The sequence below is a fragment of the Rubritalea tangerina genome, assembly GCF_042683245.1.
Taxonomy (GTDB): Bacteria; Verrucomicrobiota; Verrucomicrobiia; order Verrucomicrobiales; family Akkermansiaceae; genus Rubritalea; species Rubritalea tangerina.
Genome location: NZ_JBHUJB010000011.1, coordinates 1 through 57,671, shown reverse-complemented (window position 1 = coordinate 57,671; position 57,671 = coordinate 1). Strand labels below are relative to the sequence as shown.

The window sequence follows — 57,671 nt, the reverse complement described above, 5'->3', positions numbered from 1 at the left end:
AGGGAAGCATGCGACATACAGTTTAGAGCAACTTGATAAGCAACACCTATTCAGCGATAGCGAGGTGGCTCAGTTGATGAGTGAGGCGGACATAGGAGAGTTGTTTGTGAGTGGGTTTCCGGTGGATGCCCATTCGATGAGTGCGATTGGAATGTATCGTTCCACAGGGAAGCCAGCTTTCTCAGAGCGGGAGATGAAGATTGCGCATTTATTGATTCAAGAGATCCCATGGTTGCATTCGGCGGGTTGGCCGAACGAAATCACAGCGAAGGGACCACAATTATATCCACAGCAACGCGTGGTTTTGAACTTGATGTTGGATGGCCTTGGGCGCAAGCAGATCAGTCACGAGATGGAATTGGCTGAAAACACTGTTGCTGGATACATCAAAGATATTTACCGCCACTTTGGGGTGAGCTCGCATGCGCAGCTGATGAGTAAATTCTTGGTAGGTAATAGCTTGGCGTGAGGGAGGTCGATGGGTCGGGGGCATCTTTCAGACAGCTCCCCCCCAATTGGGGGAATAGACAATTTCGAGCGTTTGTATAATCTCCCAATCAGCAGGGTGAATCTCTCCAATAAGTGTGATGGCTCGATGGCCAGATTCTCAATCCAGTGCTGTGTTGTACACGGTCTAAGGACATCTCATTATACAAGTGCTTCTACCTGCTCACTCATCCTAGAAACATCCCCCCTATAAGCGGAACTGTCGCCCCTAGGCAGTTCCGCTGATTATCCCCCGAATATCCCACAAGCATACTCCCATGGCCCACTCCCGCAAACACAGGAGAGACAGTTACCTTGACCCAAGGTTGGCTGAATTTCTCAGTGATGAAGATCGTTATCGGCAGCAATTTCTCGCTGTCTCAGGCATTATTTTACTCGGTATCGTCGTACTTTTCGGCTCTCTCTTCCTCCTATGGAGCTACCTTTCCTCTTGATGGTAACAAAAAACATACACTCCCCCGAATCCCCCCCGAAAAGCGGGGTCACCTGATGCAGGGTGGCTCCGCACCTTCGGGTACAACATCAATCAGCCCCCCCATGTTTGATCGTCCCCCCCAGAACAAAGAAAAGAATACGCTCCATTTTACCTATGGAGAATTATTACGACACGATGCGCAAGATAAGCATGACTCTCGAGTGACCGCGGTTGTCGTTATGGCATCGCTCTTATTCATCGTCACCCTTTCATTGTGGGCCCTATTTCGGGCTAGTGGTTAGAAGTTTGAGGTTCTCTCTAACCACATGTGCAAAGAGCCAGTCCTAGTAAGTCATTACTGGGGCTGGTTTGTGCTCACTGGGATGCAGTGGGGCTTTGTTAGACTGGGAAGGTCTTAGCTTTTCACTTCAAGGGTTCCTTCGGTGACGCCGAGTTTTTCCATGACGCCGAGGTCTTGCCAGAGGAGGTGGCCATCAGTCTTGTTAGAAAGAAGCTGTTGGTATGCTTGGAGTGTGAGTGAGGTGGCCGTAGCGTCTTCATTAAGGAAGTCGATACGGTAGCGGTGGAGGCCTGTGGAGCGCACATCGTTGTAGAAGCGGGCGGCAGTTTGGGCGCGTCCATTAAAGAGGGTATTTCGGCAGCCGACGTCAGCCATGAGGGTGTGGAGTTGGCCGACACGGTCACGGAGTTGGACTTGGTGTTTTTCACAGGGTCTGCCACAGTCTTTGTAGCTGGTGCCTTCTGACATGAAGGTACAGAAGACGCAGTGCTCCATATGGAACATGGGCATGTGCTGGTGGAGGGTGAGCTCGAACCAATCGCTGGGGGCTTGATTGAGCATATCCAAGAGTTGTTGGATATTGAGGTCGTATGAGAGCGTGAGGTGATCGAGTGCTGCGCGTTCTTTAAGAATTTTGGCTGTTGCTGGGTTGGCACAGTTGAGGGAGAAGTCGCCGGTGCGGTAGTAGTCTTTTTCGGCGAAGTAGGTGACAGCACCGAGGTTGCGGATGAGGACGCCATCTGGTGCTGAGCGGTCGATGAACTTGAAGTAGCCGGTTTCTTGTGGCTTTTGGATACGCGGGGTAGCGAGGTGGATCGTGGCATCACCTCCTGCTGCGCGGACGATTTCAACAGCGTCTTTGTAGCGGCGGATATCCTCGAAGTCCGCGTAGATGCGTTTGACGCCATTTTCGAGTGCAGCCTCGATTTGGTGAGGGTGGCGGGTGAGGACGGAAAGTTCAGGGGCTTTGGTATCGGTTGTCACTTTTTCTGGCATGATGTTTGCCAGTGTGCGTTTCGAGATGGGTTTTTCGATTGGCGGGAGTGCGGCTGCTTGTTGGTCGAGTTTTTCGACAAGTGCGCGGCGGAGTCGGTTGAGTGCGGAGACTGGGAGGATGAGTCCTTCTTCGACTTGATTTTCGACTGAGCCGAGTTGGTAATTTGTATTACCGAGTCTTCCGAGTTGTTTGACTAGGAGCTCAGTGGTGAGTGGTCGATTTTCTGCGGGTTCAAGGATTTCGGATGTGCTTACTGAGATGCCATTACATTCCAAGGTGAGTGAGGTTCCTGCGATTCCGGTGGCTTTGATATTGAGGCCATCTTTGAGCGGGGTGAGTTTGGCATTTTTCCAGAGTGCTTTAACTTCGGCATTGAGTTTGGGGTCATCTGTTTTGTAGATGACGATTCCAGGTTTGATGCGGTCCCAATTAATTTTGGAATGTTTGCGGTGGAAGTTGAGGACATCTCCATCGACTTTCCAGATACGGGTTCCTTGTTCGAGGTTGCGGTTTTCACCGGCGTCGAAAACGATTCCGTCTCCGGCTTTGAGTCCATGTTCGCCCTCTTGGTTGAGAACGATCCAACCTGGGCCACAGTTTTCGACGGTGCCGATGCGGACACCTCGTTTTTTACCAAATTTCCCGTGGGTGAGGTAGGGGTGATTGGTGCCAGCGAGCCAACCGGTGGAGAGGCCTCGAGAGAAGGTCATTTCCATGGCGTAGCGATCGCGTTTGGTGATAGTGGAGGGGCGTTTGGCGACGGCGTCATCGATGGCTTTTCGATAGACCCGTGTGACCGCAGCCACGTATTCAGGAGTCTTGAGCCGGCCCTCGATCTTATAGGAAACGACGCCTTGTGCGACGAGTTCTGGGATGAGGTCGACTGCGGCGAGATCCTGAGGTGAGAGCAGGTAACGTTTTTCACCCATGTCGACAGTTTCGCCATCGACAACGAGTTCATAGGGCATGCGGCACGCTTGCGCACATTCCCCTCTATTGGCAGAGCGCTGGCCGAGTGACTCAGAGGTAAGGCACTGGCCGGAGTAGGCGACACAGAGGGCGCCATGAACGAAAACTTCAAGTGGGACACATTCGCTTGGATGGAACTTATTAATCTCCGTGAGGGAGAGTTCGCGAGAGAGGACGGCGCGGTCGAGTTTGTAGAGTGAGTCGATGAATTCCAGACCTTCTGGCGAGGTGATCGTCATCTGGGTGGAGGCATGGATTTCGATGGAGGGAGCCACGGTGCGGCACAGCATGGCGAGGCCGAGGTCTTGGACGATAATGGCATCGACACCAGCCCGCTCCAGGAGCCTGAGTTGTGCTTCAGCGGCTTCGAGTTCGGAGGTGAAAATGAGGGTGTTCATGGTAACGAATCCCTTCACGCCGTGGGCGTGGAGAAAGTCCATGAGCTCGGGGAGATCTTCGTCCGTGAAATTGTCCGCCCTCAGGCGCGCATTAAATTTTGAGAGGCCAAAGAAGATCGCATCGGCCCCATTGGCGACAGCAGCGCGTGCGCAGTCCCAGTTGCCAGCGGGAGAGAGGAGTTCAGGTGTGCGGTCGATTTCCATGGTGATTCAGTGCGTGTGATGAGGCGCGCGAGCGTTGAGAGCGCGCGGTTGTGTGCACCGAATCTAGTCTCAATCCAAGAAAATAAAAGCCTTGTCGCTAACAAGGGGGGACTTGGTAAAGGGGTGAAATATTAGGATAAGGTCCATAAGATGGAGGCATTGAGCGCGAATGGCACGCATCTCATGCATGCTTGCAACGCACAGAGCCCTGCACTGGTGGAGTCGGGAACCTGTGGAGGAGGTTGCTGAGATTCGCGGTGAAGCAATGTTCTGGAATGCGTGTTCTTATTAGATTTCCATGACGATGCGACCCTCGATCTTACCTTCTTTCATGGTGTCAAAGATGGCGTTGATATTGTCGAGCTTATCCATGGAGTAGTGGGCAGCGACGAGACCGTCAGCGGCGAACTCGAGGGATTCCTCGAGGTCGAGTCTAGTACCGACGATAGAGCCACGGATGGTCTTTCGGGTGAGCACTGTGTCGAATATGGGGAGGGGGAAGTCGCCAGGAGGGAGGCCGACGAGACTCATGGTGCCACGTTTGGCGAGCATGCCATGCCCTTGGGCGAAGGACTGAGTACCCACTGCTGTCACGAGCACGCCTTCGGCACCTCCTAGGGACTGGACTTCAGCAACGGGATCGGTGTTTAGAGCATTGATGGTTTTCTCTGCACCTAATTTCTCAGCAAGCGCGAGTTTGTCATCGGCAATATCGACGGCGACGACGTGCATGCCCATCGCTTTGGCGTATTGAACTGCGAGGTGGCCGAGGCCGCCAATGCCCGAAATGACGACGGTGTCTCCGGGGCGGGTGTCGGTCTCTTTGAGGCCTTTATAGACGGTGACTCCGGCGCAGAGGATGGGGGCAGCAGCGGCGAAATCGAGCGCATCAGGTAGGTGGCCCACATAATTTGGGTCTGCAAGCATGTATTCGGCAAAGCCGCCATTGACGCTGTATCCGGTATTTTGCTGGGAGTCGCATAAGGTTTCCCATCCGCTGAAGCAATGTTTGCAGCAACCGCAGGCGGTGTGAAGCCAGGGAACGCCTACGCGATCACCTTCTTTGACATGTTTGACTCCAGCGCCTACTTCTGTAACGACGCCCACTCCCTCGTGGCCAGGAATGAAGGGTGGGTTCGGTTTTACTGGCCAGTCACCATTGGCGGCGTGTAGGTCGGTGTGACAGACGCCACAGGCTTCTACTTTGACAATAATTTTTCCTGCTTCGAGCTGGGGCTTTTCGACCTCGCAGACATCGAGGGGCTGACCAAATTGACGTACGACTGCAGCTTTCATAGTAATCTAACTTATCGCTACTCTATGCTTAGATGTCAAACATTTCACAGTTGAGTCCTCGTCACTCAAAGGAATGATATCCTTAATGAAACTTGAGCGAATGATCGGATTAATCCATTGACGTACAATGTCTCAATGGTGTTACATGGTAGTCTGCATTTTTGTTATATATTTCTAACAACTAAACGATGAGAGGGATGAGATGATAGCGCAATTAACGAGGCACACCCGTCTGCTAGAGATAGTGGGTGACATGATAAAGGTGAAGGCGCGAGGAGTAGCGTTAGGTGACTTGGCGACGGTGGAGAATGTGTCAGGGGATCGTTCGTTAGCGAGGGTGGTGGAGATGGATGGTGAGCTTGTTAGTTTACAGGTATTTACGGGAAGCAAGGGGTTATCGACAGATGCGCAAGTGAGATTTTTAGGTCATCCTCAGGAGGCGGTATTTTCGGAGGCTATCTTGGGGAGGATTTTTAATGGTGCGGGTGAGCCTACGGATGGGAAGCCTGAGTTAACTTATGAGCGCAGGATTGAGGTTGATTCACCGACGGTGAATCCGATGAAGCGGGTGGTGCCAGACAAGATGATTGAGACGAATGTGCCGATGATTGATGTGTTTAATTGTTTGGTAGAGAGTCAGAAGATTCCTATTTTTTCGGTAGCTGGGGAGCCTTTCAACGAGTTGTTAGCGCGCATTGGTTTTCAGGCGGATGCGGACATTGTCGTTTTTGGGGGGATGGGATTAATCTTTGATGATTATTATTTCTTTCGGCAGGCATTTGAGGATCACGGTGTGTTTCACCGGACGATTATGTATGTGAATCAGGCATCGGATCCGATTGTTGAGCGTTTGATGGTGCCGGATTTGGCATTGGCTGTGGCAGAGAAGTTTGCGGTGGAAGAGGGCAAGCGGGTCTTAGTTTTATTGAGTGACATGACATCGTATGCGGATGCGATGAAGGAGATTGGGGTGTCATTGGAGCGGATCCCAGCGACGCGTGGGTACATGGGGGATTTGTATACCCAATTAGCTCGGCGGTATGAGAAGGCCTGCGATTTTGAGGGGGCGGGATCGGTGACGGTATTGACGGTGACGACGATGCCAGGTGGGGATGTGACGCATCCAGTACCAGATAATACTGGGTACATTACCGAGGGGCAATTCTATCTCCACGATGGGATCATTGACCCTTTTGGGTCGCTCTCACGCCTGAAGCAAAATGTCATTGGGAAGTCTACGCGGGAGGACCATTCACAAGTGATGAACACGATGATTCGTCTCTATTCCGAGAGTCAGGAAGCTGAGAAGAAGAAGGCGATGGCATTTGATCTTTCGGAGTTTGATGAGAAGTTAGTGCGTTTCGGCAAATTTTTTAAGAAACGCTTTATGGATGTGAAGGCCACGATGACTTTGGTGGAGGCCTTGGATTTATGTTGGGCGACGCTGGCTGAGTGCTTTGAAGCGGACGAGTTACTGATGAAGCAAGAGCTAATAGATAGGTATTTTCCGGTGTCGCGATGAGCAAATTGACGTTAAGCAAGAGTGGACTACAGCGTGAGCGCGAGAGCTTAAAGCTTTACCGCAAGGTGTTGCCTTCTCTTGACTTGAAGCGTCAACAACTACTGGGCGAGCACAAGAAGGCGGAGCGTGAGTATCAGGAATTATTGGCTTCATTTGAGCCCTATGCGAGGGAGGTGGCGGAACGTGTTCCGATGTTAGCGAGTCCAGGGATTGATCTGAGTCAATACATCAGCTTAAAGGATTATCAGAAAGGCGAGGAGAACATTGTTGGGGTGAAGGTCCCGAGTTTGGATTCATTGGAATTTGAGCTCGTTGATTATGCGTACTTGGGGACACCACATTGGTTTGATCATGCGATTGAGGCATTGAAGCAATTCACGGAGTTAAAGATTCGGGCTCAGATAGCAGGTGAGAGGGTGGATGCCTTATACAAAGCGGCACGTAAGATCACCCAACGGGTGAATCTCTTTGATAAGATTTTGATTCCGAGAGCGGAAGCTAACATCAAAAAGATCCAGATTCATTTGGCGGATGCTGAGAGGTCTGCGGTGGTGCAATCTAAGTTAGCGAAGGCGAAGTCACATCGCATAACGGAAGCATTGAAAGGGGGCGGGGTATGAGTATTGTAGCGCTCAAATCATTGGTCCTTATTGGATTTAGTGAGCAAAAGGAAGCTGTCTATGAGGCTCTGCAAGAATTGGGATGTTTGCATTTGGTTTCATTGGACTCTGCGAGTGGGGGGGTGAGTAATGTTGCTCTAGGTGATGCTACCATTGAGGCATGGCAATTGTTGAAGCGTTGGCATATTGATGGCACTCGGCCAGCGTCGGTTGGGCAGTTGAGCCTGATGGAGGTTCAGGAACGGGCGCTCGAGTTAGAGCAGAGAATGGAGCGACTCAATGATGAGTTAGAGTTGGTAGAGGCGCGGATTAAAGAAGTGGAGCCATGGGGGGACTTTGAGTTCTCGAGTCTCGAGTCGATGGGTGGGCTGTCTCTGTGGTTTTACTTGATTCCGCACCATCGGGTTAGCGAGTTAAGTGACTTAGATTGGGTGTGGCAGGAAGTGGGGAAGGATCACAGGCACTGCTATGTGGTTGTGATTGCGCGAGACGAGCCACTAGGTTTTGAGAGTGAACGGCAGCATCTAGGAAAAGATTCGCTGAGTACTTTACGTGGGAGGAAGGCGGAGGTGGAAGACGCTCTATCCCATGCTCAGATAGAAGGAGCGGAGCTCGCTCGTGAATTACCGCGTTTTGTGGAGCACATCATGCAGCTACAGGATGTTGGGGAGCGCAGTCGCGCGGTGCAGATGGGGTATGAAGGTGCTGGGATGTTTGCTGTGAAAGCTTGGGTGCCAGGCGAGAAAGTGGAAACTGTGCAGGAGGTGGCTGATGGGTATCAACTTGCTCGTGTAGTAGAGGATGTTAGGGATGACGAGCAACCGCCAACTTTATTCGAGAATCCAGCATCGACCCAGGTGGGTGAGTCACTGATTAGTTTTTATATGACGCCGAGTTATCGGCTTTGGGACCCTTCTTTTGTAGTGCTCTATTCGTTCACGTTATTTTTTGCGATGATCATGTCGGATGCTGGGTACGGGGTGGTGATGGCTGTTTTGTTAGGTGTTTTTTGGAAGCGGATTGAGTCTGCGAATGTGAAACATTTGTGTTTATTGCTAACGATAAGCACATTGGTTTGGGGTGTGCTTGTGGGGTCATATTTCGGGATTGAGCCCGATGGTGGATCATTGTTCGGGATGTTGCATGTGTTAGATATGCAAGACATGGACGGAATGATGGCTCTCTCGATTGTGATTGGAGCAGTGCATATCATGTTAGCGAATGCAATTGATGCATGGAGGTTGAGGAGGTCTGCGGCGGCTTGGGCACCACTTGGCTGGATAGTGGTATTATTTAATGCCTTGATGATTTATCTGGGCGGCAGCCATGAGGGGCTAAAGACTGCTGGAGGGGTTGGGATCGTGACTGGCTTGGTAATGATTGTGATCTTTACAGGTGCAGGCCAAGGGCACGGTGTGATGAAGCAGTTAGGTACTGGGGCGATGGCTTTGACAAAGTTATCTGAGGCATTTGGCAACGTGCTCAGCTATCTGCGCCTATTTGCTTTGGGTGTGGCATCTGCGGCCTTAGCAGGGGCGTTTAACGACTTGGCGAGTCAGGCCAACGCGAGTGTGAAGGGGTTGGGTTTTTTGCTGGCGATTGTGATTCTTTTAGTCGGCCACACCTTAAATTTTATTTTGGCCATCATGAGTGGCTTCATTCACGGGCTTAGGCTCAATTTGATCGAATTTTTTAACTGGAGCGTGGGAGAAGAAGGATACGCGTTTCGTGCATTTAAGAAAAAAAATAAACCAACAAACTAATCATGGATCAATTCATTATTGTACTCGGCTGGGTGGGCATATTTTCGCCTGTGGCATTGGGAGCTATTGGCAGCGTCATTGGATGTTCACGGGCTGGGCAGGCGGCTTGCGGGGCGATGTTAGAAACTGAAAGTGGGCATGGGAGGTTTGCTGGTGTATCAGCGATGCCTTCCTCTCAGACGATTTTGGGGATTGTGGTGACCTTGACACTCAATAAGCCGGTGACGCTGGCGAATGGTCCAGGGATTTTTGCGATTGGTTTTTTAACTGGTCTGGCTTTGTTAGTATGTGCTGCGGCGCAGGGGAGTTGTTGTGCGGCATCGATCAATGCATCAAAGCACAAGCCGGAGATCTTTGGGTTGTCGATAGCTCCTGCGGCGATAGTTGAGGGCTTTGCAGTGTTCGCGTTTGTATTTGCCTTGGTGTTGGCTGGAAGTTTACCGGAGTAATGTGATGAGTGAAGTGAGCACTGAGAATACAGCGTCTGGAGTCAAGGAACTGATAGAGAAAATTCGGCATGAGGGAGTGGCGTCGGCCGAGAAGGAGGCAGCTAGCATATTGCACGATGCGAAGCGAGAGGCTGCCAGCATCATAGCGTCTGCAAAGTCAGATTCAGCGCAAATGCTAGAAGAGGCTAGGCAGACGATAGAGACTGAAAAGCATGCGACAGAAGAGGCCATTAAGCTCGCCGCACGTGACACGATCAAGGAATTAGGTGAGGGAGTGAGTCGGGCATTTGACAGGCAATTGCAGCGATTTATTCACAAGGAATTGGCGGATGAGACCTTGTTACGGGAATTAGTGATTGCGATAGGTGGGCAGGCGTCCGAGTCCGTGGCGCAGCATGATGCAGTGGAGGTACTATTGCATTACGAAGAGGGGGATGAAGTTGCAGAGAAGCGAATACACGATTTAATTTTTCATTTATCCCAGGAGTCTTTTCGGGAGGGGATGACATTACGCCCTGAAGCGTGTGGTCAGAATGGAGTGACAATCAACATTGTTGGAGATGATTTGAGAGTTGAGATCACGGAAGAGACGCTCACGGAATTATTAACGCACCAGCTCCTACCTCGATACCGGAGTATTTTGCGCAGTACGAATCCTGATTTTACGAAGTAATGATGAGACCGAGTGCCCGCTATTATACTTTGGTTGCGAGTTTGCCGCACTTGCCTCGGATTGGTCAGGTGAAGGAGCGCATTCCGATTAACAAAACTCAGATGAAGAAGCGCTTCAGGATGCTGAGTGATGAGGACCGAGAGGTGGTGACAGTGGCGTGGCGTTTTATCGCGTGGGAGCATCAGAAGGCTAAGGTTCAAGATGGTGCAATCATCAAGGAATATGAGAGTTTGTTAGAGGAGCACCCCCACCCGGCCTTACGGAGGACGATGGAGTTCAGAATGAATCTGAGGACAATTTTAGCGGGTTTTCGGAGGCGCCAAGCTGGGGCTAAGGACGCTCCGGTAGGAGCGGAGGGCTTTGGAGGAAAGTGGGGGAGGCACATCTGCAAGTACTGGCATGATGAGGATTTTAAGCTTGGGTCTGTTTATCCATGGGTCCGCGAGATGCAGCGCTATTTAGCTGAAGGGGATTCACTAAAGTTAGAGGCATTAGTGATCAATACGATATGGGATGACCTTGATAGGATGTGCCAGGATGTGGCATTTAGTTTAGAGCATGTGATCGCATTTATATTTAAATGGGACATGTTAGATAGGTGGTTGGATTATTCGATTCCGGCTGCGCAGAGAAATTTTGAATCACTGACGGACAAGTTACTTGCAGCACATGCGGGTGAGGGCGCCGGAGAATAGATAAGAGCGATGAAGTTAGATGAGAGAATGAGGAAAGCCAGGGTGATAGCGGCCAAGGAGAGTCTTGTGACAGTGGAGACGAATGGTGATCCGATTGTGAAGAATGAGGTTGGGTATATTCAATTAGAGAGGGAGAAGTTGAAGGCCGAGGTGCTCAGAGTGCGTGGCAACACGGCCGACATGCAGGTGTTTGAGGACACGAGGGGTGTGAAGATTGGAGATGAGGTAGAACTGACAGGTGAAATGCTATCAGCGGAGTTGGGACCAGGATTGTTAGGTTCTGTCTTTGATGGGCTTCAAAACCCACTGCAGAGGTTGGCGGACGAGCATGGTTTTTTCTTACCACGTGGTGTTTACCCAGACCCCTTGGACAGGGATCGGAGGTGGGAGTTCAAGCCTGAGGTGAGTGTGGGGGATAGAGTGGTAGCGGGGGCTGTGTTAGGGCACGTTGATGAGGGGATTATTCGGCACCGTGTGATGGTGCCATTTCGCGAGGTCGAGGCGATGGAAGTGGTTGAGGTGATGGAGGGAAGCTACCGGGTAGACGAGGTGGTAGTGCGTTTGCGGAGGGGGGATGGGAGTTTACTTGAGTTAGATATGATTCGGCGTTGGCCAGTTCGGCAGGCTTTGCCGCAGAAGATGTTTCAGAAGCGGTATTCTGAGCGATTGTATCCGAGTGAGCCACTGACGACGACGATACGCATCATCGACACGTTTTTTCCTATGGCGCGTGGTGGAACTGGGTGTATCCCGGGACCATTTGGTGCGGGCAAGACGGTGCTACAGAGTTTGGTAGCGCGTTATTCTACAGTGGATGTGGTGATTATTGTGGCTTGTGGTGAGCGGGCAGGAGAGGTGGTAGAGACGATACATGAATTTCCTAACACCAAGGATCCTAGAACAGGAGGTTCCTTGATGGATAGAACGATCATCGTGTGTAATACCTCTTCAATGCCTGTGGCAGCGCGCGAGTCATCTATCTACACTGGTGTGACACTGGGTGAGTACTATCGGCAGATGGGGCTGGATGTGCTATTGATTGCCGATTCAACATCGCGATGGGCACAGGCGATGCGGGAGACATCAGGTCGGATGGAGGAGATTCCAGGGGAAGAAGCGTTTCCGGCGTACTTGGATTCATCGATCAAGAACCTCTATGAACGTGCGGGGGTGCTGCGAAATTCCGTGGGTGAGATTGGGAGTTTGACGATGATTGGCACGGTGTCGCCGGCGGGTGGTAATTTTGAGGAACCAGTGACTCAGGCGACTTTGGGGACGGTCAAAGATTTCCTAGGGCTCTCGTATGACCGCGCCTACAAGCGATTTTACCCCGCGATTGATCCATTGATTTCGTGGTCTAGGTACTTGGAGCAACTGGCTCCATGGTACTCTGAGCATCTCAGTCACGAATGGGTAAGCGAGGTGCAGGCCTTTACAGAATTGTTGCATCAGGGGGATAGTATTTATCAAATGATGCAAGTGACTGGGGAGGAAGGTATCACGATGGACGACTTTGTGATGTGGCAGAAAGCAACTCTGTTAGATATGGTGTACTTGCAGCAAGATGCTTTTGATAAAGTGGATGTTTCAGTTTCACGTGAGCGGCAGGTGAAGAGCTTTCAATTTTTGAGGGAGTTGATCAACAGTGCGTATGACTTTAGCACGAAGCAAGAAGTTCGGGAGTATTTCACTAAGTTGACTGGGCTCTATAAGAACTGGAATTACAGTGCTGAGGGGACTGATGCGTACCAGAAGTATTTTAGAGAAATGCAGGATTTAGCTCGCGAGAACTATTTGGTGCAGAGGGATCCGCACATGGGAGAGGATGCCCTGTTAGGTGAGCAAGCGATAGGAGAATCTGGTAGCGAGTAGTGGGGCAGTGTGGGGCTTATCTGAAGTCACCTGGAGTTTTTCCGGTCATTCGTTTTACGAAGTTTGAGAGTCCGGAGGCTTCGGAGAAACCGGCTTGGTGAGCGACGCTTTCGATAGAGGCCGAGCCATCTCTGAGGAGTTCGATAATGGCTTTGATTCGGATGTCGCGAATGAGAGCGGCAGGGCTGGTTTGGGTGCATTTTTCGAAGGCGCGTTCGAGTCCTCGACGGGAGACCCCACAGGACTGGGCGAGGGTTGAGACGCTGGTGTTTTTGAGTGGCCTAGCTGCGAGGTAATCGAGAGCCTTTTGGTAAGTGAGCATGGCTTTGTTCACTTCATGGCTGGATTCGCGGACGATGAGTTGGGCTGGTTGCAACGCATAGTGGGCTTCCGGCTTCAGGATTCCGAGTTGTTTAGCGAGGCTGATGGCAGCTGCTCTTCCTATGTCCGCGCCTTTGAGGTCGATGCTGCTCAGTGAGGGGCTGGAGCTTTCACAGAGCAAGCGGTCGTTATCGACGCCAATGATTGCGATTTCGTCAGGGATGGACAAGCCGAGCAGGTGTGCGGCATTGATGACATCACGTCCTGCTTGGTCGTTGCAGGCGAGGATTCCGCAGGGTTTTGGGATAGGTTTGAGCCATTGGGCAATTTGCTCGACGGCTTTCCAGCTCTGTCGGGTTTCTTCGGGGAGGCTGAGAGTTTCGTTACTCACTGCGCGTGCGGTAGCATATGAGTGGAAGGAGCGACGGCGGGCCTCAGACCACATGACGCCGTCCCAGTGGACAAAGCCCCAGTAGCCTAAGTTAAGGAGGCTGAACTCTTCGCCGGCGAGTCTGCCGATGGCTTGGTCATCGACGGTGGGGCCGTTGATGTATTCGGCGGAATCATCTTCACTGGCCCTGATAAATACTGAGGGAATGGGAAGTTGGGTGATAGAGCGGGCGAGTTCGGGGTTGAGCCCACGAGCGATGATGCCATCAAAGTGGGTGTGTTGGATGTATTCACTGAGTTCGCTGAAGGTGATCTGAGGGGTGATGCAACGGATGTCCCAATTTGAGAATTCTGAACGCATAGAGAGAACACCGCGCAGCACCTCAAGTGAGAAGAAGCCCGAGGACATGCCGATGAATAGAATTCTTTGGGATTTGTTGCTTTTTGTCACTGTTGTCGCAATATGAAATAATTTTCAATACGGGTCAATCTTATAAAGTTTATCTAAAAAATGATTAATTATAGTGATGGTGGGCGTTTGTTCTGACGATTGAATGAAGGCCTGTTCGTGAGTTTGTGTCGTAATATGTAAATCATCGCTGCGCAGGGCATGATTGTGGGATGCTGCGTGGAACTGCAATGTCTATGGCCGCTATCCATAGGGATTGAGATGGTTCTTCTCAAGATGGATTGGAGTGCGTACCTTGTTAGAGGTGCAATGATAGAAGCAAAGATATGGAGGATTTACAGCGAGCAAGAGAAGGTGGATTTTTAACGAAGTTAGGGATCTACGCTAAGTTATCGGGGCCTGGCTGGGTTCAGGCGGCGGTGACATTGGGTGGCGGTTCATTGGTGGGGGCTTTGTATTTGGGGGTGATTGGGGGGTATGAGTTTTTGTGGTTACAGCCATTGGCGATGTTATGCGGGATCATTATGCTATCGGCAATTTCCTATGTCACCCTTTCTACGGATGAGAGACCCTTTAGGTTAGTGGAGAAGAAGGTGTCTCCGTCCTTAGCATGGGGGTGGTTGATAGCAACAGTGGTGGCAGACACGGTATTTTGTGCAGCGCAATTTAGTTTAGGCAGGGGGGCCTTGGAGGGGAATTTGGGAGTTGATGTGAACCCCTATGTGATCACAGGTAGCTTTTTTGTGATAGCACTTTCCTTGTTAGGTATTTCCCAAAGAGGGGGGAAGGCTTCGGCTATATTGGATAACACCTTGAAGGGCTTAGTTGCTGTCATTGTGCTCGCATTCATGGCAGTGGTGGTGACATTGGTATCAAAAGGCGCTGTGGATATGGGGCATTTATTCAGAGGATTGGTGCCTGACTTTTCAGCCCTATTTAGGCCGACTGAGCAGATCGGGGCAGCGATCGGGGCAACGGGTGATGCATCTGGGTACTGGACTGAGTACGTGACCGCTGAGCAACGCAGTAAGATTATTTCAGCTTTTGGAACAGCAGTAGGGATTAACATGACCTTTTTGTTGCCCTATTCATTGAAGAAGAAGGGCTGGAGGAAGCAACATAGAGAGCTTTCTCGTTATGACTTGGTGCTGGGTTTATTTGTTCCCTTTATCTTGGGGGCGTCAGCATTGGTGATAGCATCGGCATCTAGCTTTCATGCGAAGTACGCAGATGTGTTAGATGATGCGGGGAAGCCTCTACCGAAAATGGAGGGGATCTATTATGAGGTGATTGACAAGAAATTGGCGGCTGAGCACGTAGGTTTTGCGGAGTTTGGTGGGGAGCAGAAATCGGAGTTGCGTGCAGGGGTGCCGATGGCTGAGCGTCAGCTTGCAGCGATGCTTTCGAACCGCAAGGCAAGTAATTTGGCGAGTTCACTGGAGCCCTTTTTAGGGAAGTACGCTCAATTAATTTTTGGGGTAGGGGTGTTGGCGATGGCGATATCGACGATGTTAGTGCACATGATGATGAATGGCTATGCGATCAGTGAGGCGGTGAACAAGGTTGGAAGTGCAAAGGTGTTCATGTTAGGGGCAGCGATGCCTGCAGTAGCTGGATTATTTTCACCTATTTTATGGGCTGGGGAATCGAAGGCTGCGATGGCGGTGCCGGCGTCTGTGATTGCGACGACATTATTGCCGATAGCGTATTTGGCCTTTTTATTATTGATGAATTCGAAGTCGGTCTTGGGTGATGAAATGCCGAGGCGTCGCGGTGTGATCAACGTGCTGATGGTGCTGTCTGCTGGTGTGGCATCATTTGCTTCGATTTGGGCCCTGAGTGGCAAGGGGGTGCCCGGGCAGGTGGGTATGGGGGCGCTGGCTATTTTGGTAGTGGTGGGTGTGTTAGGATTTGTGAAGCGCAACCGAGCAGAACAATAAAAGGATAAGACAGATGAAATTTGGAATTATTGGTACAGGGATGATCGCGCATTTTCATGCACGAGCGATTCAGGCGATGCAGGGGAGTGAGTTGGTAGCGTGTTATGGGCGAGATCGTGAAAAGGTGGATGCTTTTGCGGCGGAATACGGGGTGGAGGGGTTCACAGATAGAAAGGCTTTTTTCTCTGAGGGAGGCATGGAGGTGGTGACGATAGCGACACCATCGGGGGCGCATGAGGAGCCAGCGATTGAGGCGATGCGTGCGGGTAAGCACGTGGTGTGCGAGAAGCCCTTGGAAGTGACGTTAGAGAAGATTGACAGGATGGTGACCGAGGCTGAGAAGCAAGAGGTGGTATTGGCAGCAATATTGAACCGTCGCTTTAACGAGCCGATTGAGTTGATGAAGGATGCGGTGGAGGAAGGGCGATTTGGTAAGTTGTCCTTGGTAGAGGCATCGATTAAGTGGTACCGTGACCAAGCGTATTATGATTCTGCTGGGTGGCGTGGGACTTGGGCTTTAGATGGAGGGGGTGCGTTGATGAATCAGTCGATTCACATCATTGACCAACTTTTGTACATTGTGGGAGGGGTCACGCGTGTATCAGCAAGTATGGGGTGTGTTGCTCATGAGAGGATCGAAGTAGAAGATACCGCAGTGGCTATTTTAGAATTTGAGAATGGGGCGCGGGGGGTGATACAGGGTTCGACAGCTTGTTATTCGAGTGATGGGCACCCAGCAGAGGTGAATGTCTGTGGTAGCAAGGGGAGTGTCTTTCTAGCTGATGAAGTGTTTAAAGTTTGGGACTTTGAGCAAGACGATGCAGTAGATGCGTATGTGGCGGAGCGATACATGGACGGAGGAGCTGGTCCCGGGCTTGGGGCAAATGACCCCAATGCGATCAACTTCATTGGGCATCAGCGGAATTTTGAAGAGGTAGTCGAAGCGATAAAAGAAGGGCGTGAGCCGAGTGTCTCAGGGAGTGAGGCGCGCAAGGCTGTGGCTTTGATTCGCGCTATTTATGAGAGTGCTCAGAATGATGGGCGTTGGGTCAGGCTTGTTGAGTAATTGTGTATTGTATAGAAGATGAGTGAAGAGAGAATGAAGCGTTATCAATTATCAGGTTTTGCCGACGAGGCCGGGCGTTCGATCGAGACGCAGATAAATGCGCTGAAGGCATTAGGGTGGTGTCAGCTGTCGGCGCGTGGCATTGATGGGACAAATATCCATGACCTCAGTGAGGATGATTTTGAGAGGGTGGCCAGTGCGGTGGAGGAAGCTGGGATTGAGGTGGTAGAATTTGGTTCATTGATTGGGTCTTGGTCGAAGTCGATTCATAGTGATTTTGATCTGACCTTGGGTGAGGTGGAGCGATGTATTCCGAGGATGCAGCGGCTTGGGACAAAAATCGTGCGGGTGATGTCGTATGCACAAGAACCTTGGGGGGAAGAGCAGTATGTGGCTGAGCGCGTGAGGCGTCTGAGTGAAGTGGTGTCGCGATTTAGCGATGCAGGTATCACTGTAGCCCATGAGAACTGCATGAATTATGGTGGGTTTAGCAGTGCGCACACGCTTGAGTTAGTGGAGAAAGTGGAAGGCATGAAGTTGATTTTTGACACTGGAAATCCAGTGTTTCAGCGTGACCGTTCGCATTCTGATCCACAGCCGTGGCAGGACGCCTACGCATTTTACGAGGCAGTGAGGGAGCTGGTGGTGCATGTGCACGTGAAGGATTGTCTGAATCCAGTACGCGATGGGGTTGAGCCAGAATATACCTTTCCAGGTGAAGGTCAGGGGCAGGTAGAGAGAATAATGAAGGATCTCTTGGGGCGCGGCTATAGTGGGAGTATTGCAATCGAGCCGCATGTGGCGACGGTATTTCACGCGCAGGAATCTGAAGTGGACTGGAGGCAATGCTACGAGAGCTTTGTGCATTATGGTCGGGCTTTTGAGAGTTTGCTGGGGGATTGCGTGAAGTGATGTCGCAAAATGTGAGTTTGGATTGCGAATTGTGGACTATAAATCGGGATAAATAGGCGTATGGTAGGGTATGTCTATTTACCAATTGGGATCAAAGGGAGCGATAGCGATCGTGATGGCAGCAGGCGCTGTAAGTCATCAAGCTGTAGCTGAGGAGGCGTCACAGGGCAAGGTAGAGCTCTTTAACGGCAAAGATCTGACGGGCTGGAAAGTGGTTGGTGGTAATGGGGAGTTCAAGGTTGAGGATGGTTGTATCGTGGGGTTTGGAAAGAACATCCGCGGGAATACATTTTTACGGACGGAGAAGACCTACAAGGATTTTGAGTTTTGCTATGAGTTCAAGTTCGATGACTTGAGTGGGAATTCTGGGGTAATGTTTCGAGCGAACCAGAAGCCATCTGATGATGGCAATGGGAGGGTGTTTGGTTACCAATGTGAGGCGTGTAATACGAAGGGGAGAGCTTGGACCGCTGGCATTTTTGACGAGGCGCGAAGGGGGTGGCTTTACCCTGTGAAGAAAGGGACAGCAGAGCAAGAGAAGGTGCGTGACGCTTTTACCGAGCAGGGCAAGGCATTGTTTAAATGGGATGACTGGAATACCATTACGATTCGCTGTGAAGGCAACCGGATTCAGACTTGGCTTAATGGCGAGAAGCGCGCGGACTTCACGGATGAGGACAAGAAGCACGACACACGCGAGGGATTTTTTGGGCTTCAGGTGCACGGTGGGAAGTCATGCAATGTACGCTGGAGAAATCTCACATTGAAAGCGCTCTAATCCACAGGGAAGACAGAACATATTCGAACGACCGCAGCCATGTTTCGCCGAAGTGCCATACTTTTATTCGCAGCCAGTCAGCTTTGCTTAGCTCAGCAAGGAGATAAGAAGGGGCAGGAGCAGATAGATCCCATCCCAGCTGACAAGATTCCACCATCGCCTTTACTGAGTCAGGAGGAGGCTATGGATAGCTTTCAACTGACTGATGGCTTTGTGTTAGAGCCATTGGTGAAAGATGAATTGGTGCATATGCCTGTGGCGCTGTGTTTTGATGAAGATAGCAGGGCTTGGCTGGTGGAGATGACCCAGTACATGGCTGACCTCGATGGAAACGGAGAGGAAAAGCCGACTGGTAAGATTAAAGTGTTAGAGGACACTACTGGAGACGGAAAGTTGGATAAGGTGCGTGTTTTCTTGGACGGCTTGGTGATGCCACGGGCGGTGGCGGTGACAGGAGATGGAGTGCTTTACACTGATGCTGGCAAGCTGATGTTCATCAAGCGGGATGGAATTAAGCCAGTGGGGGAGGCGAGTGTGGTGGATGCGAAGTACGCCATAGGTGGCAATGCAGAGCATCAGGCGAATGGGTTAATCTATGGCAGGGATAACTGGTATTACAGTGCCAAGTGCGACAAGCGATTCAGACGCATTGATGGGAAGTGGGTCATGCAGAAAACGCATTTTCGTGGTCAATGGGGGATCACCCAAGACGATGCAGGACGGTTATACTACAACAATAACAGCACCTTGTTATTAGGAGATCAACATCGGCCAAATGTTTTTAGGCACCATCCCAAGTACACGCCTAAATATAAGACCACGCAGAGAGCAGCGAGTAATAGGGTGTACCCGATTCGCATGAACCCAGGGCTAAATAGAGCGTATCAGAAGGGTTTGTTAGATAATAATGGGAAGTTAGTCAATGCGACGGCAGCATCTGGTCCTACAATTTATCGAGGTGAGAATTTTCCTGAGAGTTACTATGGTTCTGCATTCATCCCTGAGCCAGGTGCGAACCTTGTAAAGTTGATAGATTTGAGTCGAGCGGCAGACAACAAGTTGCAAGGGAAGTTTCGCACTCAGAACTCGGAGTTTTTGGCATCGACTGATGAATGGTTTCGCCCAGTGAGCATGTATTCGGCACCTGACGGGACATTGTGGATGGTGGACATGTACTTTGGTTTACTTCAGCACAAGGCGTACATGACGACGTATTTACGTAAGCAATATGCGAGTCGCGGCTTGGACAAGCCTATGCAGAATAATGGTAGGTTGTATCGCATACGTTACCAGAAGAACCCATTGAACACGCCGATGCGTCTATCGGGTAAGTCGATGTTAGATCTGGTGATGCATTTGAGCCATAGCAATGGAGTGGTGAGAGACATTACACAACGAGTATTGGTGGAGCGTGTCGCGGATTCTGAGCAATTGGCGGAATTTAAGAAGCATGCGGGACAGCATTTGAATGGCAAGCATGCGAAGCTACACGCCTTATGGGTGTTGGAATCGACAGGAAGTATTCCAGCCAAGTTCATTGAGCAATGCTTGCAGTCGAAAGATGTTGAACTGAACGCTGCAGCATTGGAGCTTGCACATTTAGCGGATCGTTCTGTGGCTGAAGCTTTACAGAAGTATTCAGTAAAAACTCAGACAGCAGTATCCGCAGCATTGGCTTTGGGGCGTTTAGGTACTGAGAAAGGTTACCGCAGAGCCCAAGAAATTCAGCGTCAGCATGGTAAGTCCGTCGCTTATATTCCAGAGGCCTACGTAAGTGGTCTGGGTTTACAGATATCGGAGGCTGGTTCATGGGGGGCAGCTAAAGACAAGAAATTTCAGGCTCAGATGGGGGCATCATTGAGTGCGTTGAAGGGGCGGAAAGTGGTGAAGGCGCCAAAAGTCTTAGCTAAGGATAAAGCGAGTTTTGATAGAGGAGCTAAGATCTATGCAGGCAAAGCTGCATGTTCTGGTTGTCATGGAATGGAAGGGCAGGGGCAGCCCAATATGGGACCTCCACTCGCACCTTCTAACTGGGTTCAAGGCGACATTGAAGTACTTTCCAAGGTACTACTCCATGGTTTAGAAGGGCCGATTACAGTTAATGGCGAGAGTTTTAAGCTGCCACTGGCGATGCCGAAGTTTGGTCACTTAAGTAATGCTGAGCTAGCAGATGTGATGACATACGTCCGTCACCTCAAGGGAAACAAAGGAGGTGCGGTGAGTGAACAACAAGTTAGTACTGTTCGTGAGGCAACTAAAGGGAGAGTTAAAAACTACACTCAGAAAGAACTTAAGTTGAAGTAAAAAATAGGAGTGACATGCACAGTGCTTGGTGGTTTATTGAATGCTGACTCTCAGTTAGATAGGAGTCGTAACTTGAACATTTCTATGAAGCACGTATTCCCCACCTTGTTCGTATTTCCGTCGTTAGTTGCTATGGCTAGTGGAGCCACGGTGACATGGGATAGCTCAGGAGTTGATGGCAATTGGTCATTGGCGGCGGGGTGGGACACAGGGAATGTGCCAGTTCTCAATGGAACGGATGATGCGGTCATAGATAATGGGGCAAAGGTTACTTACGTGCCTGGGGGAGACTTTGCGATTGGCGCTGGCAGTTCGCTGAGTATAAGCGGGGGGAGTACTTGGGAGCAGACCGTTTCGAATTGGACTCGAGTGAACGGGGGGGAGATTTCACTGGATGGAGGTACTTTATCTAGGACAGTGGGAGGCAACTTAGTTTTGGGGTTTGAGGATGGGACCGGAGGAACGGTGACACTTTCCAATAGCGCATCTTTATCCGTGGGGGGGGAACTTTGGTTTGGTAGGAATGACAACAGTTTTACGAACCAGGTTGCTAATGTGCAGTTGTCAGGTGGCAGTTCCATATCTGCTGGAGGCGACGTAGGTATTTGGTTCTGGGATACTGATGCCAGTGGCAACTCGATGAATTTAGATTTTATCTCCGGCACTGAGGTAATGACTGTGAGTGGCCGAGTTGGTAGACGAAACTCTGGAGGTGCTAACAACTCTGTTGCCTGGGAGACTCTTTGGAACGAGGGGGTTCTCACCATTGATGGAGGGAATGCGGGTAGTTTTGCGGACCACTTTGTCACATCTGGTACGGTGGGGACGACGTCCTATCAGCTTCAGAGTATTCCGATTCCTGAACCTAGCACTGGGGTTATAGCTTTGTTAGGCGGAGGTTTACTCCTCAGACGCCGGCGTCGTTAGATAGGCGGGGGAATGATACGGTGAGGAGAGGGGGGATGGTGTCTGGTATGTCATTAACACCACTGTAAATGTCTGATAATGAGATGTGCGGTGTAGTATGCCTGTATGTGTTATGAATAAGACACATACTTGTATGTTGGCAGCGCTTTTGCTGGGGTCTCAGGTGATCGCGAGTGAGTTATCGAATATAGTTTTGGTAAAAAATGGGAAGGGAGTAGGTCTAGAGATGGGCAAGCACGCACAGGAGCGTGAAGATGGTAGGTTATGGTTACTCAAAAAGAAGGGGGCAAGTCTTGAGCCAGTTCTATCTAAAGGAGAAGTGGGGAGGGGAAATTGGATTAGTGAGTCACGTCTTCAGTTCCACAGAAGGTCCGATTTGTATGGGAAGGGAACAGTTTCTGGGGCTGCATTTTATTTTGGAGATAGGGCTATCGTGTTAGATGGGGGGCAAGATGGTGAGATTGTACTCAAGGGAGCGGACATTGATGACAAGGTGTTAGGCAAGACGTCTGAGTACATCAAATTCAAGAAGCCGTTTAGCTTGAAGGTTGCGCGCATCAATGGAGTGTTATCAGTGAAGGTAGACAACAAACTTGTGGCGAGAGTGGATGTCAAAGGTGACAAAGGGGGGGAGGTCGGACGTGTGGGGTTTGCTTGCGATAAGTCCGTGATGCAGGTTTTAGATTCCAACCTTCGCGTGCAGAATTATGCTTTAAATTCGAAGTAATCATACACGAGAAAGGGTGCGAGGGTGGTCCCTTGCACCCTTAACTGTAATGTGTGTGGGTATACTATTGTTTTAATTTTTCTGCTGCGTTTCAGGCCTTTTGTTTGAGTTTATTGGCGTTTTGGAATTCGGGGTTTCCTTGGGCATTTTTACGAGTTGCCCATTGGTATTTGTCTCCGTCGAGTTTCATGAGGGCAGAGCCCGCATAATAGCTTGGGCCGGTGGGCGCTTCTGATTTTGGGAGAGCTGGGCTGAGTTTCTTAATAGTGTTTTGAGCGGTTTGAGGGGATGAGACTACTAGGTTATTCCACTCATGAGGGTCAGACCGGTGGTCGTAGAGTTCTTCACTACCATCTTGATATCGGATGTATCTAAAATGTTTGGAACGGACAGTGTGATTACCTCTTTTATGTGTACAGAGAGCTAGGTGTGGCCACTCAGCGTTTGGGTTCTTGAGCAATGGGACAATTGATTCACCCTCGATGTCATTGTTCTAGGGGAGGCCCGCAAGCTCTAGCAATGACGGATAGACTGACATGAGGTCGACAGGAGCATCCGTTTTAGTTCCTGGCTTGCTGGTTCCTGGGGCTACCACGATATAAGGCACCCTGACGGAGCGTTCCCAGAGCGTTCGTTTATGCCAATGGTCTTTTTCACCGAGATGGTAGCCATGGTCAGACCAGAGGACAATGATGGTGTTATCTTTATATGGAGAGTTCTCAAGAGCATTGAGGAGTCGGCCAATTTGAGCATCTGCGAAGCTAATGCATGCGAGATAAGCTTGGACGGCTTTTTTCCATTCATTGAGGGCGATGACTTTATTATGTTTGGAAGCTTTATCGTTCGTTCGCTTGAGGGCGATGGCAGATAGGTCGTTGAGGTCGTCCGGATTGGTGGGGGGCAGTTGAATGTTATCGATGGGATAGAGGTCGAAATATTTTTGTGGTGCGAACCAAGGAAGGTGCGGTCGAAAAATACCGATTGCTAGGAAGAAGGGGGCATGGTGATTCTTATTAAGGAAATCGACTCCATAATTAGTAGAGAGGAAGTCTGGCATCATGGACTCCGTTCCCTCAATGGGGGCGAAGTCGAAGTTGCGTTTGGTGAGGCGTGTGATTTTGGCGTGTGGGCGCTCTTGGGGTTCAGGGTCTGGATAACGTGAATAGCCAAGCTCCCAGCCCCACTTTCGGTAATGCTCGTTCCAGAAGTGGTAGTGGTCGAAGTCGTCATGTGGGTGTCCGCCGATTTGGTCATGATAGATCTTCCCGGAGCCATGAGTGATATAGCCATTTTTTTTGAAGTACTTGGGAAGGGTGAGGTGGGAGGCGGGGATTTGGGTCTGAAGGGGTGTGGCATTTTCATAGACACCTGAGGTGCTGGGACGAAGGCCGCTCATGACAGCTGCGCGCGAGGGGTTGCAGACTGAGGCTGCGCAGCTGGCATTGGTGAAAAGCATTCCCTTGGCAGCTAATCGATCAATGTTAGGGGTGATAGCCTGCTTATTTCCGAGACAGGCTACCCAGTCATTGAGATCATCAACTGCGATGAAGAGGACATTCATCTTCTGCTGCTTCGCACATAGTACTGTGTTGAGCAGTCCGAAGAGAATGAGGCTAAACAATAGCTTCATGACTACTTAGCTGATTGGAGTGTCTTTAGCGGGATACTGAGAATTCTCTCTGATTTGTAGCCGTCAGTTTCATAGAGGCAGAGAATGCTTTTTCCATCGGGAGAGATCTGGGATGCCGAGTATGCGAATGGGCCGGTGATAATGGATTTGATATTGAAGGTTTGTCCATTGTCATTGGAGATGGCAATTTGACCATTTTTTCTACCTTTATTCGATGGGAATGTGGCGTAGAGATCCCAGCTGCCATCGGCTTTTTGTGGGCCGCTGATGATGGAGCCCATACAGGCGACTGAGGGGAGGGTAGGGTCGGTCTTTAGGACTGACCAGGTGAGGCCACCATCTTTAGAGATCGACTTTTTTCGCATTCTCTCGCCGGATTGGTTACGTGAGATGATGACGAGGTCGCCATTTGAGGCTTCAGCAATTTGGCATTCGTTAGGGAAGCCCTTTTCTGGATCATCGAGTGAGTTTGTTCTCTTCCAGGTTTTTCCTAGGTCATCACTGTAAGCGACAGCGATTTCCCATGAGCGTTGGATTTTGCCCTCTTTTTCAACTGGGACGCAGCCCCATAGTGGGGTGATGATTCTCCCTTTATGTGGTCCTTTCTTGAGCTGGATCATAGCGCCAGGGGTATTGGCGTTGAGCCAGTGAGCTTGTTTTACGGAACGGGTGATGTCTTGTGGCTTTGACCAAGTGAGACCGTCATCGGAGCTATAGGTGATAAAGGTGAGAATGTTCGTCTCGGGGTTATCGTAGCCTGGGTCCGCCATTTTGATCCAACCTGATGCGCGGGCATGTCTGCCGTAAGGAAAGCGGGCGTACATGAGCATGATGCGACCGTCATCGAGTTGGACTGTGAGTGGGTCATTGATGGAGTGCATACCGTCTTCGACAGCGACAATTTCTTTACCCCAGGTTTTGCCACCATCAGTGCTGCGCTTGAGGACGATATCATTTTGTGCGTGATCGTGAAGGCCTAGGCGGCGTTCTGAGAACGCTAGGATGGACCCTTGTTTTGTTGTAAGAAGCGACGGGATGCGGTAACCGTATTTTTTAGCATTTTTTCCATGTCCTTCTTTTGGTGTACCTGCTGGAATGTCGCGGATCGCGAAGATGACCTCTCCTTGCTTGGTAGGGATTTCCGATGGTGACGCAAAGAGAGGTGCAGTTAGGATGAGGCCAGCGAGTGGGATGCACTTATTGAGTTTCATAATAGGATTTAGAGCACAGCAGGCATAGGGTGCCTGTACTGTTATTTGTTAGAAGGCTTTGGAGGATCATGATAAGACTGAGCAGTCTGTATTCTAGAGGCTCAGTTTTGACTTCAGGATCCGCTGTCAGCTTCGTGTATTCATAGGTAGGAAACTGAGTGCCGAGGTGAAACTTTACGCGCAAGCAATGGTCTTGTGGGGGTACCAGTTGGGTGAGAGTTACGGAAGTTGCATTTGAAGTGAGATGCTTCCAATGGAGAGGAGGGCTGCAGTGTTCTTAGAAGTGGACTGCTTGGAGACAGAGCGGGAAGTGGGTGATGTCATTTTCAAGGTGATGTCATCCACAGCGCACCATTGTTTTTCGTGGAGGTTTGTGATGCGAAAGAAGAGCTTGTCAGCGTGGTTGAGATCTTTCAGGTGTACCGATAGCTGATGTTGGTAGTTCTCCTTGTTGAAGGAGGTGCCCTCAACGCGTCCCTGAGCTTGAAAGGTGTGTGTGGCTATCACACTTGCTGATGAAATGTCCTTACCAAGCAGTATCTCAGCTTTAGCTCTACCGGATTGGTCAAGGTGACGCGTGTCGAGTGCGCAAAAGAAGGACAAGGTGTAGGAAGAATGAGGAGAGGCGGGGGTGCCTGAGGAGGTGATGGCACTATTTTTTACTTTGCTAACCCACATGTTAGAGTGCGCAAAGTTGGGGGATTTATAGAGTCGGTGCGCATTTTTTGTGGCTGGGATGGAGTCCAGGAAATGGGAGATTTTGGGGCGGCGAGTTGGGCAGCAGGGTTAGATTCGGGATAGGACTCGAAGTCCTCGATCCATAGAGTTTCAGAGCCATGAGCCAGGGGTAGAAGGAGAGTCAGAAGTGTGGAGAGTTGGAGCTTCATTGGGGTTGTTAGGGGGTGAAAGTTGGAAGAAAAAAGGGAGCAGGCATCGCTGCCCACTCCCTTCCAACACATATGATGAATGAATGGTTATGCTTTACGTCGGCGCATGATGAGGGCGATGCCACCCAGGCCGAGTAGTGCGGAGGTTGAGGGTTCAGGGATGGGAGCGAATGCTCCACCATCGTATGAGATGTAGGCAATATCGACATCGATATCATTGCCAAATGTGCCACTAGTGGTGTCTCCAAGGATGAAGCGGCCGTCATTAGTGCCAGAGTTGAATACGCCACCCACTTCGTCACCTACATGGACACCGTCAACCCAGACGTGGGCACCAGGGTTGGTATTGTCTGCGACGAGGCGGAAGGTGTGAAAGGCTCCATCATTGAGCGTCATAGCGACATCTTTAAGTCCACCTCCAGAGTTGGTGGTAGTAATTTTGTCGTTGTAGATGTCTAGCATGTAGATGCGGTCGCCAGTTCCAGCCCAGACTTTAAAACCATTTGTGAGGTCGTTGACTTTGAGGCTGATCTCAAAGGTGAAAGTGTTAGGGGTGACAGTGCCAGACCAAGCAGTGGTGGCACCGGGGGCTGTGGCGTTCTCACCTTGGAGAGTGGATTGAGAGGTTCCAGTGGTGCTCAAATTTGCGACTCCTCCACCGAGGTCGGTGAAGCTTGCGTTTCCATTGATTGCCCATCCGTTGCCGGGAGTGATGTCCGTCCCTAACATTGTGTTATCTAGGGCGTCTTTAGTTGGGAGTAGAGTGTAGCTTGCTGCGTTAACTGATGCCGTTAAGGTCAGAGCTGAGAGCAAGCTAAGTTTTTTGATATGCATGGTTCGAAAAGTTGAGCTTAGGTGTGTCGACTGGGATCTAGAACATCTTATTTTGTAGCAGATGCGCCTGTATGGCGATATTGCCATGTTCTGGTTTATAAGTGCTACCAGTTTGTGAGGTTCATAAAAAACAAAGGGAGCAGGCTCCCCAGCCCACTCCCTTTTTCCAACACATATGAGTGATTGCAGTTTAGGGTCTGCGGCGGCGTAGCATGAAGCTCAGGCCAGCAAGACCGATAAGAGAAGTGGTTGTGGGTTCTGGAACGGAAGTGATTTGGGCACTGGTAATGTTCCAGACAGCACCTGAATTAGTGCTTGAACCTGCGTCAACGAGGAATCGGGCTTCCCCTGAATCTCCGGTGTATGCTTCCTGTCCGTTGGAGGCGAGGGTGAGAGTGGTTGCGGGACCGCCGTCAATGGTTCTGGTTAAGCTATTGCCATCCCAGACCACTGAGACTGTGTGGAGCAGTCCATCAACAGCGATATCTCCAGCACCGACGATGGCGACTCTGGATTGAGCAAGCGCACCGAAGGCTCCGGCTTTTTGCCCGAACCAGATACCGCCTCTATTGCCGAGGTTTTCCACGGTGAAGGTAAGAGTGAAGCCTTGGGTGTCGAGTTGGCTAACGAGTGCATTGTCGAATGTGTAACGCAACTGAGGGAGGTTACCGGAGCTATCGGCTGTGAACTGGTCATTGAGCTGCCAGCCAGCGGTGCCATCAGTTGTGAGGATGGCACCGTTATTGTCAGTTCCGTCAATGAGACCATCTAGGTCACCATCCGTTCCGGCTTTGTTGTCGGAGATTTCCCAGTTGGAATCTGCGGCCATATTGCCGCCGCTGTACATTTCGATATTGATTACTGCGGCGCTAGAGATGAGTGAACTGCCGACAAGAGTTGTGAGTATATGTTTCATTATTTGGGGGGCAAAGGATAACGATCCATAGTAGGGACGCATCTTTACCTGTTATGTTGTGTTAGGTGAGAAGTTAGATCTGTGATCTATAATCGGAGAGATTTTACTTTCGGCGTCTCAGGATGAGAGCGAGGCCACTTAGTCCGAGGAGTGCGCTGCTTGTGGGTTCAGGGACGGAGACCAGAGAGACTTCGCGGTAATAGGCTTCACGGTTGTCACCGCTGGACGAACCTGACTGCCAACCGATATTGTCATCAGTGGCGCCATTGCCGCTAGCCCAACCAGTCAAGGCTTGGGAGGAGAGGAGAGTATTGGTGTCGTCATTGTAGAGGTTCCAGGTGGCGGTTTGAGCGCCGGCGTCGCCAATGATTTCAATTCTGACGTAGGTTTGATTGAGAATGCCGTCAGTGACGGTGACGGTTGAACCACCCGCGCCAACTGCGGCTACCGTGTAGTCATCTCCACTGGCGTTTAGGCTGGCACCGATGCGGCGGTCACCGGCAAAGTTGAAGCTCGTTCCAGTGTTATTGTTATCACCGCCGACAGAAATGAATTGTCCACCTTGTTGGAGGCGGAGTCTGATAGTGAGGCTCCACCCATTGTCGTACATGTTTTGATAGTCAGTGGTAGTGAGGGTGGTTCGGTAACCTGGGTTGTTATTGGCAGTACCGTCCAGGTTTCGCCAAGCACCTTGTCCGCCTTCGAACGCACCTTCCTGGGCATCGCCGGATCCGAGCGAGCTATCATTGAGAGTCCAGAGGGTGTTGTCTCCAGGCGTAGAGTTGTCGTTAGGAGCGACAACGCTCAAGGCGTCAGGAGGTGAACCAGTATTGGCGTCGTAATGCGCGATGATGGCGGCATTGGAGGTAAGTGTGGTAGCAGCTATGGCTGTTAGGATTTGTTTCATGTTTTCAGGGGTATGAGTTATCGGGCGTGCGACCAGATTGTTGTAGAGGTTTTATTGGTGATTTGTTGATACATTTTAACTGATCTTTATGTGAGGCCAGTGTGCTTGGCTTGAGTTTAAATGGGGTGGAGAAGTGAGTGGGGGGCGTGTTTAATGTGATGAACTGGGGTAGCGGGGAATTTTGGCAGCAGAGATGCTGGTCTTTTTGCTAGACCAGATGGGAGGGTACAAAAAAAGGGCATGCTGTTAGGCATGCCCTTTCAGGATGAAGGTGAAGTTGTGAGTAGTTCTATCTCTTACGGCGAAGGAGGAGGGAGAGTGACGCGAGTCCGAGGAGTGAGGTGGAAGTGGGCTCTGGAACTTGTTGGAAATCGGTATCGAGTCTGAGGTAATCAATATTCCATGCGCCGTTGACAGAGCTACTGAAGGATTCACCTCCGATAAAAAAGCCATTAGCGTATCCGCCGCTGAGGCCTGTTCTTACGGCTTGGTCTTGGGCGATGAGGACACCGTCGACCCAGAGCCAGCCCTCGCCGTCGGCGTCTTGGGCGATGCGAATATCGAAGAATTTAGAGGTGAAGTCAGTGCCGTTCAAGTAGGTGACGTCAGTTGCTCCATTGGAGAAAGTAATACGGTCTTTATAGACGCGGGCGAATGGTGAGTAGCCTGCGATTCCGCCACTAATGACTAGGGTTCCGTTTGAGCCTTCGGGAAAAGAACCGTCATCGACAATCTGGATTCTTGCTTCTGCGGTCCAAGTGAGATCTGAGAGGAACATATTTCTCCAGATGCTATTGGTGAAGTCTGCTCGGATGACTGAAGAATTTCCGGGGGTGTTGTCATCTTTGAAAGAGCCGATGCCTCCGTTGTAGGTGACATTATTGAGCTCAGCTCCGGCTGTACCTGCATTACCAGCGAAGAAATCGTCCGTACTATTGCTGTCGAGGTCCTGGGTAGAGGGAGCGACGTCCATTTCGTATTTGTAGTCGAAATCGATGCTGTTGAGCGCTGCGTGGGAGTAGATGCCAGAGATTGCTAGAAGAGCAATGGGGTAGTGGAGGTTCATTGGAATATCCTAGTGGTAGAATTGATAGAATTCTGGATACTCTAGCGAAATAGAAGATAGAGTGCACGCATTTTTTGACTTAGGTGTGTCAGTGAGCGTGGGTGAGGGCTGTGGAGGGGATTATTGGTAGCTGTTGGAGACTGATTGGCCAGGTTGAAACTGTGGGACGATGCAGGCGCTGAGTTTCTTTTTCTGGTAGATGCCAAGGATGGATGCGGCGAGTGATTTGACGAGTTTATCTTGGGTGGAATAGCTGGCGGGAGTGGGGGTAAGGTATTCAAATGAATGGTCATCGACCATACTGATGAGTGAGACGTGTTGGGGGATTTTGAGTCCTAGTGAGAGGAGGTGGCTGTAGACGGTGAGGAAGTGATGGTGGTTTTGGATGATAAAGGCAGTGGGGGGGGTGGCAGATCTGTATACTTTATCGAGGGCAGTGGTGAGTCTGGGTACATTGAAGTCGTGGCGCAAGATGGTGGAGCTCACCTCGTGCTGGGTCTGTTCGATAGCCTGTTGGATTCCAACTTCAGCATTTTGAGCACCGGCGAGGGTGGTACGTGGAATAACGAGGCTGATATGTTTATGGCCGAGGCGTATGAGTTGTCCTGCTGCATGACGAGCAGTGGCGGTATGATCGCTATCGATACTGGGCAAGTTCACGGAGGGGAAGATAGTACCAAAGACGAGCGTGGGAAGTTGGGCTGCTTGGAACCAGAGTTGGAAGCTTTCTGGGCATTGGTGGAGCACCCACACGGTATTTGGGTTTTCCTCGACTATTTGGCAGAGTTCATCGGATGGGTCTTTTCTTCTGAAAGCTCTGGGGCTGCGGATGGAGACATCGACATGTGAGGGTGCGAGTAGGTTTCGCAGTTTAGCAACTTGGACAAGGAGTTTACTAGGGGCTTTGTGTTCAGGGGTGGGAGTGATGATGATGCAGCGTTCGATTTTTTGCTGTGAGGGGGTTTCTGAGTCGATAAGGATTTGGCGACGTTTTGAGGGCTCGCTGGGGGCGAGGACTTTTTCATTGGTGAGGATTTCTAGGGCATCGCGCACGCAATTACGGCTGACGAGCAATTGGTCAGCGAGTTGTCGTTCACTAGGAAGTGTGGTGCTAAAGTGACCGACTTCGATTAGTTTTTTGATATGTTCTGCAGCTTGAGCGGATTTGTTTTTTGGCAGATCCATGTCCTTCATTGAGAAGGATTGTGAGGTGACTGGCAATGGAAAACGAAAAGGGCTCATGGGCGGACAGGTCTGGAGAATGGGAGTAGAGCTGAGTGAGTGAGGGGGAATGAGACAGGTTGGCATGAGGGCCAACCTGTCTAGGACAGGGCGGAATTTTTTTATTTTCTGCGTCTCAGTATGAGTGCGAGCCCCGCAAGTCCGAGTAAGGCTGTAGAACTTGGTTCAGGGACTGAGGTGATGCTGTAGCTATTTGCAATACCATCGAAGCGGTTGCCGGCGGTGCTGTTGTAGGCGCCGATGACGGCACGGTCACCAGCGGTGCCGATAGTGCCGCCTGTGAGTGTGGTAGTGCTCACGGTGCCTTGAGAGTTGCCATCGACGAAGGCTTCCGCTGTGGTGCCGTCGATGACTAGACTGAGTGTGTGTTCGACGCCAAAGATGAGGGCTGCGGAAGTATCGAAGGTGTGGACGATTTGAGTGCCCGTACTGTCACGTAGGAGAATTTGGTAGTCTTCTGCAGATGTGAGGCGCATCCAGTACTCACTGTTATCGGAAGTCCAGGAGTTGATTTGTCCGAAGACGCCGGTGTTTGCTGTGAGGTCTTGGATAGTAATTTGTGCGGTGAAGGTATACGCGTTAGATCCTGATAGATCCATAACAAGTCCGTGACCGCTGGCATAGTTGATGTAGCCATCGTTGGTGCTGGTATCAACAGTGCCGGAGCTTACAGTTGCAGTGCCACCATCCCAGAGGCCATTAGTGCCGGAGGTATTCGTGATGGTCGTGCCATTTGTTAGGTCGCCGTCTGCGAGGTCACTAAAGGTGATGTCGACGAGGGAGGCTGCCTGAGTGAGAGAGGCTGTGGCGACCAGTGAGATAAATGTTTTTGTTGTCGTGTTCATAGGGATATTGATTGTCTGGATACGCCTTCCAATTGGGGGAAAGCGTTGTGAAGGATAGAGTAAGCAGAAGCTAGAGGACGAAGATATTGGCTTGGTTCCTTTTTGGACCAATATGGTTCAGAGCAAAAAAATCCCGCTGCTGAGGAATGGGTCAGTAGCGGGATAGTGGTGAAGTGGGTGAAATTAGCTCATTATTTGCGACGGCGCAGAAGTAGGGCGACGCCACCGAGGCCGAGTAGTGCAGAAGTGGTGGGTTCTGGGACGGCGGTGATACGGATCGCCATGTCTGTGGTACCGCTCCAGTTAGTGGAGCCTGAGGAAAGTGTATTGAGTGGGCCTCCGCGGTCGCCGCCTCCGGAGAGGGCTGTACGGATGGAGCCACCTGTGAAGGTAAAGGTGAGTGTGGAGGTGGCGTCAAAGGTTTCGGTATCACCTGAGAAGGTAAAGCTCATGAGGTCACCAAATGAGAGGGTCCCTTGATCGATGGTGTTATCAGAGGTGATGGTTTGGAAGCCATCAGAGATTTGTAGAGCGACGGTGTCGTTGTTAGAGGTTTCGTGAATGAAGTCGACGGTGGTAATGGACCAACCTGAGCCGGTGAGGGCGGAGCCGACACCTCCATTGGTGCCAAAGCCTGCGTCATCGAGACGTAGTGTTTGTGAGGTGGTGTTGCCTTGGTCTGCGTCGTTAGCCGTGGTGTAGATGGTATCGAAGTCGAAGTTTGAGATGACTGCAGCCTGTGAGAGGCCGCAGGTAGCCATGAGTGTGAAGAGTGTTTTTTTCGTCATATCTATCAATGTTCATTGTGGGCGGATATTCGAGGAACATCAGCCACGCTATCTTCCGAGAGGGCTGGGATTAGGGCAAAAGAATTGGATTGGTACTTTTTTAGGTCCAAGTGGGAGAAGAGCAGCCGCGATCAAATAGGCATTGACCGCGGCTGGTGTTTGAGGAATTGGGGGGGGGATCTGGTTGGTGGATTATTTTCTGCGACGCAGGATGAGTGCGATGCCACTGAGTCCGAGGAGGGCTGTGGATGAGGGCTCAGGGATTGCGACTGCAGCGGTGAAGGCGAGGTCGGATGAGCCGACTGTTACAGCAGTTCTACCATTGGCGATGTTATTACCGACACCATTGAAGCTTTCAAACATGATGTAGAGGTTTGGTTCTAGGCCTGTCGCTGTGTAGGATACGCCTCCATTAAATTGGCCGGATGCGTTTTGAGATGGAGAGGCGATATTGGTGCCTTCGATGAGGTCGACAAAGGAGCCTGCAATGAATGTGGATCCGTCTGCTGAGAAGCCAAAGCGGACAAAGGCACCGTCAGCGCTATTGTCGGCAAAGTTGGTAACGCCGACATCTGAGAGGTTCCAGGTGTAGGTACCTGCCTCTGCTGTACCTGTGAGAGCCTGAGCGAATGTACCTGTGTCATCGACTCCGCTGTCACTCTCGATAATAAGGACGGTGTTATCGTCTGTGGTGTTTGGGGTATTGTCCTCACCGAGTGAGGTGTCGGGGAACCAGTTATCTGGGTCATTTGCGGTTCTGAAGTCGGCAGTTTCAAGTGTGCCGGTTCCAGTGGATGTAGCTGTCCATCCGGTGGTGCCATTTTCGAAGCTGAGATTTGTGGCAACCAATGCGGCATTTGCTGAGAGCGCTGTAGCGGCGATGGCTGAGAGGGTGATTGTTGTTTTCATGTTCGTTTAGTTGTTGGGGGGGCTGACTCAGCACAAGGAAGGAGTCAGCCTTGAGGCCGATTATGGGGTAAGTGGTTGAGTCGGCTCAAAAGGTTAGTGTTGGTGCTTTTTAGAGCCAGAATGCGATAAGCTATTCTGGTTGAAGCGAGAGTTGGATACCGCCAATGCCTAGGAGGACGGATCTGGTAGGAAGGGAAGAGCTTGTTTGTTTTGGTTTGTCAGGAACCAAGAGCTCATTGGGGGAGAGTGGAGAAGGTGAGATGCGGAAGCGATCGAGTGTTCCAGAGAAGTAGTACTCAGGTCGGCTATTGTAGGCTCCAAGGAAGAATGGACGTTCTTTGGCATGGAGCTTTGTTAGTTTAGAAATGTTAGGGTGGGTGTTAGTATGAATAAGTTTCCCGTCTAGGTAGCAATGAATTTGGTGGGTGTTGGAGTCGAGAGCCAAGGCAATGCTATGGAAGTGGCCATCGTTTTTTGCATGAGAGATATCGATGATGTCGTGGAAGACACTCACTGAGGCCTGTGGGGATTTAAGAACGTAGTGGAGGAAGCCGTTGGATTCGCGAAGAAAGATTTCTGAGGGGTATTGGGGGGACATAATTTGGCCCATGATCCCATTGTTAGATGAAGTGGTGTTATTCCAGTTGATCACTGCCTCGAGGGTGAAGGAAGAGGTTCCATCGAGCGTGAGTGGGGTAGAGGGCTGTTGAGTTGCTTGTTTTTTCCAGGCACTTGGGGTGTGTGGTTGTTTTGGGTTGAGTACGATTTTACCCCTATTGTGTTGCGTATTGATTCCCAGCCCGCTGGGGGTAGCTACGAAGTGGGGCGGCAGTGAGTTATGGCAGAGCCAGTGGCCGTGGTAGTGGTTTGGGGAGGCGTCCCAAATGGGGGTGAAGCTATGAGTTTGCTCGGGAGTGGTTGGAGAGGAGAAGGTGATATCAAGGATGGGGGAGGCATGAAGGGACGCGGCGGCTAAGAGGGCGAGGGGGAGATATGGGAGTTTCACTTACTTGGGGGGAGTTAGAGTTGGATATTCGCAGACTTGAGTTGCTGAAGAATATCTTGAGCCCAGATTTGGTACCCGTCTGGGCTGATATGAATACCATCGAAGAATATTTTTTTATCTGGTTGGCCAGAATGGTCACGTAGCTTCGAGTTGATGGAGCAGTGTATGACTTTTTTACCGTCACATAGGGTTTTTGTGAGGGCATTTGCTTGGGCACAGCGCATTTGCATTTCTGCGCCACCACGAAGGCGAGGGAAGATTTCGTAGAGCAAGATTGTACTGTTAGGGCATTTTTCTTGGAGTGTGGAGATGATAGCTTTGGTACCGAGGAAGATGTCGTGAGGGGTGTGTCTGGATGAGGCATTGTTGGTACCAATCATGAGGACAATAGCTTTGGGGGAGATATTGTTTAGGTTACCATTTTGTAGGCGGTAGAGAAGGTGTTGGGTACGATCTGAGCCGATACCGAAGTTTGCGACATTGCTGTTGCTGAAGTATTGGTTCCAGACGGACTGGCCATCGGTTTTGCACATTTTATTTTGCTGCCAGTAGTGGGTGATGGAGTCTCCGATGAGAAGGAGGTCAATGTTTCCATCTTGTGCTTGGACGTTAAATTTTTCGTGACGTTCTTTCCAGAGGTTCCAATTGTTTTTATGTTCGGCTTTGGTGGCTGGCGAGTCGGTGAGTGTTATGGTATCTGGGTCTACGAGTTGGAAGATGATTCCTTCTTTTGCGTAGTCGCGGTGTCCACCTTCGAACAGGAGAGCAATTTGGCCATTTTTTGTGAGGCTGATATCGGAATAGGCCGAGGAGGTTTTTAGGACGGTTTTTGCATAGGGCCAGGATTTGCCGCCATCGCTAGAGATGCGCAGGGTCATACCTGTGCGTCCTTTGCCAGTGCCTGGGTTTGCATGGATTAAGCGTTTTGGTGTTTGGTAGTCGCGAATGACGGAGCCTTGGCACATGGGGCAAGGGAGATTGAAGTCGTGTTGGAGTGGGCTCCATGTTTGGCCTCCATCTTTTGAGTAACGCGTTCCGCGCACCCCTTTACGGTGGGATTGCATACGAATGGATTGGAAGAGGAGGTCTTCATCGACTTCAGCGAGAGCGCTTTCATTCCCACCTGGAGCGGATGATTCACCAAGGTGCCAGGTTTTGCCATTATCATCTGAGTAGATGCTGTGGGCGCGGAATGTGTTCTTGTCAGAATTTGGATCTTCGACGACTGTGTGGTTAGCAGGTGCTACGAGTCGGCCGGCATACTTCCCTTTTTGGATTTGGATTCCTGAGCATGGCCCAGTGGCGTACCAGCGCCAATTTTCTGGGTAGATATTGGCTGAGATATCGCGAGGTTTGCTCCATGACTTACCGTCGTCGTCGGAATGTTGGATAAGGATGGCGCGTCTGCCTTCACCTTTATAGATGGCGTATTCATGTTTATCTGAGGTGCAGGTGAGGAGGTGGATGCGGCCGGTTTTTTGGTCGACAATGGGTACGGGGTTACCGGCGACGTGGTTTTGGTTATCGAAGACGATTTGTAGGGGCGACCAAGTTTTTCCATTATCAGAGGAACGCTTGAGGACGATGTCGATATCTCCGTGGTCATGCGAGTGGTGTTTACGTCCCTCGCAGAAGGCGAGTAAGGTGCCCTTTTTAGTGGTGACGAGTGCAGGGATGCGGTAGCTTTTATAGCCTTCTTTTCCGCATGCGAAGAGGTGATTGAGCTTTTCGAGTTCTTTGAATTTTCCAGTGATACGCAGGTCTTGGATGCTGAGTTCTCCTCTGTGTGGGCGGACGGTGATACCTGCGAATGATGGGGAGGAGAGTTTCTGGCTTGTGATTTCTTTGCCGTCGATGCTGAAGCGCACGAGACCATTGGTTACTACGGCTTTGAAGTGGAAAGGCTTGCCTGGGGTGATGTGCTTTGCATTGCCGGCGATGTTTTTGTTAGGAAAGCTGCCACCTTCAAGAAAGAAGCCCCCGCGGCCATCGAAGCCGAAGAGTTGGGAGCCTAGGTAGATGCCTGCAGCTGACTTGCTGAGCTCTTTGATGCTGATGGTGGCATCGAGTTGAAATTGGTTGGCAGCGATTTCACGTGGGAAGTGGAGTGTTTGTCCGGTTCCTGAGCCAATGAACTGGTCTTTAGATTTTTTCCAGGATTTGCCTGAGACATAGAGTTGTTTGGAGGGGGAGCCTTTGCTGATGAGATCGATAGTCTCGGCGTGCAGCAGGGTGCAGAGTGCCAGCAAGAGAGTCGTGAGTAGTTTCATGACTCTAGGATGCTGTGGGAGGGGGGGGGCGGCAAGCGAGTGCGATTGGTTCTTTTTAAGCCCAATTGGGATTGGTGTGTGGGCAAAAAAATGCCTGCGCGCAGCGGTGTGGACGCTAGGCGCAGGCGGTCAAAGGTATGCTTATGGGATTAGGGTTCCCAGCGTTCGATTTTATTATTGAGCCAATTGATCCAAGCTGGGTGGGTATTGAGGCAGGGGATCAGTTCGAAGTCTTCGCCGCCATTTTCGAGGAATTGTTCTTTTCCTTCCATGGCAATTTCCTCGAGGGTTTCGAGGCAGTCTGTGATGAATGCTGGGCAGATGACTTTGAGTTTTTTGACGCCTTCTTTGGCGAGGCGTTCGATTTCGAAGTCCGTGTAGGGTTTGAGCCACGGGTCTTTGAGGAGGCGTGACTGGAAGGAGATGGTGACATCATCGTGGTGCAATCCCCCCTTTGCCATGAGCGCGTATGCAGTGGCGTAGCATTGGTGGCTATAGCAAGTGCCATGGGCTGGGTGGGGGGTGGTGCAACAGTCTTTGGTGGTGAGACAGTGGGCGTGTGAGGGATCGGTGACTTTGACGTGGCGCTGTGGGATGCCGTGGAAAGACATCATGAGGTGCGCGCCGGAGCCCTCGTAGGAAGGGCGGATAGATTCCCAGAGGGCATCGATGTATTCGGGGTCCTTGTAAAATGGTTGGACAAGGACGGTATTGATTTCTGCCATGCCTTGTTCACGGAGTTGTTCCATGAGTTCGACGACCGCTGTTTCGTAGCTGGACATCGCGTACTGTGGGTAGAGAGGGATGATGAGGAGGTCGTCAATGCCGTCACGTTTCATTTCAGCGACGATGTCTGGCGTGGAGGGATTGCCGTAGCGCATGGCAAGGTAGACAGGCACGTCTGTGTTTTCCTGGACGAGCTTTTGTTGTTTGACGCTCGTGACGATGAGGGGGGAGCCTTCATCGGTCCACACCTTCGAGTATGCTTCAGCAGATTCTTTGGGGCGCCTTGGAAGGATAACCAGCTTGAGGAGGAGCTTGCGCACGATCGGGTTGAGATCTAGGACGCGTTCGTCTGATAGAAACTGGTCGAGGTAGGTGCGCACGTCCTCGACGTCCGTGGAGTCGGGTGAGCCGAGGTTGAGAAGGATAACGCCTTTTTTAGCCATGGTAGTGTGAGATTCTGGTGAGTGTGGGTCGCGCAAGTATGGTGGGATGCTTGATGTGAGGGGTGATACGAGAGGGGGGGCGAGATCGCAAATTTTTTAGGAAGAAATTTTTTCAGTGAGCGTGATACCGCTGAGGATGCAATCTCCGAGTGAGATGCCACCGCGGTAGTTACCTTGGAAATGGATTCCGGGGAATTTCTTTTCGCACTGTTCGATTTGTTTGAGTGCAGAGCCGTAGCCGATGTTCATTTGAGGGATGGCTTTTTCCCACCGGACGAGGTTGGAGAAGACGGGGTTTCCTTCGATTCCGAGGAGGCGTCTGAGTTCATCCATGATGGAGGCTTTCATAGCGCTTTCACTCATTTTTGCATGTTCGGGCGTGCGTGAGCCACCGAGCATGACATTGATAGAGACATGGTCTTGAGGGGCGCGGTCTGGGAAGAGGGTGGAGGGAAAGAGGGCACCGAGCATTTTTGATTTTTCACCGAGTGCATTGAGCATGCCAAATCCATCGAGTGGGTGTTTCACTTGGCTGCGATTGAAGCCCAACATCATCGCTGCTACGGGTGGGTAGTCGAGGTGAGGGACTTGGGAGACCGCGTCGAGGATCTCGTCTTCGAGTGGAAGGTCTTCTAATTTATGAGCGGGAGTGGTGAGGATGACATCACTGAAGCTGCCTTGGCCGATGGTACCATTTTTACCTTTCCAGTCGATGTGCCAGCGCTGGGTCTTTTTGTTGAAGGATATTCCACCTAGCTTGGTTTCAAGGAAGAGGGTTCCATCTTCGAGGAGGGTTGCAATACCTTTTGGGAGTGCTTCCATGCCCTCTTTGAATGAGATGATTTCACGTTTGGCGAGTCGGTGTGGGTTGCCTTTGCCCTTTTTGATCTCGCGTTTCGATTTGATGAGGCCTTTGAGGATTGATCCGTGATTTTGTTCGAGCTCGAAGAGGCTGGGGAAGGCGTGTCTGGTGGAGAGCCTGTTGGGGTCTCCAGCATAGATGCCGCTGACGAATGGTCCGGCCGCTTTATCGAGTATTTCAGGACCGAAGCGTCGGCGGATAAAGTCGGCAAAGCTCTCGCTGCCAGCATCAGCAGCTCGTTTGGCCATGAAGGGTTCTTTGAGCAGGCGCGACTTGGCTTTAAAGCTAAAGAGTTTGGTAGAGAGCAGGCTCAATGGTGAAGAAGGAAGGGCCTGAAGTTTACCTTCATGGACGATGAAGCGCTTATTGGCGGCCTTGTTAGCGACAAGAACTTCGGGGCCGAGTTGTGCAGCTTCGATGAGGTCTGCAATGCGTTGGTCATTGACCATGAGGGAATTCGGTCCGTGTTCACAGAGGTAGCCGTCTTTGAGGCTAGTCTGGATGGCACCGCCGATACGTTTGCCATTCTCAAAAATGACAGCACTGTGCCCAGCCTGCTGAAGGTAGTAGGCTGCGCTGAGGCCAGAAATGCCGGCCCCAATGATAGCAACGTGTTTGCGCTCTTTATTTTGTTCCGTCATGTGGAAATGCGATGCATACTGCATGCGTGATAGATTCGACTTATTCAAGCAAGATCATAGGGCTAGGGTAAACTTCTAGGCTCTGATGTCTTAAAAGATAGGCTTTCTGTTACGTTAGAATGGAGAGAATCCTTCAAGAGAGAAAGGTTTTGCTAAAGGGCGAGCTGGTAGGAATAGTGAGAAACTTTGGCAAAATGTGTAATATATGTAGGATTCAACGCATATACCTGTATGACTGATATGATGAGTAATGTGAAGAAGCAAGCGATGCGGTGGTGGAGTGTGATGGGGTGTTTGGCTGGTGTGGCAGGAGCTGAGAGTCAGGTGATGTGGTATGCGAAGCCTGCTGACGGGTATGGGCTAAAGAGTCCGTTGAAGGCATGGACAGTGGAGAATCAGAGTCCGACGGCGAAAGCGAATCCGGATCAGGCATGGGAAAAGTATGCCTTACCATTGGGCAATGGTCATATGGGGGCGATGATGTATGGAGGTGTGGAGTTAAATAGGATTCAGCTTAATGAGAGCACATTATGGGCTGGAGGTCCTGGGGCGAAGGGGTGGCAGCAGAATTTGAATAAGCCTGACGCGTATCGGTATTTGCCGGAGATTCGCAAGGCCTTGTTAGATGGGGATCAAAAGAAGGTCAAAGAGTTGTCTGCGGAGCATTTGAGGGGGCTTGGGCCAGATGATCGTGCGGAGATCATTAAAATTTTTGGTGCGTATCAGACATTTGGAGAGATTTACATTAAGTCGTCGCACAAGGAGGCGAGCAAGTACCGTCGGGAATTAGATTTGAGCACGGGGGTGCACAGGGTTCGTTACGAGCACGGGGGCAAGGAGTATGAGCGCACTGCATTTTGTTCGTATCCGGACAGGTGCATGGTGATTCGTTATGCTGGTGAAGCGGCCCAGGATTTGGAATTTTCCATGGCGTCACCGCATGAAGTGAAAGGGACTCAGGATGGGAAGGTTTTTGTTTTTTCAGGCAAGGTAAAGAATAATGGATTGGAGTTAGATTGCAGGGTCTCAGTCGAGCATGAGGGTGGAAGTGTATCAGTGAGTGATGCTGGTATTTCAGTAAAGGGCTCAAAGGCGACGACCTTTACGCTTGTTTTGAATACGAATTACGCACCAGTGGTTGGGACTTGGCGTGGCGAGGCGGCTGCGAAGCGCTCGAAGAAGCAGCTGGCAGCGGCTGTCAGTCATGATTTTAAAGCGTTGAAGCAGCGGCATGTGGAAGACCACCAAGCATTGCACGGTCGGGTCGCGATTGATCTCGGAAAGACAGATCCAAAGATCGCTGCGCTGCCGACGGATGAGCGGATGCAATTACAGAAGAAGGGCAAGCCTGACCACGACTTGGAAGAACTGTACTTTCAATTTGGGCGTTATTTATTGATTGGCTCATCAAGGGATGGGAGTTTACCAGCAAACTTGCAGGGATTGTGGTGTAACGAGATGGTACCGGCTTGGCGATCTGACTACCATTTGAACATCAATTTGCAGATGAACTATTGGCCGTCTGGTCCGTGTAATTTGATCGAGTGTCAGCGACCGTTGATTGATTACACTGAGACACTGAGTAAGACAGGGACAGCAGCGGCAAAGGCGTACTTTAATGCTCGGGGATGGACTGCTAATTTGACTTCTAACATATGGGGCTTCACAGCACCGAACCCAGGGAAAAACCGTCCGAGGTATTGGGCCTATTTTCCGTTGGCTGGGGCGTGGTTGACGACGCATGCGTGGGAGCAATATGCCTTCGAGGGAGATAAGCGCTACTTGGAGGAAAAGTGTTGGCCGATCATGGCTGGAACCTGTGATTTCTTGGTTGATTCATTTTACAAGTTACCATCTGGAGAGATGTCGAGCACACCGAGTTGGTCACCTGAGCATGGACCGGCGTCCTTGGGGGCGACCTGTGACATTGCAATGGCACGCGAAGCCTTGATGGGGGCGATAGAAGCTGCACGCATTTTAGGAAAAGAGGGCAAGCAGGTTGAGGATTGGAAGAAGCTGAAGGATCAGCTTGTTGACTACAAGGTAGGGAAGCACGGTCAGTTGCAAGAATGGTACGAAGACATCGACAATCCAAAAGATAAGCACCGCCACCTCAACCACCTTTTCGGGTTGTATCCTGGTTCACAGATCAGTGTGGCTAAAACCCCTGAACTGGCCAAGGCCGCCCACGTGTCACTGACCCAGAGGGGAGATGGTGCCACTGGCTGGTCGATGGGATGGAAGCTTAATTTCTGGGCGCGGATGCAGGATGGAGATCACGCCTATATTTTGATGCGCAATCTCTTTAAGAAGGGGACGAACCCGAACCTGTTAGATGTGCATCCACCTTTCCAGATCGATGGTAATTTTGGTGGGTGTGCGGGCATGGCTGAGATGTTATTGCAGAGCCATTACCATGCGGAGGGAGGTGAGTTGGAGTTGATTCCGGCTTTACCGAAGGAATGGCACACTGGATTTTATAAGGGATTACGTGGGCGTGGCGGCTACACGGTGGATTTGGAATGGAAGCAGGGCGAGGTTAGCAAGGGGAGATTGAGTGCTGAACGTGACGGTAAGGTTACGGTACACTTCAATGGTGGCAGCAAGCAGTTTGATCTGAAAGCGGGCGAATCTGTGAGTTTCTGATAGGAAGGTAGAGTGACATGAGCAAGCTGTGTAAGTGGATTTTTTTGAGTTGTTGGGTAGGATGTGGCGCGTTGGCAGCAGAGCGCCCGAACATCTTATTTATTATGACGGATGATCAGGCAGCTTGGAGTACTGGTTATTCAGGGAATGCAGATGCTCACACTCCGGCCTTGGACGCATTCCGTAAGAAGGCAGCTGAGTTACCCAACACCTTTGTGAACTCACCCGTCTGTAGTCCTTCTCGGGCGAGTATGATTACGAGCCGTTACCCATCTGAGTTAGGGATTATGGAGTACGGTCACGCACCCTTACCTACTGACTTGCCGACATGGCCCAGTCTGTTACAGCGGGCTGGATACCATACGGGTTTAGTGGGGAAATGGCATTTAGGCAGTGGTGCAAGTCATCCAACGAAGGTGGGGTACGATTACTTCATGGGGTTCACGGGCGGCGGGACAAAGACGAAGGACCCGAAGTTAGAAGTGAATGGAAAGCAGAAGCAGTTAGAGGGATACACTGTAGATTTGCTCACTGACGATGCGATTCGTTTTATTGAGAAGAGGCCTGAGGGTAAGCCATTCATGTTGAGTTTACACTATCGTGCTCCGCACGGGGCGTACTTACCGGTGAGTGATGCCATCTGGAAGCTGCATGAGGGGCGTACTTATCAGATGCCAGATTTTCCAGAGCTACAGCCAAACTTGACGAAGATGATGCGTGGCTACTCGGCGTCAGTGAGCCACCTTGATTGGAATTTTGGTAGGTTGATGAAGAAGCTAAGTGAGCTTGGTCTTGAGGAGGAAACGGTTGTGATTTTCACCTCGGACCACGGGTATAACATTGGTCACCATGGGGCGACTCACAAAGGGAATGGTGACTGGGGATCGAAGTTACCGCGTTCGTACCACCATAGGAATTTGGACGCACTTCCAGGGAAGAAGATGCCGAACATGTGGGACACCTCGTTGAGGCCACCGCATTTGGTTTATTGGCCGGGGGTGACGGAAGCGAATAGTCGGATTGATGGGGCGGTCAACTTTGTAGATTTTTATCCCACAGTGTGTGAGATGGCAGGAGTTAGAGTTCCTGATGAGGTAACCGTGCGGGGGAGATCCTTTGTCCCGTTATTGAAGGGAGAAGTGGCAGATGAAGAATGGGTGAACCCATTGTTGATCCAACACGACACTCATCTAACCTATGTGCTGCGTGGGTATCGGACGAAGCAATGGAAAATCATTCGTTGCTCGAGTCATGATTATGGATTTCTTTACGACTTAGAAAAAGACCCAGACGAGCGCAAAAACTTATATGAATTACCTGAGTATCGCAGCAAGAAAGAAGCCTTGGAGGCTATTATGCGCGAGAAGATGATGGAGATTGGGGACCCTCTCTATGCTGAGGGACCTTATCCATTTACGAAGAAGAAGCGTAAAAAGTAATGTTATTCAGACCGTACGGGAATGGCGAGCGGATGACTGAGCCAGGTGTGCGTCAAAGAACATAGCGATGTTACGGATGAAGAGGGTGCCTTGTGGGGTGACCTTGAGTGATGTCTCGCTGCGTTCTAACAACCCATCAATTTCCATATCGACGAGTCCATGGATTTCGTGACGGAAGTAGTCGGCGAAGTCGATGTCGAGTTCACGTGAGAGTTGTGAGTAGTCGAGGGTATGGTCGCACATGAGGCGCATGATTGTGGTGCGTCTGATGTGGTCATCTTGGGTGAGGAGGTAGCCTTTGGAGATGGGGACGGTGTTTTGGTCGAGTGCTTGTTCGTATGCGTTTAGGTCTTTGACATTTTGGCGGTAGCTATTTTGGGTTTGTGAGATGGATGTGATTCCGAAGGCGCGGATTTCTAGGTCTCTGAATGTCGAGTACCCTTGGAAGTTACGCTGCATGGTTTTGTTGCGTTGAGCGACAGCGAGTGGGTCATTGATTTTAGCGAAGTGGTCCATGCCGATGTATTGGTAGCCATTGGATGTGAGCTCTTCGATAATGACGCCGAGCATCTGGATTTTAGCTTCAGCTTCGGGGAGTCCGTGTCTTTCGAGAATTTTTTGAGCGGGGGCGATCCAGGGGACGTGGGCATAGGAGAAGACGGCTAGGCGGTCTGGGTCATAGGAGAGAATATGCTGGATGGTATTTCTGATAGACTCGGGAGTTTGGTGAGGGAGCCCATAGATGAGGTCGATATTGAGGGAATGGATTCCTGCTGAGCGCGCCCAGTCGATAGCATTTCGGTTTTGGGTATCGGATTGGACGCGATTGACGGCTTTTTGGGTTGAGAGTTGGACGTCTTGCATGCCAAATGAGACGCGATTGACGCCGAGTGTTTGGAATGCCTGAATGTGTTCTTGGGTGAGTCTTCTGGGGTCAAGTTCGGCGCTGATTTCGGCATTGTGTGCGAAGTCGAAATGATTGCGGAGGGTATTGCCGAATCGTTGGATTTGGTCTGGGGTGAGGTAGTTTGGGGTGCCTCCGCCGAAATGGAGTTGCTGGACGGGGCGGTTGGCATTTTCTGGATAGAGCTGGATTTCGCGCTCGAGGTTGTGGAGGTAGCGTTCTGCGGGTTCGCGTTTATTGCTGATAATTTTGGTGCAGCCGCAAAACCAGCACATCGACTGGCAGAATGGGATATGAAAGTAGAGTGAGAGTGGGCCTGTGTCCTTCTGGGTTTCCTGAAGGAGTTGTTGGTGGTTCACTGACTCAGAAAACTGAGGGGCGGTCGGGTACGAAGTGTAGCGTGGGCCTGGCTTGTTGTATTTTTCTACGAGTCTGAGATCTGGCTTAAGCATGTGGTCATGCTGGGACATGTGAGCGCGTATCACTTCGCAGATCCTGCACGCGGGTGTGCAAAATGTGCACGGAGGGGGGAGTGCCAAATCGCACTTCAAATGAGACAAATGATGGCTTTGAGGGCAAGAAAATGCCCCAAGCCGGATGGGCCTTGGGGCTGAGAAAATTGTAGAACAGTTGTGGGCTTATTCCCCACGCCAGATTGCCACGATATGTTCCGGGTGGAAGGTGAGTTCTTGGCCGGGTGCGAGGAGTTTCGTGTAGTGTGGCTCGTTATCGAGAAAGCCAGTGAGGTAGCCTTTATCATTACTGGTGACAACAACCCACATGTGTTCGGCATCGAATGACTTGCCTTGTACTTTTAGTGGTTTGGCGTAGTGGAAGATGAGTTTGACGATGTCGCCCTCTTCGACTGAGAAGCGTTCGTCGTCGCTGGGGACGGGTTCCTCAAGGAACCCTTGGTCTTGCCAATTCTCGAGTTCGACAGCTTCTAGTTCATAGCCATCTTTTTCGAGGGTGGCGTATGGATAGTCTTCTTCAGGAGCACTCACGGTGGATACGGTGTAGGTGGTAGGGTTGAGCCGACTGTGATTGACCGGTCTGATGGGGAGCTCTGGAGGGTAGGGGGACCCTTATTATTGGTACTCAGGACAGCTTCCGTTGATCGACCGATGCCCTCAGCCCAGATGGTTTCACTTGTAGTTGGTGACAGTTTCGATGAGTGCCGCCATATTTTCAGGTTTTGCGGAGGGGAGGATTCCGTGGCCGAGGTTAAAGATGTGTCCTTTGTGGCCTTTCATGGAGTCGAGCAGGCGAGTGGCTTCGATGACGGTGCGCTCGGCAGTGCCGTCTAGGATGGAGGGGTCGAAGTTCCCTTGTACAGCGACACCTTCAGGGAGGGCGTTGTGGAATGTTGGTAGGTCAACGGTCCAGTCGACGGAGAGTACTTTGGCACCCGCTGCGATCAGAGCGCTGGAGTGGTGTGCCATTCCTTTGGCGTAGATAATGATAGGGAAACCTTCAGGCATGGCGCTGATGACGTGGCGCATCCATTTGACGGACATTTCCTCGTAATCGCATGCTGAGCAGAAGGCGCCAGCTGAGTCGAAGATCTGGATGGCATCGGCTCCGTGAGCAATCTGCATGAGGAAGAGGTCGATGAGCGCTGTGGAAATTTTTTCCATCAGCTTTTCGAAGAGTGGGCGATCTTCGTAGAAGAGGTGCTTGAGGCGGGAGCAATTTTTGAGTGAGCCTCCTTCGGTCATGTAGGCAGCGAGTGTCCACGGGGAGCCGCCGAAGCCGAGTAGGGCTTTTTCCATGCCGATTTCTTTACGGATCGATTCAAGGGCATGGCCCATGTAGATAAGTTTCTCGGCGGTATCTTTTTCATCGAGGGCATCGATTTGCGCCTCAGTTTCGAGGATGTAGTCCATGCCGATGCCACCGCCATCACGGAAGTGGTATGGTTGGCCCATGGCCTCTGGGATGACGAGGATGTCGGAGAAGAGGATGGCCGCATCGAGGTCGTAGCGGCGGAGGGGTTGCATGGTGACCTCAGTAGCGAGCTCTGGGGATTTCACCATTTCAGTGAACGAATAGGATTCCTTTAGTTTGCGGTATTCAGGGAGGTAGCGGCCGGCCTGGCGCATGACCCAGACGGGTGGGCGCTCGAGGGCTCCACAGTTCGCGGCGGTGAGGAATCGATCTCTGCTGGTCATAGTTTGGTCAAGGGTCAAGGGTCACTAGTCATTAGTGCCTGTACGATGGAACCCATACAGATGGAACGATACTTATATCAATACGAAAAGGTGAGAAACTTGAGGTTTCAGAGAATCTGCCCCATGACTATTGACCCATGACAGTCATGTAGTGACTACTCTTCCCATATCATATGCTGCATTTCTAGGGCGCGGGCACGCTTTTGGTAGGACTCAGATTCTGGGCCACCATAGGAGGCAACTTTTTTAGAGAGTGCGACAGCGGCTCGGTAGTTTTGCATTTTTTCGAGCAAGGCGATGGCTTTGAAGCTACATTGGTAGAACCACTTCCATTCTTGTTGGGTTTCGGGGGCTTCGGGATCGATATTTTCTCTATTAATGACTTGGTAGTAGGTATCGAGAGCTTGTTGGTCTTGGTCCATGCTTTCGAGCGTCTGGCCCTTCATGTAGTGGATTTGGTTGCTCCATGAGAGCGGCAAGGTTTTGTTAGCAAGGAGTTGGTCGTAGATGGCCACAGCTTTAGCGTATTGGCCTGGGTCTTCCGCGCCTTGGGTGTGGAGTGCGCTGGCGAGCAAGATACCAATTTCTCGTTGTTGTGGGGCATTGGATTTCGGCTGGTAGACTTTGTTGAGTGAGACTTTGGCTTCCTCGGTGCGGTTGATATCTAACAACACGCGAGCTTGTTGGATTCGAGCTTCAGTGGAGAGTGGTGATTTGGCATCGATAACTTTTTGGAAGAGGTCGACACTTTCTTTAAGGGCTTGTGGGGTACCTTCGAGGCGGGCAGCCATACCGGCGTAGTAGTGGCAGAATGTGGTGAGTGGGCTGTCGGGGTTTTCGAGAGCGATTTTTCCGAGGAGTTGGCGAGCTTTATTATGTTCACCATTGCGGTAGAGGGCGAGGCCTTTGCGCATATTGAACTCGGTGCTGCTTGGGTTGTTAGGAAACTTTTGGAGATAGGTATCGAGGGTTTCGATAGCGGTGGGCCAATCTTGTTGGAGTTCTGCGACGAGGTAGCGGGTGCGGGTAAAATCGGTGAATTGGGTTTCCTTGAGGGTGGAGGGGTCGACGGAGTCGATGAGTGCTTTAGAGAGGAGGGGATCGAGTGGTGCTTGGGTGGCGCAGAGTGAGGCGAGGGCAATGCGTGCGTCGACGGCGCGAGGGTTTTGTGGATTTCTGAGCAGGAAGGTATTGAGAGCCTCGCGCGCTTGTGGGTGTTTTTGGTGGGCGAGCCAAAGGGCGCGTTCGATGCTGAGTTGGTTCGCGAGTTCTTTATCGGTAATTTTCTTTTGTTGGGCGTCGAAGACGGCGAGGTTGGAGCCACGGAGGGCAGCGAGGCCGAGGTTGATTTTAGCGGCGTCGGCGAGGTATTTATTATTTGACTGGGTAGCGAGCTCGAAGGCTTTAATGGCGTCGGGGTAGTTTTCGGCTTCGACACTGAGGAGGCCAGCGATGAAGCCGGCTTGGCTTTTAGCTTCAGGAGCGAGGGAGATTTGTTGGGAGCGGGCGAAGTCAGCGAGGGTGTGGAGGGAGGAGAGTGCTTGGCTGCGTTGTTTGAGTTGGATTTGAATTTTTGCGGTATCGAAGATGGAGGCCCCAAAGAGCGGGTGGAGGGGAGAGGTGAGTCGGAAGGCGGAGAATTCGAAGAGGGCTTGGTTTAGGGAGCCAGGTGTGCCGAGTTCTGAGGTGAACTTTGCGTAGTAGTAGTGGGCGATGGCTTTGAGGTAGGGGCTCGTAGCATTGAGTGAGGCAGGAGTGGGCAGTGGGGTGACGATGGAGTCCGCTCCGAGTCGAAGACCAAAGTCGATGGTGGAGTCCGCGTCGCGGTCGGCCCATTTTTTGAGTTGCTGGTAGAAGGGGGAGTCGGGCTGGATGGGGCGAGGGGTCCATTGGGCGAGGCGCTCGAAGACGGGCAGGAGGATTGGGGAGTCTTGATGTTCCTCGATAAATGAGGTGAGGCCGAGGATGGCTTCTTGGGTTTGGCCAGAGGCCATTCGAGCATCAGCGAGGCCGATGAGGGCGATTTGGTAGAGGCGTGGGTGAAGTTTTTCGTCTTCGGCAAAAAACGCGGAGAATTGGGCGATGGCGTCTTGGTATTGTTTACTATTGAGGGAGAGTTGTGCTTCTAAGACGAGTTTGAGCACGCTGCTTTTAGATTCCTCAGGGATCGTTTGGATCAAGGTCTTTGCTTTATCGAGCTGGCCGTCTTCGATGTAGATTTCTGCGAGGGTTGTGGTGGCTTTGAGCTTGGTGATGGGGTCCTCTGAGTCGATAGCCTTGAGGTAGTTGGCGATAGCGGCATCGCGTTCTCCGAGTGCGAGCTGGAGGCTGGCTAGGCTGAGGGTCGCGTCGTTACTATAGATGGATTTTGGGTCGAGTTTTTGGAAGTGGCTGATGGCTTCTCGGTAGTTCCCTTGTGCGGCGAGTGCTTGGGCGATCCAGAATTCGCGTTCCGGGTGGTCTTTAAAGAATTTGCTATTGAGGGTAACGAGTGCCTGATCGGGTTGGTTTGCTCTGACTTGTGCTTCGGTGAGGCGGTAGAGAATTTCTCGGTTTTGTGCGTCTGCGAGTCCTTTAATTTTATAGGCTTCGGCGAAGCGTTCTACGGCGAGTTCTGGGAGGTGGTCGGCGAGTGCTTGGACGCCGCGTTGGTAGGGCACGATGGACTCCATCCCTTCTACAGATGTGGGCGTGTTGGGAGCTGCCCATGAGAAGAGTGTGAGAAGCTGGAAGCTTATAAATAGACGAGCAATGGTGCGCATGAAGGGTCAGGCTAATGTTGGAAGGTCGTTGGGTCAATGCTGGGGAGCCGGCATGGATGATATTTCGATTGCATCGGAGGGGGGGATCCGCAATGGATGCTCCGTATGGAGGTTGCAGCAATTGGACATATTAAAACATGCTATCCCGAGAAGTTTGGGGTTCCGCGTCAGCCTGGGCTTTCAGCGCATGCATGGGGGGAGGTGGTGCTTGCTCCTGAGTATAGGGATGAAAACTTTTTGAGAGGCATTGAGGGCTTTAGCCACCTGTGGTTGGTGTTTGTTTTTCATTTGGCCTCGGAGAAGGTGGGGCGAGGGACGGTACGCCCTCCTCGTTTGGGGGGGAACACCCGACGCGGAGTTTTTGCTACTCGTGCACCGTACCGGCCCAATCGCATTGGGATGTCCGTGGTGGAACTGCTTCGGGTGAGGAAGTGTGAGCAGGGGGGGAGCGTGCTGGAGGTGCGCGGGGCGGACTTGGTGAGTGGGACGCCGATATTAGACATCAAACCCTACATCTCCTTTTGCGACTCGGTGCCGGATGCTCGGTCGGGTTTTGTGAGTGGGGCGCCCGAGTGTTTAGAGGTGGTATGGGGTTGTGAGGAGCCTGATGGTGAGGAGCTTAAAGCATTGGTGGAGGAGACTGTAGCCCTCGATCCAAGGCCTGCTTACCAAGAGGATAGTGAGCGTGTCTACGTGTGTTGTGTGGATGCGTATGAAGTCCACTGGACGGTGACGGAGCGTGAGGCTTGCATAAAAAAGCTCAGCAAGCGCGAGGCCGACTGAGCTAAAATCGTGTGTGTGGGGTAGTTTATTGTGCGGAGCCTGGCAAGAAGCGGTAATAGACCTCAAGCATCAGGGTCGCTAGGCAAGTCCGGTAGTGGACGGCCTGAGCGCTGCCGCCTTGGAAACGACGTGAGCCTTTATTGGTACCTGGGCTTTTCCACGAGCCATCGGGGTTTTGGCCACTGAGGTGTTCGTCCATGAAGAGTTTGTTGTAGTTCTTCCAGACAGTACCGCCGTAATTGATCAGAGCTTGGCCGTTGTAGTAGTGGGCATAGAGGTCGGCGTCATTGGCGTAATTGTATTTGAGGTTTTTGCTGAGCCACTTGGCGGCGCTGCGTGCTTGTGAGCGTCTGCCGTAGCCGCCTTGTTGGAGGCAGAGGAGACCACCGCCTGTCATGGTTGGGCCTAGACCTGAATGTTTTTTACCACGGTAGCCGATCGTGCCGTCCCCATTTTGGGATTCGGTGAGGTATTTCATCGATTTTTTCATGGCGCCGTTGAGTCCATCGATTTGGAGGCCAGTGTGTTTACTGGCTTTGAGTGCCTGAATTTGCCAGCAACTGACGGAGGTGTCACCTGGGCCATTGCTCATTTCGAAGGCATAGACCCAGCCGCCGGAGGTATGCTGGTGGCTGACGATGTGTCCGACGGACTCGATGACGACTTTATCGAGGTTGGGGATGGTGATGTTGAGTGTTTTACAGAAGGTGTAGGCTTCGCAGAGTGCGTAGGTGGCGATACCGTGTTCGTAGGGCCAGTGTTTATCGTTGCGGTCTTCGGCGAGTTGTCCGCCATTTTGGATACCGAGTTGAACGAGGTAGGTGATGGCTTTTTCGACGGTTTCGCCAAATTCTGGTGAGAGTGGTGTTTCGCAATGTCCGAGGTAGGCCAGCAGTGCGAGGCCAGTCATGGCTGAACTATTTTTCCGGCACCATGAGCCATTGGCATTTTGGGTGTTTTGGAGGTAGCGGAGTGAGCGTACGACGGCTTCTTCACATTCTGGTTTGCCACCTTCTTTTTTGAGTCGAGCGAGGCGGTCTGCCTTTGAGCAGCGCTTTTTCATGGAGGAGGGGATACGGCCGAAGCCGCCGCCACCACCGCCATCACCATCGCCGTCACCCCAGCCGTCACCGAAGTCGTCTCCATTACCGAAGTCGAGCGATGGCTCGGTGATTTCGATATCTGGAACGGGGACTGCGGTGGGAGAAGCTGTGGTGCTGGCAATGACTTTTGCCATAGAGGAAGATGGAGAAGATGGTTTGCGCTCGACTTGGTTAGTCATTTCAGGGCGCTCGATTTGGTCGTCGTCCATGACTCCAGAGGAATAAGAGATGATTTCGGGTGGGTTCTTCACGTTGATGGTGAGAGCAATGACCATCAAGATGATTGCGACGAGCGCGCAGCCTAATAAGGCAATGAGGATAGAGGTGATCGTCGAGGTGCGTTTTTGTGCTGCCAGCCGCGCTTTAGCTTCGGGTGACATCTGGGCGTGTAAGCTCATAATAGGTACTTAGGTGTAGGTGACCCTAAGTCCGTAGCATGGTGAGCTGACGCGGTCATTATGGAATCAATGGTCTCAGAAACCGACCACGTTAGGCGATGTGGACAAATTGCTTCACACTGCGAACAGGCAGAAAATGAGATGAAAAATTACGGCCTTCCCAGCCACCACACTAACGTGGTTATTGACCGAGATAGAAGAATGAGCCTGCTGTGGGGGAGGCGACGAGGGCGCCAGGTTTGTAGCCACTCATTTTGACGGTGCGTCCATCGTAGGGGTTGAGGAAGTGGTTTGGCTTACCGGCGACTGCTTGTGCGACTGGGTATTGGGGGAGCTTGGGGATGTAGTAGCGTTTACCTCCTAGGCCGGAGCGGAGGAGGGAGTTGGCAGGTTTCCCGTACACTAGGACTGGTTTATTCGTGTAGGGGTCACGGATGTAGGTGGCGGTACCTTCGAGTGGACGGGCGATGGGGTAACGTCCTTTTGGTCCATCGTGCATGATGAGTGGGGGGATTTCCTGTTCGGGTTCATCCTCGTCGAGGGCGCCAGCCATGACGCCGAGGGCGACTGCTTCCACACAGGAATTCAGAGTGGTGAGTGTGCCTGTGGCGAGAAGGCCAGAGAGAATGAGCTTTTTGAGTTTCATAGGTTGTGGGGACTATGAAACGATTTTTGGGGACGCGAACAGCTTTTTTATTGGTTCGCTGAGGATTGGGGCTGGGGTGGCTTTGCTGGGATGGCCTCGAATGCGTGGTGGAGGTAGGAAATGACGGAGCTGGCGGTGAGGGTTTCGGTAGACTCAGAGCCGTCAGCGAGAGCGAGCATGGCGGCTTCACCAGCGAGCCAGGCTGCAGTTTTAGCGGCTTCGAGGGGTGGGTAGTTTTGGGCGCAGAGGGCAGAGATGAGGCCAGCGAGGACGTCGCCTTGACCGGCGGTCGCCATGGCGGGTGAGCCCGTGCTATTTGCAAATATTGGCGAATCCGCGTTCGCGACGAGGGTCCGAGCGCCTTTGTAGAGGAGAGTACAGGGGTAGCGCTCGCTGAACAATTTGGCGGTGGCTTCACGTGATGTGGTGGTTGGCATCAGGCGCTGCATTTCACCGGGGTGGGGGGTGAGGATAGCAGTTTTAGAGATGTTATAGAGCAGCTGGGAGCGGGCAATGACATTGAGCATGTCGGCATCGATAACCATGGGGATCTGAGTTTGGCTGATGAGATCCATGAGAGCGTCTTCGAGCTCGGGTTCCGGCTTGCCAATTCCAGGGCCAATGACAATGGCGTCGTAATTTTTGTTGAGAAGGGAATCAGGTGAGGTGTCGAGAGCCACCATGATTTCGGGTGGGAGGAGCGGGGTGATGCTGGGGTAGAGGGAGCTGGGAAGGTGGAGGGTGACGAGGCCTGCACCAGCTTTGAGTGCAGCGGAGGCACAGAGGGCGGCAGCTCCTAGCATGCCCGCTGAGCCCGCCCAAATGCCTACGCGTCCGGCTTGTCCTTTATGGGTGTCGAAAGGGCGCTTGATGCGTGTGAGGCTCTGGTGGGTGATGAGAGAAAGCGCGTTATCTGGGCTGGTTGTGGGGGCTTGGTCGGTCAGGGCATCGAGGGTGATGTGGCTAATGGCGCCGACTTGGGGGAGAGCATTTTCGGTGAGTATTCCAGATTTTGGGAAACCGATGCTGAGGGTGTGGTCTGCGAGCACTGAGTTCGCATAGCATTCTCCTGTGTCGGCATTGATCCCACTGGGGGTGTCGATGGCGATGGTGGAGCAGCCGAAGCTTTGGCGCAGAGTGTTCATTTCTGCGGCTGCGTCACTGAGGGGAGGGCGTAGTGGACCCTCGGCACCAATGCCGAGGAGAGCATCGAGCAAGAGGGTGGAGTTTGTGACGGCGGGGGGCGCATCGAGTGGAGAGACTCTGAGCTCGTCGTACATTTTGCCCGTGAGTGGGGCGAGCTGGTCGAGAGGAGTGGAAAGTCTCAGTTCCACACGCCAACCAGCCTGGGCTAGGTGCATGAGGATGACGAGAGCATCACCGGCGTTGTGACCTTTTCCGAGGTATGCGATGGCATGTCGGGAGCATGGGTAGTAGCGCAAGAGAGTTTCTGCCATGCGTTTACCAGCTTGGCGCATGAGGGATTCTGGGGAATGACCGAGAGCGAATGCTGAGTTTTCGATCTCTCGCATAATCTGGCAGCTTACTGATTGCATATGATTAGCCATAGCAAGCTCGGTGGGATCCTACCACTTCATATTGGTATGCTTTGCTTAATCTGAAAGTGCGTGCTATGGCTAGCCTTCACGAAGCGATGAAGCAGTACACGAAATTAGCAGAGACATTAACGCCTGAGGGAGAACCATTGGATCTTTTTGAACACGATGGTGAGTTTTTTATCAGCTCTCATGGTGAGAGATTGATGACGAGCATAGCCTATGGATCCGAGGAGGAATTGGCACGGATGGCATGCCAACCATTGCGACCAGCGCGTCAGCCGAAGGTGTTGATTGGCGGTCTTGGAATGTGTTTTACTCTTTCGGCAGCGGTTGAGAGCTTGCCTCAGGTGGGGGCTAAATTTGTGGTGGCGGAATTGACTGAAGCGGTGGTGGAGTGGAACAAGACGTATCTGAAAGGGCTGCATCCGGGGCTGTTAGATGACCCTCGGGTTCAGGTTGTGGTTTCACCGGTTCAGAAGCTGATAGCGGATGCAGATGGGGAATATAGTGCTATCATGTTGGATGTGGATAATGGGCCGAGTGCATTTCATGGTGAAAATAATCAAAATTTATACACAATTGAGGGATTGAATGCCGCTAAGGCAGCATTGAAAGAAGGTGGGATATTGGCCGTATGGTCAGCGTACCCAGACAAAAAATTTACTAAGTTGCTACGCAGAGCGAAGTTTGAAGTATCTGAAGTGGAGGTTCCGGCCTCACATCGAGGACGCAAGCGCCGGATGCACACCATCTGGATAGCGCGCAATGGCAGCTACCAATCACAAAACCAAAAACAACGACGATGACATCCAAACTCAGCCTAATGGCCACTGCCTTTTGTATTACCTCACTTCACGCAGCTGATTACGAGGTGAAGAAAGAATTATTTGAGCAATCTGTGCGTGTGCAGGGGATTGCTGCACCGCAGAATGCCGCAGAGGTTGTGATTGCGCCTGAGATTTGGGGGGACTTTATAGTTGAGAAGGTATTGCCGCAGGGCACGAAGGTTGAGAAAGGCCAGCAGATTGTATGGATTGATACCAAGAAGGTGGATAAGTACATTCAGGAGCAAGAGCTGGAGCGGAAGATTGATGGGATTAGATTACAAAAGGCTCAGCAGGAATTGGCTGAGCTCAAGTTAAAGACTCAGCGTGATCTTTTAGTGGCGAAGCGCAATTACGAGCGTGAGGTTGAGAATTATAAACGATATCAGGAGGTGGACTTACCTGATCAAATTGCTTCGACGAAGTTTGATGGTGAGAAGTCTGAGTGGTACCTTTCGTATACTCGTGAGGAACTTCGTCAGTTATTGAAGATGTATGAGGCGGATGGGTTGACTGAGGAAACTGAGGAGATTATTGTACAGCGTGCTCAAAACTCTGTGAAGAGTGGTGAGTTTAGCAACAAGCAGAAACAAAAGCAGGTCAAGTTCCAGCTTGAAACTGGGATTCCACGCCAAGAAGTGGATCGCGCATTACAGCATGCTCGTGCCAAGTCGGCATGGGAATTTGCACAGACTTCGATTCCACGTGCGCTTGAGTTGAAGGAACTTGAGGTGACGAAGTTAGTGAATGCTGACAAGAAGAAGGCGGAGGATTTTGCAAAGGTAAAAGCGGATCGAGCGGCCATGGAAATCAAGGCGCCGGCTGCAGGTTATCTGTACTATGGCGAATTCTCAGGGAATGCTTGGAAGCGTGAGATCGCGCAGAAGACACTTGTACGCGGTGCAAAGTTGATGGCTAAGCGACCATTTATGGTGGTGGTACCGGAGGGGAATGCCTCTCAAGTAACCGCGTCAGTGGATGGATTTACAGCGAGCCGTATCAAGGCGGGAGACAAGGGAGCATTGAAGTTATCCACCCAGCCTTGGAAAAGCTATACTGGTGAGGTTGTTTCTGTGGGGGCAGTGCCCAATATTCAAGGCAAGTGGGATGTGGTACTGAAGGCCGATCTGGATGGGGCAGCGAGCCTCAAGGTGGGGGAGAATGTGCATGCAGATTTTGTATCCTACCGCAAAGAGGACGCAATCAGCGTTCCAACGAAGGCGGTGAAGGCCCATGCAGATGGTAGTTATACCGTGAAGCTCAAGATGGCTGACGATAAGCAAGAGGAGAAGAAAGTCACGGTTGGCGAGAGTAACCACGAGAAGGTAGAAGTTTTGAGCGGTTTGGATGCGGGACAAGTGATCATCTTTGAAGCAAAGTAATGAAGTGGTCATCCATACTGGGCTGTGGCATGATCCTCAGCTCACTGGCGATGGGCCAGAGCATTGACCCGGACTTGCCTAAAAAGGTTGTTCCTGCAGCACCTGTTCTTGAAGATTCGGCTGTGGATGCCGCCGAGCTTGAAGCGGCGATAAAGGGCGGTGTGGACTTCTTGCTAAAAGACCAGAACCCAGATGGTTCTTGGGGAAATGCAACACGCACCAAAGGGCTGAACATTTTTGCCCCTATTCCTGGGGCGCATCACGCGTTCAGGATGGGAACGACAAGTCTTGCACTTGCGGGTATGATCCAAGCAAAGGACGAACGTCCGGAAGTTACTCGTGCGATAGATAAGTGTGAGAAGTGGATGTTAGAGACCATGCCTAAACTGCGCCGGGCTGGAGGGTCGACGATTTATAATAACTGGGGGCACGCCTATGGGTTGAGAGCTTTGGTTGCCTTGGCTCAACGTGATGGGATGACTGAGGAGAAGATGCTTCATTACACGAAGTTGGCTCAGTCTCAAGTTGATGCCCTTTGGGTCAACCAGGATCTAGATGGTGGTTGGGGGTATTATGGAAGAGATTCCGTGACAGCTCAACCTAGCGGAGGGTCTACAAGTTTCACGACAGCCACAGTGATATTGGCAATCAAGGAGGCTGCGGGTGTCTTTGACTTAAAGTTAGATGACCGGCGTCTTAAGTTGGCGGTTTTGTCAATCCAGCGGCAACGGACTCCAGACTTTGCGTACACGTATGCGACCGGGCACATTAAGCGCCCACGTTATTCGATCAACCGGCCAGCGGGATCATTGGCGCGCACCACTGCGTGTAATGCAGCCTTGCGAGAGTGGGGTGATGAGAAAATCACTGATGAGGTCTTAGTCATGGGGCTGGATCGGATGATCAAACGTAATGGGTGGTTAGATATTGGTAGGAAGCGGCCGAAACCGCACGAGACGCACTTTGCGATTTCTGGCTATTTCTATTTTTACGGCCATTATTATGCGAGTGAGAACATCCTGCAGTTACCGGAGAGTAAACAAGGGGAGTGGAAGGCAAAGCTTGCGAAGGTCATGTTAGATAAGCAAGAATCTGACGGTTCATGGTGGGACTATGCATTGTATAATTATGGTCATGCTTATGGGACTGGCTACGCTCTGACGACCTTGACACGCTGTCGCTGATTCTCTCATCGTTTACGATGCACAGCCTACTTTAGCTTTATTGGCTTTCAACGAGGCCCAGCCACGTATGAGGATACGTGGCTTTTATGTGAAGAGAGGTCAACTGGTAAGTTTATTTCCTTTCTATTGGTTAGGGGTAAGTTGTATTGAACAACGGAATCTGGCTCTTATACGCACTCTAGTTGAAGCTCTACTTGGCTTGCGGTGCACGATTGATTCCGTTTCGTTGTCT

At 51.3% G+C, this 57,671-nt stretch carries 48 protein-coding genes (1 of these 48 running past the window's edge); 22 read left to right on the top strand and 26 right to left on the bottom strand.

Features of this window, described 5'->3' with window-relative positions; translation table 11 throughout:
* Positions 1-469 carry the 3' portion of a helix-turn-helix transcriptional regulator gene (locus tag ACFSW8_RS02165; protein WP_377177321.1) on the top strand. 296 nt of this gene lie to the left of the window's left edge, so the window shows 469 of its 765 coding nt (coding positions 297-765); the start codon falls outside the window, past its left edge; the stop codon is at positions 467-469.
* Between the two features lie 295 nt (positions 470-764).
* Positions 765-941, top strand: coding sequence for a hypothetical protein (locus ACFSW8_RS02160; protein ID WP_377089233.1), 177 nt, complete (start codon positions 765-767; stop codon positions 939-941).
* 396 nt (positions 942-1,337) lie between these two features.
* Here ACFSW8_RS02160 and ACFSW8_RS02155 read toward each other — a convergent pair whose 3' ends face one another.
* Entirely contained in the window at positions 1,338-3,791 is a 2,454-nt protein-coding gene (locus ACFSW8_RS02155; RefSeq protein WP_377089235.1) for a U32 family peptidase, read from the bottom strand.
* A gap of 288 nt (positions 3,792-4,079) precedes the next feature.
* Positions 4,080-5,087, bottom strand: a complete 1,008-nt coding sequence (gene adhP, locus ACFSW8_RS02150; protein ID WP_377089236.1) for an alcohol dehydrogenase AdhP — start codon at positions 5,085-5,087, stop codon at positions 4,080-4,082.
* Between the two features lie 202 nt (positions 5,088-5,289).
* Between adhP and ACFSW8_RS02145 the strand changes: the two genes are divergently transcribed.
* The 7 genes from ACFSW8_RS02145 to ACFSW8_RS02115 are packed head-to-tail and all read left to right on the top strand — an operon-like array spanning position 5,290 to position 12,681.
* Complete coding sequence (locus ACFSW8_RS02145; protein ID WP_377089237.1) at positions 5,290-6,609, top strand: V-type ATP synthase subunit B; 1,320 nt, start codon at positions 5,290-5,292, stop codon at positions 6,607-6,609.
* Positions 6,606-7,229 (top strand): V-type ATP synthase subunit D, encoded by a 624-nt coding sequence (locus ACFSW8_RS02140; RefSeq protein WP_377089238.1) that lies wholly within the window; start codon positions 6,606-6,608, stop codon positions 7,227-7,229. The genes ACFSW8_RS02145 and ACFSW8_RS02140 overlap by 4 nt, the downstream gene beginning before the upstream one ends.
* Positions 7,226-8,992 carry a V-type ATP synthase subunit I gene (locus tag ACFSW8_RS02135; RefSeq protein WP_377089239.1) on the top strand — a complete coding sequence of 589 codons (1,767 nt, stop codon included), beginning with the start codon at positions 7,226-7,228 and terminating at the stop codon, positions 8,990-8,992. Before ACFSW8_RS02140 ends, ACFSW8_RS02135 begins: the two co-directional genes overlap by 4 nt.
* A gap of 2 nt (positions 8,993-8,994) precedes the next feature.
* A complete protein-coding gene (locus ACFSW8_RS02130) occupies positions 8,995-9,441 on the top strand; it encodes an ATP synthase subunit C (RefSeq protein WP_377089240.1) in 447 nt (148 codons plus the stop codon).
* A gap of 4 nt (positions 9,442-9,445) precedes the next feature.
* On the top strand, positions 9,446-10,114 hold the full coding sequence (locus ACFSW8_RS02125) for a hypothetical protein (RefSeq protein ID WP_377177319.1): 669 nt from the start codon (positions 9,446-9,448) through the stop codon (positions 10,112-10,114).
* Positions 10,114-10,809 carry a DUF2764 family protein gene (locus tag ACFSW8_RS02120; RefSeq protein ID WP_377089242.1) on the top strand — a complete coding sequence of 232 codons (696 nt, stop codon included), beginning with the start codon at positions 10,114-10,116 and terminating at the stop codon, positions 10,807-10,809. The genes ACFSW8_RS02125 and ACFSW8_RS02120 overlap by 1 nt, the downstream gene beginning before the upstream one ends.
* Positions 10,810-10,836: 27 nt before the next feature.
* The gene (locus ACFSW8_RS02115) at positions 10,837-12,681 is read left to right on the top strand and encodes a V-type ATP synthase subunit A (RefSeq protein ID WP_377089243.1); all 1,845 of its coding nucleotides are present in this window, start codon (positions 10,837-10,839) and stop codon (positions 12,679-12,681) included.
* Between the two features lie 16 nt (positions 12,682-12,697).
* Here ACFSW8_RS02115 and ACFSW8_RS02110 read toward each other — a convergent pair whose 3' ends face one another.
* Complete coding sequence (locus tag ACFSW8_RS02110; protein ID WP_377177317.1) at positions 12,698-13,801, bottom strand: substrate-binding domain-containing protein; 1,104 nt, start codon at positions 13,799-13,801, stop codon at positions 12,698-12,700.
* 326 nt (positions 13,802-14,127) lie between these two features.
* On the opposite strand from ACFSW8_RS02110, the gene ACFSW8_RS02105 reads away from it, so the two are divergent.
* The 7 genes from ACFSW8_RS02105 to ACFSW8_RS02075 all read left to right on the top strand — a co-directional run bounded on the left by ACFSW8_RS02105 (position 14,128) and on the right by ACFSW8_RS02075 (position 22,455).
* Positions 14,128-15,741, top strand: coding sequence for a divalent metal cation transporter (locus tag ACFSW8_RS02105; protein WP_377089246.1), 1,614 nt, complete (start codon positions 14,128-14,130; stop codon positions 15,739-15,741).
* Between the two features lie 13 nt (positions 15,742-15,754).
* Complete coding sequence (locus ACFSW8_RS02100; protein WP_377089247.1) at positions 15,755-16,807, top strand: Gfo/Idh/MocA family protein; 1,053 nt, start codon at positions 15,755-15,757, stop codon at positions 16,805-16,807.
* A 33-nt stretch (positions 16,808-16,840) separates the two neighbouring features.
* Positions 16,841-17,719, top strand: coding sequence for a sugar phosphate isomerase/epimerase family protein (locus tag ACFSW8_RS02095; protein ID WP_377177315.1), 879 nt, complete (start codon positions 16,841-16,843; stop codon positions 17,717-17,719).
* Between the two features lie 70 nt (positions 17,720-17,789).
* On the top strand, positions 17,790-18,497 hold the full coding sequence (locus tag ACFSW8_RS02090) for a 3-keto-disaccharide hydrolase (protein ID WP_377089249.1): 708 nt from the start codon (positions 17,790-17,792) through the stop codon (positions 18,495-18,497).
* A gap of 39 nt (positions 18,498-18,536) precedes the next feature.
* Complete coding sequence (locus ACFSW8_RS02085; RefSeq protein ID WP_377089250.1) at positions 18,537-20,801, top strand: DUF7133 domain-containing protein; 2,265 nt, start codon at positions 18,537-18,539, stop codon at positions 20,799-20,801.
* A gap of 84 nt (positions 20,802-20,885) precedes the next feature.
* Complete coding sequence (locus ACFSW8_RS02080; RefSeq protein ID WP_377177313.1) at positions 20,886-21,728, top strand: PEP-CTERM sorting domain-containing protein; 843 nt, start codon at positions 20,886-20,888, stop codon at positions 21,726-21,728.
* Positions 21,729-21,840: 112 nt separating this feature from the next.
* Positions 21,841-22,455 (top strand): hypothetical protein, encoded by a 615-nt coding sequence (locus ACFSW8_RS02075; RefSeq protein ID WP_377089253.1) that lies wholly within the window; start codon positions 21,841-21,843, stop codon positions 22,453-22,455.
* Positions 22,456-22,546: 91 nt separating this feature from the next.
* Here ACFSW8_RS02075 and ACFSW8_RS02070 read toward each other — a convergent pair whose 3' ends face one another.
* The 16 genes from ACFSW8_RS02070 to hemG all read right to left on the bottom strand — a co-directional run bounded on the left by ACFSW8_RS02070 (position 22,547) and on the right by hemG (position 39,686).
* The gene (locus tag ACFSW8_RS02070; protein WP_377089254.1) at positions 22,547-22,915 is read right to left on the bottom strand and encodes a hypothetical protein; all 369 of its coding nucleotides are present in this window, start codon (positions 22,913-22,915) and stop codon (positions 22,547-22,549) included.
* 33 nt (positions 22,916-22,948) lie between these two features.
* Positions 22,949-24,085, bottom strand: coding sequence for a sulfatase (locus ACFSW8_RS02065; RefSeq protein WP_377089255.1), 1,137 nt, complete (start codon positions 24,083-24,085; stop codon positions 22,949-22,951).
* A 2-nt stretch (positions 24,086-24,087) separates the two neighbouring features.
* Positions 24,088-25,296: a sialidase family protein gene (locus tag ACFSW8_RS02060; RefSeq protein WP_377089256.1), complete on the bottom strand. Its 1,209-nt coding sequence runs from the start codon at positions 25,294-25,296 to the stop codon at positions 24,088-24,090.
* A 219-nt stretch (positions 25,297-25,515) separates the two neighbouring features.
* Positions 25,516-25,974 (bottom strand): hypothetical protein, encoded by a 459-nt coding sequence (locus tag ACFSW8_RS02055; RefSeq protein WP_377089258.1) that lies wholly within the window; start codon positions 25,972-25,974, stop codon positions 25,516-25,518.
* A gap of 296 nt (positions 25,975-26,270) precedes the next feature.
* The gene (locus ACFSW8_RS02050) at positions 26,271-27,017 is read right to left on the bottom strand and encodes a PEP-CTERM sorting domain-containing protein (RefSeq protein WP_377177311.1); all 747 of its coding nucleotides are present in this window, start codon (positions 27,015-27,017) and stop codon (positions 26,271-26,273) included.
* Between the two features lie 190 nt (positions 27,018-27,207).
* Positions 27,208-27,933, bottom strand: coding sequence for a PEP-CTERM sorting domain-containing protein (locus tag ACFSW8_RS02045; RefSeq protein WP_377089261.1), 726 nt, complete (start codon positions 27,931-27,933; stop codon positions 27,208-27,210).
* 103 nt (positions 27,934-28,036) lie between these two features.
* Positions 28,037-28,840: a PEP-CTERM sorting domain-containing protein gene (locus tag ACFSW8_RS02040; protein ID WP_377089262.1), complete on the bottom strand. Its 804-nt coding sequence runs from the start codon at positions 28,838-28,840 to the stop codon at positions 28,037-28,039.
* 289 nt (positions 28,841-29,129) lie between these two features.
* Entirely contained in the window at positions 29,130-29,906 is a 777-nt protein-coding gene (locus tag ACFSW8_RS02035) for a PEP-CTERM sorting domain-containing protein (protein ID WP_377089263.1), read from the bottom strand.
* Between the two features lie 120 nt (positions 29,907-30,026).
* A complete protein-coding gene (locus tag ACFSW8_RS02030) occupies positions 30,027-31,148 on the bottom strand; it encodes a substrate-binding domain-containing protein (protein ID WP_377177309.1) in 1,122 nt (373 codons plus the stop codon).
* Positions 31,149-31,249: 101 nt separating this feature from the next.
* On the bottom strand, positions 31,250-31,993 hold the full coding sequence (locus ACFSW8_RS02025) for a PEP-CTERM sorting domain-containing protein (RefSeq protein WP_377177307.1): 744 nt from the start codon (positions 31,991-31,993) through the stop codon (positions 31,250-31,252).
* A gap of 191 nt (positions 31,994-32,184) precedes the next feature.
* Positions 32,185-32,781, bottom strand: coding sequence for a PEP-CTERM sorting domain-containing protein (locus ACFSW8_RS02020; RefSeq protein ID WP_377089266.1), 597 nt, complete (start codon positions 32,779-32,781; stop codon positions 32,185-32,187).
* Positions 32,782-32,973: 192 nt separating this feature from the next.
* Positions 32,974-33,690 carry a PEP-CTERM sorting domain-containing protein gene (locus ACFSW8_RS02015; protein WP_377089268.1) on the bottom strand — a complete coding sequence of 239 codons (717 nt, stop codon included), beginning with the start codon at positions 33,688-33,690 and terminating at the stop codon, positions 32,974-32,976.
* Positions 33,691-33,820: 130 nt separating this feature from the next.
* On the bottom strand, positions 33,821-34,696 hold the full coding sequence (locus ACFSW8_RS02010) for a LamG-like jellyroll fold domain-containing protein (protein ID WP_377089269.1): 876 nt from the start codon (positions 34,694-34,696) through the stop codon (positions 33,821-33,823).
* A 14-nt stretch (positions 34,697-34,710) separates the two neighbouring features.
* A complete protein-coding gene (locus tag ACFSW8_RS02005; RefSeq protein ID WP_377089270.1) occupies positions 34,711-36,966 on the bottom strand; it encodes an exo-alpha-sialidase in 2,256 nt (751 codons plus the stop codon).
* 149 nt (positions 36,967-37,115) lie between these two features.
* Entirely contained in the window at positions 37,116-38,135 is a 1,020-nt protein-coding gene (hemH, locus tag ACFSW8_RS02000; RefSeq protein WP_377177305.1) for a ferrochelatase, read from the bottom strand.
* Positions 38,136-38,231: 96 nt separating this feature from the next.
* A complete protein-coding gene (hemG, locus tag ACFSW8_RS01995) occupies positions 38,232-39,686 on the bottom strand; it encodes a protoporphyrinogen oxidase (protein ID WP_377089272.1) in 1,455 nt (484 codons plus the stop codon).
* Positions 39,687-39,869: 183 nt separating this feature from the next.
* Here hemG and ACFSW8_RS01990 point away from each other — a divergent pair, with 183 nt between their 5' ends.
* Both ACFSW8_RS01990 and ACFSW8_RS01985 read left to right on the top strand, forming a co-directional pair.
* On the top strand, positions 39,870-42,284 hold the full coding sequence (locus tag ACFSW8_RS01990) for a glycoside hydrolase family 95 protein (RefSeq protein ID WP_377177303.1): 2,415 nt from the start codon (positions 39,870-39,872) through the stop codon (positions 42,282-42,284).
* Positions 42,285-42,301: 17 nt separating this feature from the next.
* Complete coding sequence (locus ACFSW8_RS01985; RefSeq protein ID WP_377089274.1) at positions 42,302-43,723, top strand: sulfatase family protein; 1,422 nt, start codon at positions 42,302-42,304, stop codon at positions 43,721-43,723.
* A gap of 6 nt (positions 43,724-43,729) precedes the next feature.
* Here ACFSW8_RS01985 and hemN read toward each other — a convergent pair whose 3' ends face one another.
* From hemN to ACFSW8_RS01965, 4 genes are all read right to left on the bottom strand, one after another.
* Positions 43,730-45,079: an oxygen-independent coproporphyrinogen III oxidase gene (gene hemN / locus ACFSW8_RS01980; RefSeq protein ID WP_377089275.1), complete on the bottom strand. Its 1,350-nt coding sequence runs from the start codon at positions 45,077-45,079 to the stop codon at positions 43,730-43,732.
* Positions 45,080-45,265: 186 nt separating this feature from the next.
* Positions 45,266-45,631, bottom strand: coding sequence for a DUF2314 domain-containing protein (locus ACFSW8_RS01975; protein ID WP_377089276.1), 366 nt, complete (start codon positions 45,629-45,631; stop codon positions 45,266-45,268).
* A 141-nt stretch (positions 45,632-45,772) separates the two neighbouring features.
* Positions 45,773-46,798, bottom strand: coding sequence for a uroporphyrinogen decarboxylase (hemE, locus tag ACFSW8_RS01970; protein WP_377089277.1), 1,026 nt, complete (start codon positions 46,796-46,798; stop codon positions 45,773-45,775).
* 155 nt (positions 46,799-46,953) lie between these two features.
* Positions 46,954-49,560: a tetratricopeptide repeat protein gene (locus ACFSW8_RS01965; protein WP_377177301.1), complete on the bottom strand. Its 2,607-nt coding sequence runs from the start codon at positions 49,558-49,560 to the stop codon at positions 46,954-46,956.
* Positions 49,561-49,665: 105 nt separating this feature from the next.
* Here ACFSW8_RS01965 and tsaA point away from each other — a divergent pair, with 105 nt between their 5' ends.
* Positions 49,666-50,343 (top strand): tRNA (N6-threonylcarbamoyladenosine(37)-N6)-methyltransferase TrmO, encoded by a 678-nt coding sequence (tsaA, locus tag ACFSW8_RS01960; protein ID WP_377085940.1) that lies wholly within the window; start codon positions 49,666-49,668, stop codon positions 50,341-50,343.
* Between the two features lie 25 nt (positions 50,344-50,368).
* On the opposite strand, the gene ACFSW8_RS01955 is transcribed toward tsaA, so the two are convergent.
* The 3 genes from ACFSW8_RS01955 to ACFSW8_RS01945 all read right to left on the bottom strand — a co-directional run bounded on the left by ACFSW8_RS01955 (position 50,369) and on the right by ACFSW8_RS01945 (position 54,046).
* Positions 50,369-51,844 carry a prenyltransferase/squalene oxidase repeat-containing protein gene (locus ACFSW8_RS01955; RefSeq protein WP_377085942.1) on the bottom strand — a complete coding sequence of 492 codons (1,476 nt, stop codon included), beginning with the start codon at positions 51,842-51,844 and terminating at the stop codon, positions 50,369-50,371.
* A gap of 181 nt (positions 51,845-52,025) precedes the next feature.
* The gene (locus ACFSW8_RS01950) at positions 52,026-52,490 is read right to left on the bottom strand and encodes a hypothetical protein (protein WP_377089281.1); all 465 of its coding nucleotides are present in this window, start codon (positions 52,488-52,490) and stop codon (positions 52,026-52,028) included.
* Between the two features lie 47 nt (positions 52,491-52,537).
* Positions 52,538-54,046, bottom strand: a complete 1,509-nt coding sequence (locus ACFSW8_RS01945; protein ID WP_377177358.1) for an NAD(P)H-hydrate dehydratase — start codon at positions 54,044-54,046, stop codon at positions 52,538-52,540.
* Between the two features lie 77 nt (positions 54,047-54,123).
* On the opposite strand from ACFSW8_RS01945, the gene ACFSW8_RS01940 reads away from it, so the two are divergent.
* From ACFSW8_RS01940 to ACFSW8_RS01930, 3 genes are read left to right on the top strand one after another with little or no spacing between them, the layout of a single operon-like run.
* Entirely contained in the window at positions 54,124-54,855 is a 732-nt protein-coding gene (locus tag ACFSW8_RS01940; protein WP_377177300.1) for a spermidine synthase, read from the top strand.
* Positions 54,852-56,255, top strand: coding sequence for an efflux RND transporter periplasmic adaptor subunit (locus ACFSW8_RS01935; protein ID WP_377089283.1), 1,404 nt, complete (start codon positions 54,852-54,854; stop codon positions 56,253-56,255). Before ACFSW8_RS01940 ends, ACFSW8_RS01935 begins: the two co-directional genes overlap by 4 nt.
* Positions 56,255-57,439, top strand: coding sequence for a prenyltransferase/squalene oxidase repeat-containing protein (locus tag ACFSW8_RS01930; RefSeq protein WP_377089284.1), 1,185 nt, complete (start codon positions 56,255-56,257; stop codon positions 57,437-57,439). The genes ACFSW8_RS01935 and ACFSW8_RS01930 overlap by 1 nt, the downstream gene beginning before the upstream one ends.
* Positions 57,440-57,671: the final 232 nt, after the last annotated feature.

What these genes read in the sequence shown, in the direction of transcription:
- ACFSW8_RS02160 (WP_377089233.1), top strand. Translation starts at nt 765, where the DNA reads ATGGCCCACTCCCGCAAACACAGGAGAGACAGTTACCTTGACCCAAGG.
- ACFSW8_RS02155 (WP_377089235.1), bottom strand. Translation starts at nt 3,791, where the DNA reads ATGGAAATCGACCGCACACCTGAACTCCTCTCTCCCGCTGGCAACTGG.
- adhP (WP_377089236.1), bottom strand. Translation starts at nt 5,087, where the DNA reads ATGAAAGCTGCAGTCGTACGTCAATTTGGTCAGCCCCTCGATGTCTGC.
- ACFSW8_RS02145 (WP_377089237.1), top strand. Translation starts at nt 5,290, where the DNA reads ATGATAGCGCAATTAACGAGGCACACCCGTCTGCTAGAGATAGTGGGT.
- ACFSW8_RS02140 (WP_377089238.1), top strand. Translation starts at nt 6,606, where the DNA reads ATGAGCAAATTGACGTTAAGCAAGAGTGGACTACAGCGTGAGCGCGAG.
- ACFSW8_RS02135 (WP_377089239.1), top strand. Translation starts at nt 7,226, where the DNA reads ATGAGTATTGTAGCGCTCAAATCATTGGTCCTTATTGGATTTAGTGAG.
- ACFSW8_RS02130 (WP_377089240.1), top strand. Translation starts at nt 8,995, where the DNA reads ATGGATCAATTCATTATTGTACTCGGCTGGGTGGGCATATTTTCGCCT.
- ACFSW8_RS02125 (WP_377177319.1), top strand. Translation starts at nt 9,446, where the DNA reads ATGAGTGAAGTGAGCACTGAGAATACAGCGTCTGGAGTCAAGGAACTG.
- ACFSW8_RS02120 (WP_377089242.1), top strand. Translation starts at nt 10,114, where the DNA reads ATGATGAGACCGAGTGCCCGCTATTATACTTTGGTTGCGAGTTTGCCG.
- ACFSW8_RS02115 (WP_377089243.1), top strand. Translation starts at nt 10,837, where the DNA reads ATGAGGAAAGCCAGGGTGATAGCGGCCAAGGAGAGTCTTGTGACAGTG.
- ACFSW8_RS02110 (WP_377177317.1), bottom strand. Translation starts at nt 13,801, where the DNA reads ATGTCCTCGGGCTTCTTCTCACTTGAGGTGCTGCGCGGTGTTCTCTCT.
- ACFSW8_RS02105 (WP_377089246.1), top strand. Translation starts at nt 14,128, where the DNA reads ATGGAGGATTTACAGCGAGCAAGAGAAGGTGGATTTTTAACGAAGTTA.
- ACFSW8_RS02100 (WP_377089247.1), top strand. Translation starts at nt 15,755, where the DNA reads ATGAAATTTGGAATTATTGGTACAGGGATGATCGCGCATTTTCATGCA.
- ACFSW8_RS02095 (WP_377177315.1), top strand. Translation starts at nt 16,841, where the DNA reads ATGAAGCGTTATCAATTATCAGGTTTTGCCGACGAGGCCGGGCGTTCG.
- ACFSW8_RS02090 (WP_377089249.1), top strand. Translation starts at nt 17,790, where the DNA reads ATGTCTATTTACCAATTGGGATCAAAGGGAGCGATAGCGATCGTGATG.
- ACFSW8_RS02085 (WP_377089250.1), top strand. Translation starts at nt 18,537, where the DNA reads ATGTTTCGCCGAAGTGCCATACTTTTATTCGCAGCCAGTCAGCTTTGC.
- ACFSW8_RS02080 (WP_377177313.1), top strand. Translation starts at nt 20,886, where the DNA reads ATGAAGCACGTATTCCCCACCTTGTTCGTATTTCCGTCGTTAGTTGCT.
- ACFSW8_RS02075 (WP_377089253.1), top strand. Translation starts at nt 21,841, where the DNA reads ATGAATAAGACACATACTTGTATGTTGGCAGCGCTTTTGCTGGGGTCT.
- ACFSW8_RS02065 (WP_377089255.1), bottom strand. Translation starts at nt 24,085, where the DNA reads ATGAAGCTATTGTTTAGCCTCATTCTCTTCGGACTGCTCAACACAGTA.
- ACFSW8_RS02060 (WP_377089256.1), bottom strand. Translation starts at nt 25,296, where the DNA reads ATGAAACTCAATAAGTGCATCCCACTCGCTGGCCTCATCCTAACTGCA.
- ACFSW8_RS02055 (WP_377089258.1), bottom strand. Translation starts at nt 25,974, where the DNA reads ATGTGGGTTAGCAAAGTAAAAAATAGTGCCATCACCTCCTCAGGCACC.
- ACFSW8_RS02050 (WP_377177311.1), bottom strand. Translation starts at nt 27,017, where the DNA reads ATGCATATCAAAAAACTTAGCTTGCTCTCAGCTCTGACCTTAACGGCA.
- ACFSW8_RS02045 (WP_377089261.1), bottom strand. Translation starts at nt 27,933, where the DNA reads ATGAAACATATACTCACAACTCTTGTCGGCAGTTCACTCATCTCTAGC.
- ACFSW8_RS02040 (WP_377089262.1), bottom strand. Translation starts at nt 28,840, where the DNA reads ATGAAACAAATCCTAACAGCCATAGCTGCTACCACACTTACCTCCAAT.
- ACFSW8_RS02035 (WP_377089263.1), bottom strand. Translation starts at nt 29,906, where the DNA reads ATGAACCTCCACTACCCCATTGCTCTTCTAGCAATCTCTGGCATCTAC.
- ACFSW8_RS02030 (WP_377177309.1), bottom strand. Translation starts at nt 31,148, where the DNA reads ATGAGCCCTTTTCGTTTTCCATTGCCAGTCACCTCACAATCCTTCTCA.
- ACFSW8_RS02025 (WP_377177307.1), bottom strand. Translation starts at nt 31,993, where the DNA reads ATGAACACGACAACAAAAACATTTATCTCACTGGTCGCCACAGCCTCT.
- ACFSW8_RS02020 (WP_377089266.1), bottom strand. Translation starts at nt 32,781, where the DNA reads ATGACGAAAAAAACACTCTTCACACTCATGGCTACCTGCGGCCTCTCA.
- ACFSW8_RS02015 (WP_377089268.1), bottom strand. Translation starts at nt 33,690, where the DNA reads ATGAAAACAACAATCACCCTCTCAGCCATCGCCGCTACAGCGCTCTCA.
- ACFSW8_RS02005 (WP_377089270.1), bottom strand. Translation starts at nt 36,966, where the DNA reads ATGAAACTACTCACGACTCTCTTGCTGGCACTCTGCACCCTGCTGCAC.
- hemH (WP_377177305.1), bottom strand. Translation starts at nt 38,135, where the DNA reads ATGGCTAAAAAAGGCGTTATCCTTCTCAACCTCGGCTCACCCGACTCC.
- ACFSW8_RS01990 (WP_377177303.1), top strand. Translation starts at nt 39,870, where the DNA reads ATGACTGATATGATGAGTAATGTGAAGAAGCAAGCGATGCGGTGGTGG.
- ACFSW8_RS01985 (WP_377089274.1), top strand. Translation starts at nt 42,302, where the DNA reads ATGAGCAAGCTGTGTAAGTGGATTTTTTTGAGTTGTTGGGTAGGATGT.
- hemN (WP_377089275.1), bottom strand. Translation starts at nt 45,079, where the DNA reads ATGCTTAAGCCAGATCTCAGACTCGTAGAAAAATACAACAAGCCAGGC.
- hemE (WP_377089277.1), bottom strand. Translation starts at nt 46,798, where the DNA reads ATGACCAGCAGAGATCGATTCCTCACCGCCGCGAACTGTGGAGCCCTC.
- ACFSW8_RS01965 (WP_377177301.1), bottom strand. Translation starts at nt 49,560, where the DNA reads ATGCGCACCATTGCTCGTCTATTTATAAGCTTCCAGCTTCTCACACTC.
- tsaA (WP_377085940.1), top strand. Translation starts at nt 49,666, where the DNA reads ATGGAGGTTGCAGCAATTGGACATATTAAAACATGCTATCCCGAGAAG.
- ACFSW8_RS01955 (WP_377085942.1), bottom strand. Translation starts at nt 51,844, where the DNA reads ATGAGCTTACACGCCCAGATGTCACCCGAAGCTAAAGCGCGGCTGGCA.
- ACFSW8_RS01950 (WP_377089281.1), bottom strand. Translation starts at nt 52,490, where the DNA reads ATGAAACTCAAAAAGCTCATTCTCTCTGGCCTTCTCGCCACAGGCACA.
- ACFSW8_RS01945 (WP_377177358.1), bottom strand. Translation starts at nt 54,046, where the DNA reads ATGCAATCAGTAAGCTGCCAGATTATGCGAGAGATCGAAAACTCAGCA.
- ACFSW8_RS01940 (WP_377177300.1), top strand. Translation starts at nt 54,124, where the DNA reads ATGGCTAGCCTTCACGAAGCGATGAAGCAGTACACGAAATTAGCAGAG.
- ACFSW8_RS01935 (WP_377089283.1), top strand. Translation starts at nt 54,852, where the DNA reads ATGACATCCAAACTCAGCCTAATGGCCACTGCCTTTTGTATTACCTCA.
- ACFSW8_RS01930 (WP_377089284.1), top strand. Translation starts at nt 56,255, where the DNA reads ATGAAGTGGTCATCCATACTGGGCTGTGGCATGATCCTCAGCTCACTG.